Annotated in this window: 59 protein-coding genes, 1 other RNA gene and 1 pseudogene (1 of these 61 running past the window's edge); 23 read left to right on the forward strand and 38 right to left on the reverse strand. The window is 36.3% G+C overall.

Annotated features, from left to right (window positions below; all coding sequences use genetic code 11):
* Positions 1-511 precede the first annotated feature (511 nt).
* Complete coding sequence (locus tag ACQKOF_RS19195; RefSeq protein WP_427560444.1) at positions 512-937, forward strand: hypothetical protein; 426 nt, start codon at positions 512-514, stop codon at positions 935-937.
* Positions 938-982: 45 nt separating this feature from the next.
* On the opposite strand, the gene ACQKOF_RS19200 is transcribed toward ACQKOF_RS19195, so the two are convergent.
* Positions 983-2674 carry a hypothetical protein gene (locus ACQKOF_RS19200; RefSeq protein ID WP_427560447.1) on the reverse strand — a complete coding sequence of 564 codons (1692 nt, stop codon included), beginning with the start codon at positions 2672-2674 and terminating at the stop codon, positions 983-985.
* Between the two features lie 155 nt (positions 2675-2829).
* On the opposite strand from ACQKOF_RS19200, the gene ACQKOF_RS19205 reads away from it, so the two are divergent.
* From ACQKOF_RS19205 to ACQKOF_RS19215, 3 genes are all read left to right on the forward strand, one after another.
* The gene (locus tag ACQKOF_RS19205) at positions 2830-3489 is read left to right on the forward strand and encodes a lysoplasmalogenase (protein WP_427560450.1); all 660 of its coding nucleotides are present in this window, start codon (positions 2830-2832) and stop codon (positions 3487-3489) included.
* 30 nt (positions 3490-3519) lie between these two features.
* Positions 3520-4749: a peptidase T gene (gene pepT, locus ACQKOF_RS19210; RefSeq protein WP_427560453.1), complete on the forward strand. Its 1230-nt coding sequence runs from the start codon at positions 3520-3522 to the stop codon at positions 4747-4749.
* Between the two features lie 90 nt (positions 4750-4839).
* Positions 4840-5802: a DMT family transporter gene (locus tag ACQKOF_RS19215; RefSeq protein ID WP_427560455.1), complete on the forward strand. Its 963-nt coding sequence runs from the start codon at positions 4840-4842 to the stop codon at positions 5800-5802.
* A 70-nt stretch (positions 5803-5872) separates the two neighbouring features.
* Here ACQKOF_RS19215 and ACQKOF_RS19220 read toward each other — a convergent pair whose 3' ends face one another.
* The 3 genes from ACQKOF_RS19220 to ACQKOF_RS19230 form a co-directional block, all read right to left on the reverse strand.
* Positions 5873-6361 carry an N-acetyltransferase family protein gene (locus ACQKOF_RS19220; RefSeq protein WP_427560458.1) on the reverse strand — a complete coding sequence of 163 codons (489 nt, stop codon included), beginning with the start codon at positions 6359-6361 and terminating at the stop codon, positions 5873-5875.
* 271 nt (positions 6362-6632) lie between these two features.
* On the reverse strand, positions 6633-7919 hold the full coding sequence (locus ACQKOF_RS19225; protein ID WP_427560460.1) for a hypothetical protein: 1287 nt from the start codon (positions 7917-7919) through the stop codon (positions 6633-6635).
* 628 nt (positions 7920-8547) lie between these two features.
* Positions 8548-8976: a DUF4395 domain-containing protein gene (locus tag ACQKOF_RS19230; protein WP_427560591.1), complete on the reverse strand. Its 429-nt coding sequence runs from the start codon at positions 8974-8976 to the stop codon at positions 8548-8550.
* Between the two features lie 124 nt (positions 8977-9100).
* Here ACQKOF_RS19230 and ACQKOF_RS19235 point away from each other — a divergent pair, with 124 nt between their 5' ends.
* Positions 9101-9808 (forward strand): Fe-S oxidoreductase, encoded by a 708-nt coding sequence (locus ACQKOF_RS19235; RefSeq protein WP_427560463.1) that lies wholly within the window; start codon positions 9101-9103, stop codon positions 9806-9808.
* 65 nt (positions 9809-9873) lie between these two features.
* Here the strand turns inward: ACQKOF_RS19235 and ACQKOF_RS19240 are convergent, their stop codons facing one another.
* Both ACQKOF_RS19240 and ACQKOF_RS19245 read right to left on the reverse strand, forming a co-directional pair.
* A complete protein-coding gene (locus ACQKOF_RS19240) occupies positions 9874-10554 on the reverse strand; it encodes a GNAT family N-acetyltransferase (protein ID WP_427560465.1) in 681 nt (226 codons plus the stop codon).
* Positions 10555-10566: 12 nt separating this feature from the next.
* Positions 10567-11679, reverse strand: a complete 1113-nt coding sequence (locus ACQKOF_RS19245; protein WP_427560468.1) for a mandelate racemase/muconate lactonizing enzyme family protein — start codon at positions 11677-11679, stop codon at positions 10567-10569.
* A gap of 84 nt (positions 11680-11763) precedes the next feature.
* On the opposite strand from ACQKOF_RS19245, the gene ACQKOF_RS19250 reads away from it, so the two are divergent.
* Positions 11764-13005: a hypothetical protein gene (locus ACQKOF_RS19250; protein ID WP_427560471.1), complete on the forward strand. Its 1242-nt coding sequence runs from the start codon at positions 11764-11766 to the stop codon at positions 13003-13005.
* Between the two features lie 52 nt (positions 13006-13057).
* On the opposite strand, the gene nhaC is transcribed toward ACQKOF_RS19250, so the two are convergent.
* From nhaC to ACQKOF_RS19300, 10 genes and pseudogenes are all read right to left on the reverse strand, one after another.
* Positions 13058-14503, reverse strand: coding sequence for a Na+/H+ antiporter NhaC (gene nhaC, locus ACQKOF_RS19255; RefSeq protein ID WP_427560474.1), 1446 nt, complete (start codon positions 14501-14503; stop codon positions 13058-13060).
* A 276-nt stretch (positions 14504-14779) separates the two neighbouring features.
* Entirely contained in the window at positions 14780-15895 is a 1116-nt protein-coding gene (locus ACQKOF_RS19260) for an amidohydrolase (protein ID WP_427560476.1), read from the reverse strand.
* Positions 15896-16247: 352 nt separating this feature from the next.
* Positions 16248-16391, reverse strand: a complete 144-nt coding sequence (locus tag ACQKOF_RS19265; RefSeq protein WP_427560478.1) for a hypothetical protein — start codon at positions 16389-16391, stop codon at positions 16248-16250.
* A 326-nt stretch (positions 16392-16717) separates the two neighbouring features.
* Positions 16718-17257, reverse strand: coding sequence for an S-layer homology domain-containing protein (locus ACQKOF_RS19270; protein WP_427560594.1), 540 nt, complete (start codon positions 17255-17257; stop codon positions 16718-16720).
* Between the two features lie 6 nt (positions 17258-17263).
* Positions 17264-17434, reverse strand: a pseudogene (locus ACQKOF_RS19275) (InlB B-repeat-containing protein); the annotation flags it as partial.
* A 44-nt stretch (positions 17435-17478) separates the two neighbouring features.
* Positions 17479-19518: a TRAP transporter permease gene (locus ACQKOF_RS19280; protein WP_427560480.1), complete on the reverse strand. Its 2040-nt coding sequence runs from the start codon at positions 19516-19518 to the stop codon at positions 17479-17481.
* On the reverse strand, positions 19515-20030 hold the full coding sequence (locus ACQKOF_RS19285; RefSeq protein ID WP_427560481.1) for a DUF1850 domain-containing protein: 516 nt from the start codon (positions 20028-20030) through the stop codon (positions 19515-19517). Before ACQKOF_RS19285 ends, ACQKOF_RS19280 begins: the two co-directional genes overlap by 4 nt.
* A gap of 297 nt (positions 20031-20327) precedes the next feature.
* A complete protein-coding gene (locus tag ACQKOF_RS19290; protein WP_427560483.1) occupies positions 20328-21320 on the reverse strand; it encodes a TAXI family TRAP transporter solute-binding subunit in 993 nt (330 codons plus the stop codon).
* A 508-nt stretch (positions 21321-21828) separates the two neighbouring features.
* The gene (locus ACQKOF_RS19295) at positions 21829-22380 is read right to left on the reverse strand and encodes a superoxide dismutase family protein (RefSeq protein ID WP_427560486.1); all 552 of its coding nucleotides are present in this window, start codon (positions 22378-22380) and stop codon (positions 21829-21831) included.
* 184 nt (positions 22381-22564) lie between these two features.
* Positions 22565-23347 carry a 3D domain-containing protein gene (locus ACQKOF_RS19300; RefSeq protein WP_427560488.1) on the reverse strand — a complete coding sequence of 261 codons (783 nt, stop codon included), beginning with the start codon at positions 23345-23347 and terminating at the stop codon, positions 22565-22567.
* Between the two features lie 280 nt (positions 23348-23627).
* Here ACQKOF_RS19300 and ACQKOF_RS19305 point away from each other — a divergent pair, with 280 nt between their 5' ends.
* Both ACQKOF_RS19305 and ACQKOF_RS19310 read left to right on the forward strand, forming a co-directional pair.
* Positions 23628-23810, forward strand: coding sequence for a putative motility protein (locus ACQKOF_RS19305; RefSeq protein ID WP_427560491.1), 183 nt, complete (start codon positions 23628-23630; stop codon positions 23808-23810).
* A 338-nt stretch (positions 23811-24148) separates the two neighbouring features.
* A complete protein-coding gene (locus tag ACQKOF_RS19310; RefSeq protein WP_427560493.1) occupies positions 24149-25258 on the forward strand; it encodes a response regulator in 1110 nt (369 codons plus the stop codon).
* 729 nt (positions 25259-25987) lie between these two features.
* Here the strand turns inward: ACQKOF_RS19310 and ACQKOF_RS19315 are convergent.
* Entirely contained in the window at positions 25988-27010 is a 1023-nt protein-coding gene (locus ACQKOF_RS19315; protein ID WP_427560495.1) for a GGDEF domain-containing protein, read from the reverse strand.
* Between the two features lie 342 nt (positions 27011-27352).
* On the opposite strand from ACQKOF_RS19315, the gene ACQKOF_RS19320 reads away from it, so the two are divergent.
* The 5 genes from ACQKOF_RS19320 to ACQKOF_RS19340 all read left to right on the forward strand — a co-directional run bounded on the left by ACQKOF_RS19320 (position 27353) and on the right by ACQKOF_RS19340 (position 35210).
* Positions 27353-30382, forward strand: coding sequence for an ATP-binding protein (locus tag ACQKOF_RS19320; protein WP_427560498.1), 3030 nt, complete (start codon positions 27353-27355; stop codon positions 30380-30382).
* Positions 30383-30839: 457 nt separating this feature from the next.
* On the forward strand, positions 30840-31529 hold the full coding sequence (locus ACQKOF_RS19325; RefSeq protein ID WP_427560500.1) for a response regulator transcription factor: 690 nt from the start codon (positions 30840-30842) through the stop codon (positions 31527-31529).
* Positions 31526-32512 (forward strand): sensor histidine kinase, encoded by a 987-nt coding sequence (locus tag ACQKOF_RS19330; RefSeq protein WP_427560503.1) that lies wholly within the window; start codon positions 31526-31528, stop codon positions 32510-32512. The genes ACQKOF_RS19325 and ACQKOF_RS19330 overlap by 4 nt, the downstream gene beginning before the upstream one ends.
* Before the next feature lie 102 nt (positions 32513-32614).
* Positions 32615-33376, forward strand: a complete 762-nt coding sequence (locus ACQKOF_RS19335; RefSeq protein WP_427560506.1) for an ABC transporter ATP-binding protein — start codon at positions 32615-32617, stop codon at positions 33374-33376.
* On the forward strand, positions 33366-35210 hold the full coding sequence (locus tag ACQKOF_RS19340) for an FtsX-like permease family protein (protein ID WP_427560509.1): 1845 nt from the start codon (positions 33366-33368) through the stop codon (positions 35208-35210). Before ACQKOF_RS19335 ends, ACQKOF_RS19340 begins: the two co-directional genes overlap by 11 nt.
* Positions 35211-35591: 381 nt before the next feature.
* Here ACQKOF_RS19340 and ACQKOF_RS19345 read toward each other — a convergent pair whose 3' ends face one another.
* Complete coding sequence (locus ACQKOF_RS19345) at positions 35592-36032, reverse strand: DUF2269 family protein (protein WP_427560512.1); 441 nt, start codon at positions 36030-36032, stop codon at positions 35592-35594.
* A gap of 174 nt (positions 36033-36206) precedes the next feature.
* On the opposite strand from ACQKOF_RS19345, the gene ACQKOF_RS19350 reads away from it, so the two are divergent.
* Both ACQKOF_RS19350 and ACQKOF_RS19355 read left to right on the forward strand, forming a co-directional pair.
* The gene (locus ACQKOF_RS19350) at positions 36207-36845 is read left to right on the forward strand and encodes a YfbR-like 5'-deoxynucleotidase (RefSeq protein ID WP_370082871.1); all 639 of its coding nucleotides are present in this window, start codon (positions 36207-36209) and stop codon (positions 36843-36845) included.
* A gap of 102 nt (positions 36846-36947) precedes the next feature.
* Positions 36948-37460, forward strand: coding sequence for a zf-HC2 domain-containing protein (locus tag ACQKOF_RS19355; protein ID WP_370048454.1), 513 nt, complete (start codon positions 36948-36950; stop codon positions 37458-37460).
* A 52-nt stretch (positions 37461-37512) separates the two neighbouring features.
* Here ACQKOF_RS19355 and ACQKOF_RS19360 read toward each other — a convergent pair whose 3' ends face one another.
* From ACQKOF_RS19360 to ACQKOF_RS19370, 3 genes are all read right to left on the reverse strand, one after another.
* Complete coding sequence (locus ACQKOF_RS19360; protein ID WP_427560517.1) at positions 37513-38517, reverse strand: anti sigma factor C-terminal domain-containing protein; 1005 nt, start codon at positions 38515-38517, stop codon at positions 37513-37515.
* The gene (locus ACQKOF_RS19365) at positions 38510-39040 is read right to left on the reverse strand and encodes a sigma-70 family RNA polymerase sigma factor (protein WP_427560519.1); all 531 of its coding nucleotides are present in this window, start codon (positions 39038-39040) and stop codon (positions 38510-38512) included. The genes ACQKOF_RS19360 and ACQKOF_RS19365 overlap by 8 nt, the downstream gene beginning before the upstream one ends.
* 275 nt (positions 39041-39315) lie before the next feature.
* Entirely contained in the window at positions 39316-39654 is a 339-nt protein-coding gene (locus ACQKOF_RS19370) for a zinc ribbon domain-containing protein YjdM (RefSeq protein WP_427560520.1), read from the reverse strand.
* Between the two features lie 246 nt (positions 39655-39900).
* On the opposite strand from ACQKOF_RS19370, the gene ssrS reads away from it, so the two are divergent.
* Positions 39901-40093, forward strand: a non-coding RNA gene (gene ssrS / locus ACQKOF_RS19375) — 6S RNA.
* A gap of 139 nt (positions 40094-40232) precedes the next feature.
* Here the strand turns inward: ssrS and ACQKOF_RS19380 are convergent.
* Positions 40233-40373: a hypothetical protein gene (locus ACQKOF_RS19380; protein ID WP_427560522.1), complete on the reverse strand. Its 141-nt coding sequence runs from the start codon at positions 40371-40373 to the stop codon at positions 40233-40235.
* A 193-nt stretch (positions 40374-40566) separates the two neighbouring features.
* Here ACQKOF_RS19380 and ACQKOF_RS19385 point away from each other — a divergent pair, with 193 nt between their 5' ends.
* The gene (locus ACQKOF_RS19385; RefSeq protein WP_427560525.1) at positions 40567-41193 is read left to right on the forward strand and encodes a hypothetical protein; all 627 of its coding nucleotides are present in this window, start codon (positions 40567-40569) and stop codon (positions 41191-41193) included.
* Between the two features lie 70 nt (positions 41194-41263).
* Here the strand turns inward: ACQKOF_RS19385 and ACQKOF_RS19390 are convergent, their stop codons facing one another.
* Positions 41264-41716 (reverse strand): hypothetical protein, encoded by a 453-nt coding sequence (locus tag ACQKOF_RS19390; RefSeq protein WP_427560528.1) that lies wholly within the window; start codon positions 41714-41716, stop codon positions 41264-41266.
* Complete coding sequence (locus ACQKOF_RS19395; protein WP_427560530.1) at positions 41664-41936, reverse strand: helix-turn-helix domain-containing protein; 273 nt, start codon at positions 41934-41936, stop codon at positions 41664-41666. Before ACQKOF_RS19395 ends, ACQKOF_RS19390 begins: the two co-directional genes overlap by 53 nt.
* On the opposite strand from ACQKOF_RS19395, the gene ACQKOF_RS19400 reads away from it, so the two are divergent.
* Positions 41935-42063, forward strand: coding sequence for an SHOCT domain-containing protein (locus ACQKOF_RS19400; RefSeq protein WP_427560533.1), 129 nt, complete (start codon positions 41935-41937; stop codon positions 42061-42063). The genes ACQKOF_RS19395 and ACQKOF_RS19400 overlap by 2 nt on opposite strands.
* 159 nt (positions 42064-42222) lie before the next feature.
* Positions 42223-42474, forward strand: a complete 252-nt coding sequence (locus ACQKOF_RS19405) for a helix-turn-helix transcriptional regulator (RefSeq protein WP_427560535.1) — start codon at positions 42223-42225, stop codon at positions 42472-42474.
* Here ACQKOF_RS19405 and ACQKOF_RS19410 read toward each other — a convergent pair.
* Entirely contained in the window at positions 42445-42675 is a 231-nt protein-coding gene (locus ACQKOF_RS19410; RefSeq protein ID WP_427560538.1) for a hypothetical protein, read from the reverse strand. The genes ACQKOF_RS19405 and ACQKOF_RS19410 overlap by 30 nt on opposite strands.
* A 219-nt stretch (positions 42676-42894) precedes the next feature.
* Here ACQKOF_RS19410 and ACQKOF_RS19415 point away from each other — a divergent pair, with 219 nt between their 5' ends.
* Together ACQKOF_RS19415 and ACQKOF_RS19420 are read left to right on the forward strand one after the other, a co-directional pair.
* Positions 42895-43116, forward strand: a complete 222-nt coding sequence (locus ACQKOF_RS19415) for a TM2 domain-containing protein (RefSeq protein WP_370048462.1) — start codon at positions 42895-42897, stop codon at positions 43114-43116.
* Between the two features lie 553 nt (positions 43117-43669).
* Entirely contained in the window at positions 43670-43912 is a 243-nt protein-coding gene (locus tag ACQKOF_RS19420; RefSeq protein WP_427560597.1) for a DUF3923 family protein, read from the forward strand.
* A 135-nt stretch (positions 43913-44047) separates the two neighbouring features.
* Here ACQKOF_RS19420 and ACQKOF_RS19425 read toward each other — a convergent pair whose 3' ends face one another.
* Together ACQKOF_RS19425 and ACQKOF_RS19430 are read right to left on the reverse strand one after the other, a co-directional pair.
* Positions 44048-45226 (reverse strand): NupC/NupG family nucleoside CNT transporter, encoded by a 1179-nt coding sequence (locus ACQKOF_RS19425; RefSeq protein WP_427560541.1) that lies wholly within the window; start codon positions 45224-45226, stop codon positions 44048-44050.
* Positions 45227-45620: 394 nt separating this feature from the next.
* Complete coding sequence (locus ACQKOF_RS19430) at positions 45621-46202, reverse strand: hypothetical protein (RefSeq protein ID WP_427560543.1); 582 nt, start codon at positions 46200-46202, stop codon at positions 45621-45623.
* Between the two features lie 156 nt (positions 46203-46358).
* On the opposite strand from ACQKOF_RS19430, the gene ACQKOF_RS19435 reads away from it, so the two are divergent.
* Positions 46359-46814, forward strand: a complete 456-nt coding sequence (locus tag ACQKOF_RS19435) for a hypothetical protein (RefSeq protein ID WP_427560546.1) — start codon at positions 46359-46361, stop codon at positions 46812-46814.
* 25 nt (positions 46815-46839) lie between these two features.
* Here ACQKOF_RS19435 and ACQKOF_RS19440 read toward each other — a convergent pair whose 3' ends face one another.
* From ACQKOF_RS19440 to ACQKOF_RS19460, 5 genes are all read right to left on the reverse strand, one after another.
* Positions 46840-47193 carry a monothiol bacilliredoxin BrxC family protein gene (locus tag ACQKOF_RS19440; protein WP_427560549.1) on the reverse strand — a complete coding sequence of 118 codons (354 nt, stop codon included), beginning with the start codon at positions 47191-47193 and terminating at the stop codon, positions 46840-46842.
* A gap of 109 nt (positions 47194-47302) precedes the next feature.
* Positions 47303-47716 (reverse strand): VOC family protein, encoded by a 414-nt coding sequence (locus ACQKOF_RS19445; protein ID WP_427560551.1) that lies wholly within the window; start codon positions 47714-47716, stop codon positions 47303-47305.
* A 299-nt stretch (positions 47717-48015) separates the two neighbouring features.
* Positions 48016-48657, reverse strand: coding sequence for a 3-oxoacid CoA-transferase subunit B (locus tag ACQKOF_RS19450; protein ID WP_427560554.1), 642 nt, complete (start codon positions 48655-48657; stop codon positions 48016-48018).
* The gene (locus ACQKOF_RS19455) at positions 48657-49364 is read right to left on the reverse strand and encodes a CoA transferase subunit A (protein ID WP_427560556.1); all 708 of its coding nucleotides are present in this window, start codon (positions 49362-49364) and stop codon (positions 48657-48659) included. The genes ACQKOF_RS19450 and ACQKOF_RS19455 overlap by 1 nt, the downstream gene beginning before the upstream one ends.
* Positions 49365-49471: 107 nt before the next feature.
* Entirely contained in the window at positions 49472-50350 is an 879-nt protein-coding gene (locus ACQKOF_RS19460; protein ID WP_427560559.1) for a LysR family transcriptional regulator, read from the reverse strand.
* Positions 50351-50656: 306 nt separating this feature from the next.
* Between ACQKOF_RS19460 and ACQKOF_RS19465 the strand changes: the two genes are divergently transcribed.
* Positions 50657-51970: a short-chain fatty acid transporter gene (locus ACQKOF_RS19465; protein ID WP_427560561.1), complete on the forward strand. Its 1314-nt coding sequence runs from the start codon at positions 50657-50659 to the stop codon at positions 51968-51970.
* A gap of 294 nt (positions 51971-52264) precedes the next feature.
* Here the strand turns inward: ACQKOF_RS19465 and ACQKOF_RS19470 are convergent, their stop codons facing one another.
* From ACQKOF_RS19470 to ACQKOF_RS19495, 6 genes are all read right to left on the reverse strand, one after another.
* Complete coding sequence (locus ACQKOF_RS19470; protein WP_427560564.1) at positions 52265-53080, reverse strand: Gfo/Idh/MocA family protein; 816 nt, start codon at positions 53078-53080, stop codon at positions 52265-52267.
* Between the two features lie 26 nt (positions 53081-53106).
* Positions 53107-53286, reverse strand: a complete 180-nt coding sequence (locus tag ACQKOF_RS19475) for a hypothetical protein (RefSeq protein ID WP_427560567.1) — start codon at positions 53284-53286, stop codon at positions 53107-53109.
* 465 nt (positions 53287-53751) lie between these two features.
* Entirely contained in the window at positions 53752-54225 is a 474-nt protein-coding gene (gene tnpA, locus ACQKOF_RS19480) for an IS200/IS605 family transposase (RefSeq protein ID WP_427560569.1), read from the reverse strand.
* A 506-nt stretch (positions 54226-54731) separates the two neighbouring features.
* Positions 54732-55031 carry a SemiSWEET family sugar transporter gene (locus ACQKOF_RS19485; RefSeq protein WP_427560572.1) on the reverse strand — a complete coding sequence of 100 codons (300 nt, stop codon included), beginning with the start codon at positions 55029-55031 and terminating at the stop codon, positions 54732-54734.
* 44 nt (positions 55032-55075) lie between these two features.
* A complete protein-coding gene (locus ACQKOF_RS19490; protein WP_427560574.1) occupies positions 55076-57250 on the reverse strand; it encodes an extracellular solute-binding protein in 2175 nt (724 codons plus the stop codon).
* 58 nt (positions 57251-57308) lie between these two features.
* Positions 57309-57671 carry the end of an inositol monophosphatase family protein gene (locus ACQKOF_RS19495; RefSeq protein ID WP_427560577.1) on the reverse strand. The gene runs 417 nt beyond the window's last position, so 363 of the gene's 780 nt are visible here — the last part of the coding sequence; the start codon falls outside the window, past its right edge; the stop codon is at positions 57309-57311.

The raw sequence follows: 57671 nt of genomic DNA on the forward strand, positions 1-57671 counted from the left end.
CATCATGTTTGATGTCCAAAATTTTGTTTCGTTCACCAACTCAAGGTTAGCTACTAAAAACTTTATTGATTACGTTTTGCTTGTTCAGTTTTCAAGGTTCATGTCGCTACCGTTTTCTCAACAGCAACTTTTATATAATATCATGTCGTTCGCTAGGTGTCAACAACTAATTTTTATTTAATTTAATTGTTTTTCAGTAGCTGTCTTAACGACTTCTATAATATTACACTCTTAATTTAAAAAGGTCAACACTTTTTAAAATAAAAATTTATACTTTTTCAATTCATTGAAAAGCTTCCTATTTAATAATTGAGTTATCATTTTTATCAAACTTTGTTCAATAGGTGATTAAATGAGAAAATACATTGTTTTTTCACGTTTAGAAGTGAGAGACTTTTTTTGGTGGGAGAAGTTAAATCTAGGTGTAAATTAAACAAAAAGACTCTTTCCTTTTTAAACAATTCCATTAATACTAATAGATGACCACTATGTGGAAAGGAGTTATGTATAAATGTCCTATGTCAATAAAGATCTTGCTCGTACCTTAGAACAACAACATAAGCGAAGTGTAAGAGGTTTGTTTTTAAAAATTCAAGACTTAAATAATAATTGTACATTATTAAGAAAACGAATTGAACCACATATTGACTTAGCCGTTTATAAGAATGCTATTGATTATGTTAATCAATTCGTTTCGCACACTACCATCCTCAACTTAAAATTCATAACAAATACACAAAATTTAGAAGTCGCTGTCTTACATACACTTTTATTAGCGCATATAGTAGAAAATGAAGATTCTTATACTTTTGAATATGAACATAAATTACTCCAAGGGTACATTCATGAAATATTTGCGTTAAACGATCATGCCCAAGCACTTTATACGAATCACCAGGAAAAGATGCTTCATTATATGGAATCTCAGCCAACATAAAAAAGACGATCTTCGTAGCGCATTACTACTTGATCGTCTTTTAGATTAACTTTTTTCTTCTATTAACCCTTTAATAATCAGTGATCGAACTGGTAAGAACTGCTCTCCTGTATCACCATAAGTGAGAATGACATCATCACCTTCTTGTAAATAAATTGCAAGCGGTTCTGTTTCAGAGCTTACCAAATAGTTTTCCCCGTTATTTAGTAAAAATGATACAACTGTATATTCTCCAAGACGTTCTTTGTATACGCGAAGCACCTTTCCACTTACATTTTTCTCTTCTGCATGTGAGCTTCCTTCGACTGTAGTTCCACCGCGACTTAAGGCTGTTTTATATAATTTCAGTGCCTCTTTAGGAGTTGTCGCATAAACCGAAATTTCAGGGTTTGCCGCAGAAACGATGAAATAATTTTGTAAGAAACCATTTGAGTCAAGCACCGCTGTTAGCCAGCTAGCTTCACCGTAGAAGTTATACAACACCGGCATTTCTCCAGACCATTTTTTCTCTATAAATTTCTTCTCAATAATTTGCAAGTTACCTTGTGAATCCATATAAGAAGCGTCTAGATTTCCAGTATAATAGGTTGCTTGACCTGTACGGGCATTTGTTAAGGAATAGCCAAGCATTGAATCGACACCCTCTTTAGGACTTGTAAAGTCGGTGAAATAATACATATCGCCCTTCTCGTCAAAAATCGGGCTAACATTTGCCTCTGTTCCCTCATCTGAAGGAAGTTTTACATCTTTCTTCCCAAACTGACTGTTCCAAAATCCGTGTACATAATTACCGAAATAACTATTTTGTAAGCTTACTGTCTCTGGAGAAACCGCTCCATCAATAAACTCTGGGACATCTTCCAACTTAATAACTTCTGATTTTCCAGTCAGCGCATCTACAAGCACGATTCCTTTTACATCGAAGCCATTACGTGCTGAAATAAATTCACCATATGAACGGATGTAGTACGGTTTACCATCATCATCTATTTCAAGCTGTACGTCTCCACAAAAAACAAGGAATGGATGTTGTAAACGTATATGACGCTCTAAATTTGAATTTAAATAAGCAGAAGGAACATACTTCATTTCCTGCTTAACAAATTTAGGATTATCCGCCGAATCTGTTGCACTCATTATAAAGTAACCAGGAGTCGTCCCGCCGTTCATCCATTTAAAGAAACCTGAAAACTCTACTGGCGCTATATAAACATATTCACCCTTCACTTTTTGAATTTGTAAGCGCCCTAGCTCATAATAACTTGTATTCGGTACTTGTCCGAACGCTTTTTTCATCTTATTACGCGCAAATTTAGGAGGAACACTAGCTGGCGTTTGTGTTTCATCGAATGGTTTTATTTCAACCTCTTCCTTCATTTCAGCTGATTTGAATTTTTCGTTAGCATTCCATAAAGGAGCTGATAATACATACACTGCAACACCTAAACTAGCTAAAAATAAAACACCTTTTATTTTTCTTTCAATACCACTTGCAAGAAGTGCTCCACCTAATGTTAATAGAATAATAGCAGGCCAAAAAGCAAGCCAGTTTACATCCATTTTTGTCACATATACTGTTATACCAGTAGCTAAAAATCCTAGTACAAATACACCGATAAAGAAGTATCCAATTACCTTTTTAGATCCTCCATCTTCTCGTTTTTTCGTTATAATCGGTGTTAATAAAACACTCGCGATTAGTCCAATGACTGCCGAAGCTATTAATAGCTTAGTCATTTTGCTCACCCTCTCTAACCTTACTATCCACTTATTTACGGCTACATACTAAAAAAGTTTCATACATAAGATGAATGAGTACCCTCTTGTGCATTTCCTTCACAAAAGAAATAAAGGAAATTCTAACATAGATAAAGAATTTCAAAGAAAAGGAGATGAGAAATTTGTCTAAAAAAATTTTAATAGCATTTATTATTTTGTTTGGTCTATATTATATTTTTTTCCTGTCCCATATTCCAGAAAACTTGATACTTATCTTTAAAGTTATTCCAATGCTTCTGATCATTATTTTAGCCGCTACACCAAGAAATTTAGGTATTAAAAAGTATCAACTACTGATTGTCATCGGACTTGTGTTTTGTATGATCGGTGATTATACACTACAGTGGTTTCTAATTGGGCTAACAAGCTTCTTAATCGGTCATATTTTTTATATCCTCGCCTTTTTTTCTATTAATGAACGACAAGTACCGACTTGGGCGAAGATTGTCTTACTCGTTTACGGGGCAAGTATGGCTGTGTGGATTGCAGGTACCGTGTTTTCATCAGGAGAAGTCGTGCTTGGTATCGCGGTAATTGCCTATATTTCGGTCATATTAACGATGGGTTGGACTGCGATTCGAACAGGTTCTACATTTGCAACGATTGGAGCTCTGCTATTTATTTCATCAGATTCCTATTTATCTATTAACAAGTTTGTTATGCCCTTACCATTTTCTCATGAGGTTATTATGTTGACATATTACAGTGCCCAAATACTAATTGCATTAAGCATCCTTCAATATTCCGAAATCCGAAGTAAAGTGTTACAATAATTTAGACTTACACATTAGGAGGCCATACTTATGAAAGAACAAGTAATCGAGCGTTTAATTCGTTATGCAAAAATTGATACACAATCTGATTTCACAAGCGAAACAACTCCTTCAACACAAAAGCAATTTGACTTATTGCATATACTAAAAGATGAACTTGCAGCAATAGGCTTAACTGACATTACATTAGATGAAAATGGTTATTTATTTGCGACACTCGAAGCAAATACAGATAAAAAAGTACCTACTATTGGCTTTTTAGCACATGTGGACACAACAACAGACTTTACTGGCACAAACGTTAATCCACAGCGCATTGACAACTATGATGGAGGAATTATCCAGCTCAATGAAAATCTAACGATGTCGCCAACAGATTTTCCTGAGCTTAAAAATTATGTAGGTCAAACGTTAATTACAACGGATGGTACGACATTATTAGGCGCTGACGATAAAGCTGGTATCGCAGAAATTATGACGGCTATGGAATACCTAGTAAACACTCCTTCTATTAAACATGGTAAATTGCGTGTAGCGTTTACACCCGACGAAGAAATTGGCCGCGGTCCTCATAAATTCGATGTGGCTGCATTTGGAGCCGACTATGCTTATACGATGGATGGCGGACCACTTGGCGAGCTACAATACGAAAGTTTTAATGCAGCAGGTGTAAAGGTTGTGACAAAAGGTACGAGTGTACACCCTGGTTCTGCAAAAAATAAAATGGTCAATGCCATCACAATGGCGATCGCCTTCCAAAATGAAATGCCTACCAATGAAGTACCAGAAAAAACGGAAGGCTATGAGGGCTTTATTCACTTAATGGGCTTTAACGGCGCGATCGAGCATACTGAGCTTTCTTATATCGTCCGTGACCATGACCGTCAAAAATTCGAGGCGAAAAAGCAATTAATTCTTGATGCTGCGGCAAAAATTAAAGCCCAATATGGCGAGGATGCTTTAAGCATTACTATGGAAGATCAATACTATAATATGGGCGAAAAAATTGAGCCTGTTAAAGAAATCGTTGACATTGCACGCACAGCAATGGAAAAGTTAGATATTACTCCAATTACATTACCAATCCGTGGCGGTACTGATGGTTCTCAGCTTTCTTACATGGGCTTACCGACACCAAACATTTTTGCAGGTGGCGAAAATATGCACGGTAAATTCGAATATGTATCTGCAGAAACGATGGAGAAAGCTATACAAGTGATTATTGAGATTGTTGAGCTCTTTGAACAGCAAGGAAAATAGTTACGAAGAAGGGTTTGCCCCTTCTTCGTAACTTTTTCAAAAACAATGACTGAATTTTCAAATTACACGAAGGGTTTTGAGGTGATTTTAATGAAAGAAATTGCATTAGGTATTTTAGCCTCACTTTTTTTTGCTGTCACATTTATATTAAATCATGCAATGGAAATGCAAGGTGGTAGCTGGCTATGGAGTGCATCGCTGCGCTATTTCTTCATGCTACCGTTTTTACTTGCGATCGTCTTCTATCGAAAAGGCTTTTCCCAACTATCAGGTGAAATGAAAGCACAGCCTATCGCTTGGCTGCTTTGGAGCTTTATCGGATTCGTATTGTTCTATGGACCACTGACATTTGCAGCAGCATTCGGTCCAGGCTGGCTCGTTTCCGGAACATGGCAATTGACAATTGTCGCTGGCGTATTACTAGCCCCCCTATTTGTTTCAGTAGTAGCCGGGAAAACAGTACGTCAAAAAATACCGCTTATTTCATTACTTATTTCATGTGTCATTTTAGCCGGCATTTTACTTATTCAAATACCACAGGCACAATCTGTTCCACTTAAAAGTTTAATGCTTGGCATTTTACCTGTTGTCATCGCTGCATTTGCCTACCCTCTTGGTAACCGCAAAATGATGGTAATCTGTGGCGGACGCATCGATACATATCAACGAGTTCTTGGCATGACTATCGCCTCGATGCCCGCATGGATTATTCTAGCCATTTATGCATTGGCAACGGTCGGGCTCCCTTCAAGCAGCCAAGTGATGCAATCGTTGCTTGTAGGTATAAGCTCTGGCGTCATCGCCACAACTTTATTTTTCATTGCTACTGACCGTGTTCGTGATCATCAAGGCAAGCTTGCAGCAGTTGAAGCAACACAATCGACCGAAATACTCTTTGTCATTATTGGTGAAGTATTGTTGCTTGGCATCGCATTCCCAAATCCAATCGCTATCGCAGGTCTAGGTGTCATCATTGTTGGCATGCTGCTACATAGCTACTATACGATGGTACTAGGGAAAAAAAGTGCTGTTCATAGCAATCCTACGCAGTAATATTAAATACAAAAAAATGTACATTACTAAATTCACTTTTAGTAGTGTACATTTTTCATTCTAGAGAGCACTATAATTTGTAAATCATTGTTTTAGAAGTGCCTACTACTTCATAATCTCGAAAGCCAAGTTTGTTATAAATATTAATGGCCAAACTATTTTCAAGGTCTACACTAAGTGAAATGGTATTGTATCCTTCATCCTGCGCTTGCTGAATTATTTTACGCATCAGTAAAGTTCCCACCCCTCTTCCTCTTACGTCTTTTGAAACAGCAATTCCTATTTCGGGAGTATTGCAATCAATATAACCATAGCTTTTATTATTTTCATCAAACAATCTGTACCAGACTGCACCAACAGTTTGATTTTCTTCGTCAAAGGCAATCAAAACTTTATCTCCATTCCTCCCCCAACCTTCATGATATTTCCTTATGTGAGGGGAGTTTAGCAAAACCTCTTTCGATGGTTTATTGTCAGGAATAATTACAGATTCATATAACATTTCTTGAAAGAACTCAAACTCTTTTATATTACCTTCGAAATTTCTAATATAAAACATAAGATAATCACTCCTCCAATATTGTAGGTATATTATATATTAAATTGTAATTTTTGGTACGACGTAGAAAGCTACATTTTTTTTCAAACGCACGTTATGATGATGAATTTATTTTATAGGAATACTTTGCGGATTTATCGGAACATTATCACGTTTTATCGGAACAATTGCAGTTTCCATCAAAAATGACGACTCAGTCACAAGGAGTGAGTCGTCTATCATTGTAGGTATGCTATTGCACAGCTACGATGCAATGCTATATTTTCATAGATTATTCATAAGACGTTAATTTGTTGCCAAAATCATCACTAATGAAACCATAGCCCGGTGCATAAAATTCATTAAGGGACGTTTCCACAACATTGTTAAACGTGCCTGCTGGTGTTGTAATCGTGTAATGAATGGCACGAACAAACCCTTCATCATTCCATCCATGTCCTGTTCTAGTTACTTTTGAGCCCTCTGTAACTGGCTTTTCAAATATATATTTGAACCCATCCATGTTGTAAGTAAAGTTTTTTTCTGTTTCAGAGTAGTCAATGTACTTTAAGGCTGGCGCTACAAAGTGATTATTAGTCGTTTTCTTATAAACAATTGGAGTACCATAATTCTGATATACTAGCTGCTGAATCGTATCATTTGGCAAGAAAGACGTTGTTATAATCGGTGATTCGTTCGGTCTTATAGTAGCTAGAACTTTTTTCGGTACACTATATTCTTCCCCATCTACCTCAATCCAAGCTGCCGTATCATTATCTGTCAATAATATTACTTCATCAAAACGTTTTAGCTCTTTTGGATTTCCTTTAATAGCTGCAGCATTAACACCATATCGAATATAGCGTTTCCCTTGTTTTTTCACAGGTTGGATTAATGTTACAGGGATATAGCCTTCATTCGTCCAAAGGTAACCGTTTATTTCAAGTCCTAATGAATGAAGAGCAGTTCCTTTTGTCCGCCCTATCCCACCTGCTCCATTCATTGGACCGCCTGACACCTGTGCATCAGCTGTTAACATATAGAGCCCTTTATCTCTTTTCGTTGTTTCGAAAATGCGAATATCTGAGCCGTCAATATTGACCTCAATAGAACCACCATCCGCATCGTAATAAGAGTAGTATAGGTTTTCACCAATAGAAATCTTATTATAAAGGGCTGAATCAAGTCGGTAATGTTGTCCATAGCTATAGCCCTGACGATTGATGTTGATATAGGCTGGATTATCATAAAGAGAAGCGCGGATGTTCAGAGGTACTTTCTTAAAAACAACTAAATCCGTTGCTTGCACACGATAACCCGAGCTCATCCAATAAAACGTTTTATTGTCATACTTTTCAATATCATACACTCGGAAATAGTTGTTGCGCTTGACCGTCATCGAGCTATATGTACCGTTTGCATTTTTCTTATACACTTTTACATCTTTTGTAAAGGTCATTTTCCCCGTTTGCCCCGTCACAACTTGTGCCCCATCCCACCGTACTTCTGCCGCTTTAGATGATGATGGGTTTGTAAAAAAGGCTAAAACGATGAGCAAAGTGATAATATATTTCTTCATTCATTTCCCTCCTCTTATTTCTAAATCAATTATGCCTCGGCATAATTGCGTCCGGAATCGGCTTTGTGCTTGCACAAAGCACTCCTTTCCGATTTCCGTGACATCCGCCGGAGGCTTTGGGCCAACAGATGTTTTTTGCGCGAAAGCGTAGTGCTAACGTAGTGACAGCAGCATGATGTTGGTCACTCAGTCGTTGCCACAGGACGTGGCGTTCTTAGACTGAGTTCCTCTATTTCAGCGGATGTTTGGACACCCGCTGAAAAGTAACTTATACCTGCATTCATCTCACCAGCTATAGAGGTGGGAGACTTCTGCTGAAAGAAGTTAAATTCCCATTTTTATCATACCATACCCATATTGTTACTTATTAATCAATTTCCCTATCTAGAGACAATCAAAAAATGAGCGACTTATCCATATAGGTATAAGTCGCTCTGAGATTTTCACGTTCCCAAAAAATGAGGGGGGTTTTAGGAGCGTTATCATGAACTAGCAAACTTCTGGAGAAAAGTAGCTAAAGTTCATCCTCTCTACACTGTATTGTAGAAGAGGAATAATCTTTATACGATAATGATAATCATTATCAATTATAAAGTCAACATTAATCTAAAAATTTTTTAAAGTTTTTTTATGCCTTCTTCAACGAGCGACGGTATTGCCATTGCTTTAGCTGAAAATGTAGAAAACAGCCTGTACAAAATCCTGCAATTGCTAACGATGAAGCTACAGCAACCATTCCCGTAAAGACATAGCCAACCACCTGCCATTTAAGCAAGTAACCTAAAATTCCACCTGCTAAACAAAAGCTAGCAATTCTAGCATTAAATTTTTGCTGTTGTGCATCCTCTGGTATATATGTAGATGGTGCATTTTTTAGAAACAGCTTCCCTACTCGAATAATTGGATTAAAATTGCATACAACACCTAGTAAATTTGCTACTAAAGGAATTGCTAAAATCCAAAAGGCACCTGTTACCCACGTTAGCATGACACTTAAAAGAATCGTCCATTGATTGAGTCGTACGAGCGGCCTTGGAATTGCATGAGGCTGTGACATCACATCATAAAACCTACCTTTCAGATATGTTTAATGTATTTTACTATATTGCATTCCATTTGTGAAGCAAAAATGATTAATTTATAATTGAAGTAACAGAAGACTGAAAGAAAAGGTGATCACGATGCCAGCATTAACGATGGATCAAGTTCGACAATTGAATTCCTATAGCATTTATACGACAGAACCAAAGCGGACATTATTTACATTAGCGGATATACATAAGGACTTTTACCATCCTGACTTTTTAAACCTGATGATGGGAATTACAGACGCAGCTACGGAAGCAGCCGCTATTTCTCACTTTGCACGCCGCTACGGTATGTTTTTCGCTATGCAACTTTACATGCTTGCCGCCTATGACGAGGTGTGGGACGGTAAACCAATCGAGCTTCGCTTTGATGCAGCAAAAGAATTCGACAGTTTTACAGTCGCAATGTTTGTTAACCCAAACGATTGGCGTTATGTCGATGAGGATGAACGTCAAGCAGTTATTGAGAAGATCCTATACGATGGGCATGTTATCGTTCAACAGCTTCGCAAAGTAACATCTATTTCCCCTCTCACTATTTGGGAGAATTTCTTTGGATATCTACTTTGGCACTACCATATATTGCTTTCTAATCCCGGTCTAGCCGATCAGGCAATGGAGGATATTGAAGCTTTAGAGGATCCTAAAACATGGGCTCGTTTCTCCAACAAATCTTGGTGGGCACAATATACAGGAGGTCAAAGCCCTACTAATTTAGTGAACGTTCCTGTACGAAAATCATGTTGTTTTTCAAAAGACATACCTGGCTTAATGGCTTGTGGCTTTTGCCCAATGAAATAAAAATCTCCTTAACAAAAAAGCCTTACCTTTCACAATAAGTAAAAGGTAAGGCTCTTTACTATTATTTATTTTTCATAAACGACGAACCAATCATTTTGATCTTCATACATTGAAGTACCTATATACCCCTGTTTTAAAAGCTGTTGCTGACCAACTGTATCACCCATCGATATCGTCTGCTTTTCTGTAAAGATTGGTAGCTCTTGTCGCAAGTCTTTGTAGAAAATATATCGTAGCTTATCGACATACTTAATCTTTAATCCCTTTACGACTAATCCTTGAGAAAATTTATCTTTTAAGCTAGGGATATTATATGGCTTTACTGTTGAGCATACATAATCATATTTTTCTAAATCGATATGATCCATGACAACTCGGGCTAATGTTTTTTGTAAACCATAGCCATGATATGTTGGTGAAACATTCGATATTTCTTGATATAAAACTTTATGAAATTCATCTTCGGCAATCCCACAATCATAGCCAAGGTGCTCGTCATCAACAGGTGGGTTCAATAGTGCGCGAAAGGCAATTAACTCATCCTCTATGTAAGCACCTATCATCATGCCATTGCCTCTTAAAATATAGTCAAATTCCTCCGTGCTTAATGGCTGTAATATACTTTGGTCTGCTAATGATTCATAAACCTCAAGCTGTAATTTTTCAATTTCTTGCACATGCTGAAGATTTAATGTTGTAACAAAAAACGGCGTTTCCCCAAGCATACCTTCATAAATTTTTTCCATTTCGCCACCTCCTTAGGCTATTACAATTGTTGAGAACTTACATAATTCTTTAAGAATCTCTTCATCTACGTCTACACCTAATCCTGGCTTTTCGTTTAAACAAATAAATGGCACATCATAGTGTAAGTTTCCGACATCCTTAGAGAATTTTAATGGACCTGTTAATTCTACACTTGTCATTATTTTTTTAGAGAATGCTACATGGAAGCCAGCTGCTGAACCAACTGATGATTCTACCATTGAACCGATTTGACATTCAATACCTGCCATTTCAGCCATCACCGCTAGTTTCATAGCAGGATAAATTCCACCGCATTTCATTAATTTAATATTGACCTTATCTGCAGCACGCTTTGCAATAATTTCGCGCATTTCACGTACACCGCGAAGCCCTTCATCAATCATTAATGGGACATCTGTTTTTGACTTCACTTCTACCATGCCATCAATATCTTCACTGTCTACTGGCTGCTCTAACCAATCGATATTTAGATCCTTTAATGCACGTAAACCTTGTAATGTAGTTGACGCATTGCCCCATCCTTGGTTTACATCTACACGAATTGCGATGTCTTCACCTACACGTTCACGCACCGCTTTGATACGAGCAACATCACGAGCTACCTCTGTTCCTACCTTCATTTTAAATGATCGATAGCCCATCTCTACACGGTTAGCCGCCTCTTTTGCCATCGCCTCAGGTGTTCCAATGCTCAGCACATGCGTAATCGGGAATTTCTCATGATAGCGTCCACCTAGTAGTTGGTACACCGGAACTTGTAACGCTTTCCCTGCAATATCGAAACAAGCAATGTCAATCGCTGCTTTCGCTGCCGGCACATCCTTCACAACTTTGTTCAATTTATCGTGAAGTTTTTCAAAGGCCATTGGATTTTCTCCAATGATTGCAGGAGCAAGCTGATTCTTTAATACAGCATATGTGCTCTCCCACGTCTCCCCTGTTACGTGTTCATCTGGCACTGCTTCACCGTAGCCTACAATACCTGTGTCTGTCGTAACCTTCAAAATGATAGAAGGCATTGTATCATATGTAGCATAACTGATGATAAACGGATCAATAAGTGGTAAATGAATTGCAAAAATTTCTACTTGTTGGATTTTCATTTTTATCAGTCTCCTGTATAATATAATTGTCGCTAATACGTCGCTAATTGTTGAAAAAATATAGAATAGAAAAGGAAAATGCCTATGTCTACTAAAATAGCGGTTATTTGCTCTAAAGCATTTATGAAGCGTATAAATAGTATCGCACAAAACATAGAGAATATTCAAATAGATTTTTATCTTTACAATCAACCTACAGAAGCACCCGTTTTGTTAAAGGAAATGAAGCCATGTGATGCACTCTTATTCGGAGGAACGCTACCCTACTTACATGCCCAATCTGCACTGTCAGAACTGCCAATACCTTGGAATTATATAAAACAAGATGAGACGGCAATTTCCACAACTTTATTATCGCTTATAGCCAATCATGCAGTACCTTTAAATAGAATTTCCATTGATGTTATGAATCCGGCTATTGTAGAAAATGTTCTAACAGAAATAGAGTATTGTGGTCCAAAACCATATATTCAACCTATTTCTATCACTAAACCTACTCAATCTATATTGCAGCATCATATAGCTTTATGGGAAGCTAACAGCATTGACTTTGTCATAACAAGTATTCATAGTGTGTTTGATGAATTACAAGCTCTTCAAATACCTGCAATGCGTATGTTAGATGCAGCTAACTCCATTATTCAATGCTTAGAGGAAACGAGATCCCAATCACTTCTTACAAAATCCGAGTCTGTAAAAGCCGTTGTTGGACTATTAGAAGCTCCTGAATATAAATCTATAGACTATAACATGTTAACACAAATCTCAGCAGCTACACATTCAACTTATAAAGAAATTTCTCCGTACTCTTTTGAGCTCTATACGACAGCTGGGCATTTGCAAAAGGCACTCGAGAAAGAGAACTTACAGAACTTATTACAACAAATCGATCAGCCATTTAAGCTAGCATTCGGTTATGGTCATTCAATATTTGAGGCAAACCAAAATGCTAAGAATGCATTAACATTTGCTAAACCTTGTGAAATTTATATACTTGATGAACATAAAAACTTGCTAGGTCCATTTCCAAAATCGGAAGTAAGACTAGCTTTAAAAACAGATGATCCCTACGTTTTACAAATGGCAAAGCAAACAAGCTTAAGTCCATTAAATATTTCCAAGATCATTCATTTTAGCCGAGAGCGACAATCAGCACAATTTACATCCCATAATCTTGCAGAATACTTACAGGTTACACGCCGCACAACAGAGCGCATTATTAAAAAATTAGTGGATAACGGTTATGCTAAAGTAGTTGGTGAAGAAATGACTCACCAACAAGGCCGCCCACGTACAATATATGAATTGAACTTTGCCATTTACTAAATAAACTCTCGCGGATGCCTTTGCTTCCGCGAGACTTTATTTAACAAAAAATTTAGTCAGCCATGACCATATCAGCATCATTTATTTCTTGCTCTTTTTTACGCTTCTCAGCTTCTTCCATTTCTTCAGGTGTCAGCTTAACAATCGCAAAACCGATATATGCATAAAAAATTGAAATAATAGGTACCAGGAAGTTAATAATGGCATATGGCGCATATTCCATTGCACCTACACCTAATGTTGCTAAAATAAAGACTCCACAAGTATTCCATGGGAAGAATACAGAAGTTAGTGTTCCCCCATCTTCTAACGCGCGAGATAAGTTTTTCGAATGCAAGCCTCGCTCTTGATAAACATTCGCAAACATACGTGATGGAACAACGATTGAAATATACTGCTCAGAACATGTAGCATTTGTTGTAATACATGCAGCAATCGTTGAAGCAACTAAGCTTCCTGTTGATTTAGCAAATTTCACAATGACATTCATAAGTGCTTTTAACATGCCGGAATATTCTAACACCCCACCGAATGTCATAGCCACAATTGTCATTGAAACCGTATTCATCATCGAATCTAAGCCACCACGGTTAAATAGATTGTCCACCATGTCATTGCCAGTTGAAATCACAAATCCTTCCTGTAAAGCATGTACAGCCATTGTAGGTGTGCCGCCTTGTACGAAGATTTGTAGTAAGAATCCTGAGATTATTCCGACAACTAAAGCTGGAATTGCAGGTACTTTTTTCGCTACCAATACAATTACACCAACTGGTACAAGCAATAACCAAGGAGAAATAACGAAACTTTCCTCCATTACTTTTAATGTTGTTAAAATGCTTTCTGATTTCATTGAGATATCTGCAAAGCTTCTACCCATAATTCCAAATACAACAATTGCAATGACTAAAGCTGGAATTGTCGTATAAAGCATATGCTTAATATGATCAAATAAGTCTGTGCCTGTTAAACCTGCTGCAAGATTAGTAGTATCCGATAATGGTGACATCTTATCACCAAAGTATGAACCCGAAATAACTGCTCCAGCAATCATTGCTGCAGGGATTCCCATACTTAAACCAATACCCATACCAGCAACACCGATTGTTGCCATCGTCGACCATGAGCTACCAATTGCCAGTGAAACAATTGCACATAATAGCATTATTGTTACTAAAAACCAAGCTGGAGAAATTAATTTTAAACCAAAATAAATCATTGTTGCGACAACACCGCCGCCAATCCATGCGCCAATTGTCAAACCTACTAAAATAATAATAACAATTGCTGGTAAAGCTAGACGTATCCCCTTATACATCATTTCCTCAATTTCTATCCACTTATATCCATGCATTTTAGCAACAATGGCTGCTACAGTTGTTCCAATAATAAGAGGTACGTGAGGACTTTGCTCTAACACAACTACTGTAATTAGCATAGCTATAATCATTATTAAAAAAGTCAGAAGTGCCCAACCCGCATTAATATCCTTTTTCATATAATCCCATCCCCTTTTTTTGCACCAGTTGCCATTCTCGGTTGTCAAAGACGCAAATATTTTTTTACGTTTTTTAGCATAATATTCAAAAAATTAAAAGTCAACGCAAAAAATTTATGCTTCTCGAGCAATTTCGACTATTTAAGCGTATAAAAACGCTTTCAAATAGCTATTAGGGACAATGCAAAATATTCAAACATTTCGACAAAAAAGAAAAGAAAAAGGAACTATATCAAAAGAATTTTGTACTTTTGATATAGTTCCCTCTCGCTATCATTATTCGTATTCAGGTTTTTTTTCTAACACACAAGCAAGTACTTTTGCAGCATCCATTAAAGCACTTCGTTCAAAAGTCATTTTTGGATGATGTAATCCTGGTGTTAAGTTGGCTCCAATACCAATCATTGTTGCTTTTAATTCAGGTTTTTTAACTGTGTAAAAATGGAAATCATCACTTCCAGGTGTTGTAATTTCCCCACCTAGATGCGCTTCCCCAAGTGTTTCCATAATTGCATCTTTAGCCATACGTGCAGCAACTGAAGAAACCTCAGCGCCAGGTGTGAAATCTATCCATTTCCAATCCATATCAATCTCAAACTGCTGCTGGATTGATGTTAAGCCAAACTCAATACGACTACGAAGTAATTCTAGTTGGTCATTACGTTGCGCCCGAATATCCATTGAGAAGTTCGCAGTACCTGGAATAATATTCGTACTACCACCATCTGCAACAATCTTCGTTAACTTTGCAGAATGAGGTTCGAAAGGTGATAAATGTATGCTATGGAGCATTTGTTGTACGGCCATAATAACATCGATTGCATTTTGCCCTTGATGAGGTCTAGCACCATGGGCATCAGTGCCTCGTATTGTTCCTTCTAAAAAATAAGCCGCTCCGTGATGGATAGCTGGCGATACCTTGCCAAGTGGTAGCTCTTCAATTGGTCTTAAATGAACGCCAAATAAATGCGATACGCCATCAACAGCTCCACGCTCAAAGGCTGCACAAGCTCCATTCCCAAGTTCTTCAGCAGGCTGGAAAATAAAACGAACACGATGCTGCAATGGTCGATCTTTCAGCAGTAATAAAGCGCCAAGTACCATCGTAATATTTGCATCATGCCCACATGAGTGGTTTGCTTGCCATTGCCCATCCACTTCCTGCCATAAAGCATCTATATCTGCACGTACAGCAACAATTTCATCACCTGTACCAATTTCAGCAATTAACCCCGGAACATCCCCTAACAAACGATAGGATACATTTAACTCATCTAAAATGGACGCAATCTTTTTAGTAGTTTCGAATTCCTTCCAGCTTACCTCTGGGTATTTATGAAAATGTTCAAACCATTGATAAATTGCTTCTTCTACTGTTACTGCATTTGACATAACTACACCTCTATACGCATTTTTGTTTCTCATTATACATGAAACTATTTCTTAAAAGTACATATGGATTTAGACCTATATATATATGAAAAACAAGGATATTTTATTAATATGACTCCATACAGTCGAAGAAATCAATATCGAAAAAAATGAGGCTCATCACCAAAAGTTGTGGATGACGTTTATTAAAACGTATATCATTTCGTGACGCTGATCCCCAAGGAGTCGCCCAGTCGGAACGGAAATCAACCACACGCTATGGTGAGGATCCAAAAATGATTAATGTATGTAAAAAAACGAAGGACTGTGTTAAAAGTTATTGTTACCTTTAGCACAGTCCATCAAATATTTATTATAAACTTGTAAAAAAACCTTCTGGATATTCTTCATAATGCACCATCGTTAGTTGCTCCTCATTTTTTTCCTCTTCCATATTAAGTTCAATTTCCTGATCCATTAAATACGTTTCAAATTTTGAGTTAAAAAACTTTTTCATTTAGTCACCTCTCCTTTTTATTTAATCGAATTTTCTGATAAAAGAATTATACAATGATCTTTGTAAAAAAAGCAATAAACAATGCTCATTATGCATAAAAAGCATAAAAACAATCTACTTTTTAGATTAAAATTTGAGTTTATCAGAAAAAGAGGCTGGGACATAACTAAATGGCTCCTTCGAAAAGTCGAATAATTTCTAAATTAACAAAACACGATAAATAGAAAAACCGAACTATTCCGAAACACTTCATAAGCGTTTCATTGAATAGTTCGGTTTTTTTGTTGGCTGAAACACTTTTGTCCCAGCCTCCCTTATAGTAAGACTTATAACCTAAGTGCTCGGTACATAAACGCCGTAAATTGTGCGCGTGTTAAGTTTTCATTCGGTCTAAAATTACCGTTTTCATCGCCTAGTGCAATGTTATGGTCCGCTAGAGCGGCAATATATCCACTCGCCCAGTGTGATGGATCGACATCCTTGAACGTACTATTGCCTTCTGGCGTTAAGCCAAATGCAAGCACCATTATTTTCGCCATTTGGGCACGTGTTATATAAGCGTTTGGACGAAATGCCCCGTTTGAGCCATCCACGATACCCGCTCGTTGTAGTCGTGTGATTTGTTCAAAATATACATAGCTTTTAGATACATCCGAAAATGATACAGCCTCTCGAATTGGTGCCGGTTGTAACGCACGGTCAATCATAAGTACCACATGTTGACGTTGAATCATATCATTTGGTCGGAAAGTGCCATCTGAGTAGCCTTTAATAATGCATCGATTAGCAATTTCTTTAATTATATCTTTTGCCCAGTTATTATCAATTTCCTTAAAAGCAACGTCACAGCCTTTACTTTCCTTCATCCATCGAGCATATAATGTTAAGTCTTCCGTGACTACATCTTTCTTAAAATTCCATGCCTTTATGAATTCTTTATTTTTATACCAGCCGATAAATGTGTAGCCTTCCTTCTTTGGATTAGAAGGGGCTTTTACTAAAGCTTTATACGCCACTGTTTGTGACGGGATTTTACTGCCTCCGTTTGAATCAAAGTATGTCGGCCCTAAGCCCTTTTACCTCTTACTTAAGCTATAGCACTCGTTTTACTTTTTTGATCGTCATCACCGTTACCTTTATGCTGTGTTACATATTGAATAACAAACATTACAATAAAGATTGCTAAACCAGCCCAATCCGAGAATTTTTCTGGATAGATAAGTAGTAAACCAGCTGCAATAGCAATAATGCGTTCAATCCAAAGCAATTTGCGATACCAGTAACCTATTACTCCCGCGCCTATAGCTACCATTCCTGTAATGGCCGTGATTACTACCCATATAATTTCAGGTATAGTTGTATCAATCATTAGCAATGCCGGTGAAAATACAATCATGTACGGAATAATAAACGCTGCAATAGCAAGCTTCGCTGAGTTTACACCTGTTTTAATCGGATCTCCACCAGAGATTCCCGAAGCCGCAAAAGCAGCAAGTGCAACAGGTGGTGTTATATCAGCAATAATACCAAAGTAAAATACAAAGAAGTGTGCTGATAATAAAACGACTACCGGTACTAATTCCTGTGGTGTATTCGGTGATAATAATGCCACGATTGCCGGAGCAGCGATTGTTGATGTAATTACATAGTTCGCTGTTGTCGGAGCCCCCATCCCAAGAATTAGGGAAGCAATCATCACAAAAATTAGCGTTAAAATAATACTACCGCCTGCTAATTCTACTAAACTATTAGCTAAACTTAAGCCTAGACCAGTTTTTACAACTACACCTACGATAATACCCGCACAAGCTGTTGCCGCTACGACACCCAGTGCTGTACGAGCCCCTTCAACTAATGCATCAATAATATCTTTTGGTTTTAAACGTGTTTCCTTATTAAACATCGCAACACCAATAGAAATAATAATACCGTAAAGTGCTGCATGCATTACCGGTGTACCTGTTAACATCAAAACGATGATTGCAACTATCGGTAATAGAAGGTAGATTTTCTTAAATACCTCTCGACGATTTGGCATTTGATCGTCACGTAAGCCTTTTAAGCCTACACGTTTCGCTTCAAAGTGAGTCATAATCCAAATACCTGTAAAATAAAGTAATGCAGGTATCGCCGCCGCCTTTGCAATATCCCAATACGTAATTCCACGACCGATAAACTCAACCATTAAAAACGCTGCCGCACCCATAATCGGAGGCATTAACTGCCCACCTGTAGATGCCGCTGCCTCAACTGCACCCGCAAATTCTTTACGGTACCCTAGCTTTTTCATCATCGGAATCGTATATGATCCAGATGTTACAACATTCGCTACAGAGCTTCCTGAAATTGTACCTTGAAGGGCACTTGAAAATACCGCTACTTTTGCAGGACCACCAATTAATTTACCTGCAAGAGATACCGCTAAATCATTAAAGTATTGGCCAACACCTGTTTTGACAAGGAATGCTCCAAAAAGCAAAAACACAAATATAAATGTGGCAGAAACACTAATCGGTGTTCCAAAAATCCCATCTGTCGTAAAATACATGAGATTAACAATACTCTCAAAATCTTGCCCTCTATGCGCCATAAAATCCGGGAAATACGGTCCGAAATACGCATAAATTAAGAAACATATAGCAATGATGGTAATCGGTAAACCTACTGCACGGCGAGCTGCTTCAAGCACTAACACGACAGCTATGAGACCTACAATAAAATCTGTTTGCGTAATGGTACCATTGCTATTAACAAGCTCTGTATAATTCATTGTCCAATACGAACCTACTACAATGGATAATACTACTAAAATATAATCGAACCATGCTATCTTATTCTTTGCTGCTTTTTTTCGAGCAGGGAATAGTAAGAAAATTAGGGTCAAACCAAAACCTAAATGTATCGTACGCTGAATTTGCGCCGGGAATTGGCCGAAAATTGCTGTGTAAAGCTGAAACAATGAAAATGCAAGTAGTCCAAAGAAAATGACATGCTTCATAATGCCCGATATCGTTCGGACATTGGATTCAATATCATATTTCTCTAGTATTGCTTGTTGCTCTTCAGCTGATATTTGTTCGAATTCTTCTTTTTTTACTTCGTCGTTTGATTTATACTTAGTTGTCATTTCATCCTTACTCCTTTCCATTGTTCATAAAGCGATAAACGTTTTACCTCAAATAAATAGGAATTTCCCCTTTGTAAGTCTTTTTTTAAATCGTATTCATAATTCTCGTAATCTAATACAAGGTCTAAATCCAAATCACCTATATAGATCGTAAAATTTTCAATGACTTCATTGTCAAACTGCAAAAAGTATTTACCATCTCGTTCTGTTAATGTTTGATTCTTTTCTGCATAGCTCGGCATGCCGATTGCTAAACTTTCATACTCCATCCCTAACATTTGAATACTCGTTCCATCTACACATTTATAATGTTCCAGGACGTCCGTTTTATGGATGGAGTGGGTGTATCTAAATTCAAATGTATCCTCAGTTGTAAGTGGTATATAATGCACTACCGGATCATTTATACGTGTTTCCGTAAATGCGAATACCTTTTGAAGAGGAAGAAAAATGACTATACTAACGCAAATACATAAAAAAGCTAAAACAATTTTTAATGTTCTCTTTCGCACTACGTCTGTTCCCCCACATCATTTATGCCTCAGCATACTTACGTCCGGAATCGGTTTTGTGCAAGCACAAGAAACTTCTTTCCGAATCCGTGACGTCCGCCGGAGGCTTTAACCTCTTTCAGCGGGTGTCTAAACACCCGCTGAAAGAGGTTAAAAAGCTATTCGCTATTACTCACGATTTAGACTTAACGGAAGAAAAGAGACTCGAAGCTTTACGCAATCCGAGCCTCTTCGTATTTAAGAAAATAACTTTTCACTCGCCATAAGCTATACTGAATTTATTGTCCGAATGTTCCGTTATTTATATTCATCAAAGTATTTTTGAGCACCCGGGTGAACGTCAATACTGATACCCTGTAAGCCTGTCTTAGCTTTGATAAACGCCCCTTTAGCGTGGGAAATTTTACCCGCGTTATCATAAATAGCTTTTGTCATTGAGTAAACAACATCATCCGGAAGATCTTTTTTCACCGCTAACATTGCAAGTACCGAAACTGTTTCAGTATCTTTTGCAAGACCATACGTACCAGCTTTTACTGTATCTTTTGCATAGTAAGGATATTTAGCAATTAGCTCATCTGCTTTACCAGGATCTACACCGATAATATTTACCTTAGTTGTTGCATTTAATGCCTCTACAGCACCTGTTGGCGTACCCGCAGTAATAAACGCCGCATCGATTTGACCAGATTGAAGACCGTCAGTAGACTCACCAAAGTCAAGGTTTTGTGCTTTGATATCATCCATTGTTAGACCGTGAATTTCAAGTAATTGTTCAGCATTTGCGTAAGTTCCAGAACCTGGCGCACCTACAGAAACCTTTTTCCCTTTTAAATCAGCATATGATTTAATACCTGATGCTTCAGTCGTTACTAATTGTACTGTTTCTGGATAAAGTGCACCTAAAGCAGCGATTGAATCAATTTTTTTGCCATCAAACATTAATTTTCCTTCAGTAGCGTAATAAGCAATATCTGATTGTACAAACGCAATTTCACCTTTGCCATCTTGCAAAGCCGTCATGTTGGCAGCAGATGCTTGAGATACTTCAGCAGTTGTTTTAATGTCTGTTTCTTTAGTAATAAAATCAGCGAACGTTCCACCCAATGCATAGTAAGTACCTTGTGTTCCACCTGTTAATAAGTTCAAAAATTTAGGCTTTTCAGATGACGTCGATTCGCCCTTATTCGAGTCCTTTGAACCTGTTTCGCTATCAGACCCACATGCAGCTAAAATCAATAGCGCAAAGGCACTTAATAGCATTAATAGCCTGAATTGTTTTTTCTTCATAGTAACCTTCCCCCTTTGGTTAAAAATAAGAATCTATTTAAAATTACCAAATATAGTATAATAATGTCAACCTATTTATAGTAAATTCAGTCATTTATATTTATACCATTCCTCTTAAATACCAATTATTTCCGAATTCCATTAATAGCTTACTTACACTAGTTTTATCTATAACAAATCATCAAATTCTTTTTCTGAGAAAATAATTTTATTTTCCATATGTATAAAAATTGCATATTTATTATAAAAGCGACCTTTCACTTCTTCTTTTATTACTATAATGTAGGGTTGATTTCCGTTCCGGCTGGGCGCTTTCCTAGGGGCGTCCGATGAGCCTCAAGGAGTCGCCCAGCCTCCACTCCAATCAACTTATATACATAGCATTCTTTTTTTAAAAAATATCCTCCCAACTTTTAGTAATGAACCAAAATGATTGTCGATTTTTATCCCCAAAACAAAAAAACTGTATCTAAAGTGATTTACTTCAGATACAGTCGATCTATTTTCCTTATTGAATAATGCCACAAGCAATTCTAGCACCAGAATTACCGGAAGGATCTGTTTTATAATCATCCTCAGATTCATGAATGATTAATGTAGTGCCTCCATCACGTAACAATGAGTTGGCAGCATCTTTTTCTAATGTTAGCCCTTCCGCTAAGAAATTCAGATCCACTTTACCATCTTCTCCAACTTCTAAATTCGGAAGATCCCCTAAATGATATCCCTTAGGATTAAGCTTCCCATGCTCTTTATGCGTTGGATTAAAATGCGGACCTGCTGATTCAAACGTGGGTGGTTCACACTTCCCAACTGAATGAACATGAATGCCATGTGTTCCAGGTGGTAATCCTGTAAGTGCGAGTGTCACTTTAACCCCATTATCCTCTTCCTCAAAATATGCATTGCCATAGCTTTCATTATTTTTACCAATTACTTTCGCGGTTGCAGTTGGTCCTGAATTTGCGTTAACTGCCACTTTTTGCTCCTTCTTTTCAAAGAAACCACAACCACCGACAAATACTAATAAAGAAATAATTATTAAACTCATTTTTTTCATAAAAATACCTCCTCTATTTCAGATGGTTGCCAACAATCCTTCCACTTATGCAATTTCATTAGAATTTTGCAAATTATTGGTTAAGGAGTAAATTTTTCACACTTGGCTTTTAATGGCCTTTGACGCTTAAAAACAATGATGCAAAAAGGATATCTCTAACAAACGAGATATCCTTTCAATCACATTAATTTAAAATTTTTACAGTTACATGTTTGACGCCCCACTGACGAGCTTGTCCCTCAGTAGGAATAAATACATCAATTTTATTACCTTTTATCGCTCCGCCAGTATCTGCTGCGATTGCTTCACCATAACCTTCAACCCAAACCCTGCTACCAAGAGGAATTACACGTGGGTCTACAGCAATTACCTTTAAGTTTGGATTAGATCTTATATCTGTTCCATTCGCTGTAATCCCCGAACATCCTTCACAATACGCTGTATAGGCTGTTGCTCGCATTGTTAATGTTTTGCTCGTATTTGCTGGAGCACTCACAGAGTTTGTGCTTGATGTCGTTACTTTCTTTTTACTTGAGGTCGTTGCTACCTTGTTAGTTTTGCTTTCGGAAGTTTTAGGTTTTGCCGCTGATGCTTTGATAGCTAATGTTTCACCTACATAAATTAGATCAGATGTGAGGTTATTCCATTCCTTTAATTCTTCCACTGATACATCATTTACGCGTGCAATTGAAAATAATGTATCCCCGGCCTCAACAAAGTGTTGGTCTTTCATTGAATTATCATTTTTCGATTCGACTACATTTAAATCTTGCTCTGGATAAAACCATTTCGCGTCTGAATCGGCCATTGGCTCATAATCTCCTAAAGATAAATTGTAAATTTTCGAGATTCCCCACAATACGTCGTATGGCTTAAAAGTGAGTTTTTCCTTAGCAGATGATGGACTGGCAAATAAACTTAATCCCAAGGTCAATGTTACAGCTAAAGCTAAAGCTTGTTTTTTCATATTTTGTAACCTCCATATTTAATTATTTTGCAGTCTGCTGCTAGCACACTAGAGTTAGGCTCTTTTATGCAAGCAATGCTAGAGAATGCAATTAATAACTCAGGACAATGGACCTGATAGTACGAATTATTTCTATAAAAACGGAAAAATATACAATATCAATAATATTTTTGGTAAATTGAGCAATTTTGCAGAAAAAACATTGGGACTCTATTTGCAATTTTTATATGTTGGAAAATCAGTGTTTTTATACGATAATATGGTAAAGGAGGAATGTAGGATGGAAATTAATACAATAATGTCTTCTCAGATTATGGAGCTACAACAAACTGTCCAAATGAGTGTTATGCAAAATGCGCTTAATCTAAATACTGCAGCCGCTATCGAATTATTAAAAGATCTGCCACAGCAGCAAGAGGCTATACATCCGTATAAAGGGGCAGTCATTGATATTTCAATTTAACCTATTTCACTTTTTTTAACTTCTTTCAGCAAGTTAAAGCCTCCGGCAGATGTCACAGAATCGGAAAGGAGTTTATAAAGGATGTTAGCCTAAAATCATCGCATCCATGCGATAACGGCTAACTGACCTGCATCGGTGCCGCTGCCGCTACGTTAGCACTGCGCTTTCGCACAAAAAACATCTGTTGCTGCCGCTACGTTAGCACTGCGCTTTCGCACAAAAAACATCTGCAGGCCTAAGCACAAAGCCGATTCCGGACGCAACTTTGCCGAGGCATAATTGATATCAGGTTAATAAATATTCGAAAGTTGGTGCCCTTTTTGATTCGAGTGATAATAATGGATGATGAGCCATTAGCTCTTATAAACATGGAGAAAAAGTTAAAAGAATTTAATTCAATAGAGGTCATTAAATCTTTTACAACTGCAAAAGATTTGCTTGCAGAGGGGCCAAGCTTGGATTTTCAAGTAGCATTTTTAGATGTTGAAATGCCTGGCATGAACGGTTTAGAGATTGCACAGCTATTAAAAGAATGGAACAAAAACATTTTTATCGTATTTGTCACTGCGTATCGGGACTATGCTGTCCAAGCATTTGAAATTCACTCCATTGACTATTTATTAAAGCCTATTTCAAAAGCTCGTCTAGAGACAACTATTAATAGAATCCAAGAACTCCTTCACCTAGAAAATAAATCGACTCCTATACAAATACGAAATAAACCCGCGCTTACGATACAATGCTTTGGCGGATTTGTTGTTTTACACAATGACAAAGTAGTCCATTGGAGAACGCTTAAAACAAAGGAATTATTCGCCCTTCTTTTTTCCAATCTTAATAACCATGTACCTCGTGATACAATCATCGATGCTTTATGGGCAGATACAGAATTTAAAAAGGCAAGAGTTCAGTTACATACAACAGTTTCCTATTTACGCACTACGCTTTCGGCACTTGGCTATTCAGAAGTCATACAGTATGCAAATGGCTGCTATATTTTGCAACTAGAGGATTTTCAATGTGATGCCCATGACTTAGAGAATATTTTAAATGGTAAAACGGAGACTAGAAAGATTGATGTAGAGAAGGCTGAGGCATTACTACAAAACTACCAAGGTGAATTTATGGCCTCATTAGATTATCCCTGGATTACTAGTAAAGCAAATTTTATGAACAATAAATTTACCCTTTTACTTCATGATTTAGTAGCGCATTATACAGCAATACATGATGTAAAAAAACGAGAGGAAATATTACTTTTAACGATAGAGCATAATCCATATTCCGATAAAACCATCCGTCAGCTAATACAGCACTATATAGAAGTGGATAACCGAGCAAGTGCAGTAAAGGTTTACAATTCCTTTAAAAGTACCTTGTTAGCGGATCTCGGTATTTTACCCGAGCAAGAAACAACTGAGCTGTTTAATGCTATATCGGTTGAATAATTTTAATCTATAAAAGGCATCGAGAAGATAACTCTCGATGCCTTAGCTTGTCGACAAACAAATCAATATGAATAAAGTGTATCAATAAACAAAGGTTGATTTTCACTCCAAGTTGGCTCTTTCCGCGGGCTTGGCTTTAACTTCTTTCAGCTGGTGTCCAAGCACCTGCTGAAAGAAGTTAAAGCCTCCGGCGTTGTCACGGAATCGGAAAGGAGTTCTTTGCGCAAGCACAAAGCCGATTCCGGACGCAATTATGCCGAGGCATAATTGATTCTCCTCATCACTACATTCCTGCGGGGCTTTCAGCGCAAGCTCATCCCGCAGGAGTCGCTACTCTCCGCGAAAAATCAACAGTTCCTCATCATTTTAGTATGGGTAGACAAGCTTCCAAAGGAGTATAGTTATGATTTAACATACTAATAAGATTCAGCCTAATTTATAGTAGTTTAGTTAAAATACACGCCATTTATATAAGTCGATTGGAGTGAGGCTGGGCGGCTCCTTGGGGATCAGCTTCACAGATGAGACCCTGGAGCGAGTGAAGCGGCTCATCAGACGCCCCCAGGAAGCTTTGCTCTGTGCGAAAGCGAAGCGTCAGCAACAAATGTTTTATCTGTGCGAAAGCGAAGCGTCAGCAACAAAGCGCCCAGCCGCAACGGAAATCAACCACACGTTATGATGATAAGCCTATTAGAACAAAGAAATTTGTTTTTGGGTTTGGCTGATAATTTATTTGATTATTTTTTCAGATAGTTCTTCGACGACACAGATACAATTCCTTCCTGACTGCTTCGCCTTATATAATGCCTGATCTGCAATTGTAATGATCTGATTAGCAGTCTTAATATTTGCTGTAAATGCTGTAATACCGGCAGACATTGTCACTGGCCTTCCACATGCCGTATCTAACAAAGCCTGCTTAATGCGTACATTCTCCGCTAATTCTAAAGCTATATCTATTGTCGTGGATGGCAATATAACCATAAACTCTTCCCCACCATATCGAAAACACATTCCCTGTTCTTCAACGTTCTCCTGCATATGATTTGCGAAAGCTTTTAAAACTTTATCCCCTACAGTATGTCCATAGGTATCATTTATACTTTTAAAATCATCTAGATCTATTAACACTATTGTATGTGGGACTTTATTGATGATTAGCTCATTTAAAATTTGATCCATCCTTCTACGGTTAGGAATTCCCGTTAAGGAATCTAAATTCAGTTGATTCGTTAAATCAACTATTTTGCTTTCCGAACTTATGAACATGTTTTGTACTACTTTTTTTAACGAATGTGCTTCGTAATACCAGTCATCCATTTCTTCAAGCTTCTGTATTTCTTCTCTCTCCACGCTAGTAGAAAGCTTTTTTAAAGGTCGTGCAATTTTGAAAGCAAGCCATACAGCTAATACAAGTACTGCGACTAACCATAATAGTAAAGGAACGATTATACTTTTTATGAACGCGCTAAATGAAACAACTCCTTCATCAAGTAACTTGTTAACCACTTGCACCATATAAGGTTCAATCGACTTATCTTGATTTGGTTCCATCAGTTTTTCTTGTACGTAGCTCTCCGTGATTACCGAAACTTCCTTCACATAATTTTCCTGCATGGCAATCTTATTTTGCATAAGAATGTCGTTAAAATTTCGATAGCTACTCCAAATACTAAAACTAGATGTCGCAAGTACAACAATTACTGTCATACTAACAATAACAAACGATAACTTTAACTTAAATTTACCCACAATAGATCATTTCTCCCATTGAGATGATTTTTTGTTAAATTTTTATACGCTTTAACCCGCAAATTATTTATTCCTTCATCATACGTCACACCTCTTAAAAAAAACTTAAACACTAATGATTTTCCCTCAAAATATGTACTGGACTGCACAGTAAAAGGGGTCTCAAATCTCACGCTACGCCCGCAGGAAAGCAAGTAACCTCTAGCGGAAATCAGCTCCTCACCATTCTTTCTGATTAGTCTGAAAGTATTATTTTAAAAATTTCTTATTTCCATTTACTAAATTTCATGGCATGGTAAATATAGTCCTTTTAATACAAGAAGGAAATTTTTGGAGGTTCTTATGTCACTGTTAAAAAAAGCGACTATACGACATTCACTTTTCATTATTTTAATTTTCATAGTGCTTACTGCACTTCGTTTACTTTGGCTAGCCTACTTTCTCCCTTCAAGTGATCAACCGATTGCCCGGGAAGGTATATTTGATATACGGGATCAGCAGCTATCCGACGAAGAAGTTCTTAACTTAGATGGTGAATGGCTCTACTATCCCGGATCATTAATAGATCCCTTAAACATTAATACCCAATCATTCGAACAAACTACCCGAACGATTCCCATGCGAGATTCAAATGCAACGACACAACGATATGGCTCATACCGTTTAAAAATATTACTCAATCACAATGCTCCGAAAGATAATCGTTTCGCCGTTCGGATCCCCGCAGTGCCAACTGCTTCAGCATTATATATTAACGGGAAGTTGGTTGAACAATCCGGGAAAGTAGCTACTGATTCACATAGTCATAAAGGCCAAGCTGCTCCTTATACTCTTTACTTTACAAATGAGCAACCTGAAATTGACTTAATTTTACATGTATCTAATTTTGATACATCAATAAGCCCTACCATTGATAAAAGAATTTTATTTGGCTCTGCTTCAGCTATAGAACATCACCAAATGATTAACTATTTATCTCTTGCTACAATTTCAATAACACTCATATTGTTCACACTTTTTAGCACACTTGTGTTCTTGTTTATTAATCCAAAGCCAATTGTTTTACTGTTCACAGTAGGCTTTCTTTTGCCCTTAGCAGATGAATTAATTTCATATGATCAATCTATACTCACGTGGTTACATCTCGATTATGTATGGTCATTTAAGCTATCTACTATCATTTATCTCGGGTCTTCTTTTTTCTTTGTTCAATTTATGCGTGTTTTACTAGTCAAATATCATAATGCTAAATGCTTTCAGTGGCTCTGTGCTTTCTATTTCCTTTCGGCATTTTTCACTATCGTCTTACCGATTGATTGGTTATTCGCAATAAATCCTTTTTACTTTATACTTTATGTCGTTTCATTTTTATGTGTAGTAGTACTTTCTTTAAGAGAGTATCTTGAAAATCAAAAACAGAGCACTGCCTTTATTGCATTGACGGCCCTTGGTACAACGAATGGCATCATATGGGCGTATATCAAATCCATCTATGTTTTTGATATACCAATGTATCCATTCGATTATTTATTTGTCATGCTCGGTTTTTCGGGTTATTGGTTTAAACGCTTTTTTGAAAATCAAGCGCAAATTAATCAATTGATTGCTAAATTACAAAAGGACGTTGCGTTAAAGGATGAATTTTTATCCAGTAGCTCACAAAAGCTGTGGGATCCCATGAATAAAATGGTTACATTAGGACAGTCCATTTATGATAATCCAAACAATAAGCTTATGGCTGATGATAAACAAAACCTAAAGCATCTAATTGATATTGGGAGAAGCATGTCCTTTACATTAAATGACATACTAGATTTTACTCGTTTAAAGGAAGGTAATTTACATCTCCATAAAAAGAACGTTAGCATCCAAAGTATAGTTTATGGTGTTTTTGACATGTTACGCTTTATAACAAGTGGAAAACAGATCCAAATGAATTCAGCGATTCCTAGGGCATTTCCTAATGTAGTGGCCGATGAAAATCGATTGATTCAAATTCTTTTTAATCTCCTACACAATGCCATTAAATATACGAGTGCAGGATCTATAAAAATCAGTGCTCATATAGAAAATAATATGGCCGTTATCCATATTCGTGACACTGGGTTAGGCATGGATGATGCTATCCAAAGTCGTCTATTTTCCCCTTATGAACAAGGAAATGACAACAATGATGGAATCGGTCTCGGATTATTAATATCAAAGAAGCTCATCGAATTGCATGGTGGAACTTTGCAAATACATTCTATTCCTAACAAAGGATCGGATGTCTATTTCACAATACCGTTAGCAGAGGCAGACTTTAATGAGGAGCAATCCTATATAGAGGAAGAGGATATGCACCTCCCTCTTGAAGAACATAATTCATCAGCGACAGTGGAAAAGCAATTTAAAATTTTAATGGTCGATGATGATCCTGTAAACTTAACAATTATGCGTAGTTTATTTACAACTTCAGAATACGCTGTTACTACCGTTACTAGCAGTGAAAAAGTATTAGAAATGCTACAGCAAGACGATTGGGATTTAGTCATTATTGATGCGATGTTACCTTATATATCTGGCTATGCATTAATCGAAATTATTCGAGAACACTACTCATTGCTTGAATTACCTGTCTTAATACTAACAGCCCGTAATCATTCCGAGGATGTCTATGCTGGTTTCGCCCATGGTGCAAATGATTATGTTACGAAGCCTATTAATTCTGTAGAGCTAAAGGTCAGGAGTAGAGCCTTAATCGATTTAAAATATAGTATCAATCAACGACTACATTTGGAAACAGCTTGGCTTCAAGCCCAAATACAGCCGCATTTTTTATTTAATACTTTAAATACAATTGCATCACTTAGTACGATCGATACAGATCGAATGATTGACTTAATGCATCATTTCGGTGAATATCTACATGCAAGCTTTGATGTGAGGAATCTACAGAGAGTTGTGCCACTTCAGGATGAGTTAGAGCTAGTACGGTCATATCTCTATATTAATCAGCAGCGTTTTGGGGACTTACTAAACATCGAATGGGATGTTTATGACAATATAAATATTGAAATCCCCCCTATCTCCTTACAAACTTTAGTCGAAAATGCCATTCGTCACGGTGTATTGAAACAAGAAGAAGGCGGTACAGTTTGTATCCGTATAAAAGATTTTTCTGATCATGTGGCAGTAAGTGTTATCGATGATGGCGTTGGGATTGACCCAAGTATATTAGATGAACTACAATCCGGCAGCAATTCGCCAAACGCTGGCGTAGGCCTACGTAATACAGATTTACGTCTTAAAAGGATTTACGGACAGAGATTACAAATTAAAAGCACATTAAATGAAGGCACAGCTGTCACCTTCCATATTCCAAAAAAATAAATAAAGTGGCCATCACCTTCTCGATTGAGTTTGTGGTGGCTCTTTTTTATAATTTCAAGTTACAATTACTATATTAATGTAAATATTTTTAGCTCTTCGCCAAAAGCTAGGAATGATATTTATTAAAACATATGCTATGTAGATAGTTGATTGGAGTGGAGACTGGGCGACTCCTTGGGGATCAGCGTCACAGATGAGACCCTGGAGCGAGCAGATAGGGGAACGAAGGCTAAAACCATCACGTCCTGTGATAACGCCTTCGTGACCAACATCGTGTTGGCCCAAGCGGCTCATCGGACGCCCCCAGGAAGCTTTGCTCTGTGCGAAAGCGAAGCGTCAGCAACAAAGCGCCCAGTCGGAACGGAAATCAACCCCACGTTTTGGTTATGAGCCATATTTATGGATTTTTAAAAATCAGGGTACATTAATAGTATGTTAATAAAGAAAGGTCGATACTATGTACAAAATATACATAATAGAGGATGATCCCAATATTTCAAAGATTATTGTGGAGCATTTATCAAAATATCAATTTGAATGCTATACCGTTCAACAATTTAATCATATAGTGGAAGAATTTCAAGCTATTCAACCTCATCTAGTGGTTATGGACATTAACCTGCCAACATATGATGGGTACTTTTGGTCGCGCAAAATCCGTCAGCTATCCAAATGCCCGATTATCATTGTATCTGCGCGTGTGAATGATATCGATCAAGTGCATGGAATTGAAAATGGTGCGGATGATTTTATCACTAAGCCCTTCTCGCTAGATGTGCTTATGGCAAAAGTGAATGGTCTTATTCGTCGTACATACGGAGAATATGCTTCCTCCGAATCTAATTCGATATCAATCGCTAATACAACATTAAACTCTAATACAGTTCGTCTCTACACCGAAAAACACGAGAGCCTGTTAACGTTAAAAGAGATGCAGCTTAGCAAATTACTATTTGAAGCTTATCCTAATGTTGTTCCCCGTCAGAAATTGTTAAGTGCCATTTGGGATGATGAATCCTTCGTTGAAGAAAACACTTTATCTGTTAATATTGGCCGATTACGCAAAAAATTCGAGGCTATCCAATCTAGATTAGCAATTAAAACAATTCGTGGACTTGGTTATCAATTAGTGGAGGCAGAAGAATGAAGCTGTTCTTTCGAGATCATGTAAGTGTCATCATTCTTTATTGTGTAAGCTTTCTATTATTACCTTGGATCATTCATTCATTGGATGATTTATCTTCACACTATCTTTATTTTATCTTTCTCGTTAGCTTCCTATTTATCATTTGGCTGATCGGTCGTTATTATCGCAGAAAAAAACTCTATACTCATTTACAGAACAACACATTAACAAGCGATGACCTCCATCTGTATGAACCACATGCTATGATTGAGCAAGCCTACAGCCAAAAACTACGACAAATGCAATATCTATACTTAACACAGCAGCAACATTTAGAGGAGCAAGAAAACGAAAAGCAGCTTGTACTTTCACATTTTGCCCATCAAATGAAAACGCCATTGTCGGTTATTCAACTGCTTATCCAATCGAATGCAAATAGCCAATCCGAGCATTTGCAAACAATTAATCAAGAATGCGATAAGCTGACGTTTACCCTCAATCAGCTACTAACTTATGAACGCACGTCCAATCTCGTGGCTGATTTAAAAATAGAAGCACTCTCATTAAAGGAACTTATGAAGGATGTTGTTAACGATTTAAAGGATTATTTCATTGCTAAAGAAGTTTTTCCAAAAGTGACGCTTGTTGAAAATACTATTATTTATTCAGATCGAAAATGGTTAAAAATTGTGCTTTATCAAATCATCAATAACGCCATTAAATACGGTGAGTCTGAAAATTCTATTCAAATTATTTATGACGAAGCTACTTTACAAATTAAAAACTATGGAGATACGATTCCCGAGAGTGAAATTCCACGTGTCTTTGATTTATTTTATACAGGTATGAAAGGAAGAACGAACGGTGAGGCAACTGGTATAGGCTTGTATTTAGTGAAAAAGATTTTAACTGAATTAGAGCACCCTTTTACTTTACAGTCCCATGAGTGTGTCACTACCTTTTCCATAGATTTTTCAAATAGCGTGAAAAAATCATGCTCGTAATATGACAACTTTGTCATATTGACGTCATTTAACCAAATAGGTAAAATGCTGCTCCTTCTTTATACTTAAGCTATTCAATCGAAGTAAGGGAGTTGTTCAAAGATGGAAAACTCAATCCTACAAGTGACCAATCTGCAAAAAGAATATATCGGAGAAATAACATATAAGGCATTGAATGGCATAGATTTTCAACTTGATGAGAACGAATTCGTAGCCGTCATGGGACCTTCAGGAAGTGGAAAAACTACATTTTTAAATAGCGTGTCAACAATTGATCGCCCTACTATTGGCGAAATTCTTATAAATGGTAGAAATCCATATTCATTAGATGATGAAGAGCTTGCAAAGTTCCGGCGTTCAGAATTAGGCTTTGTCTTTCAAGATTTTAATCTTGTGCATACATTAACGGTGAAAGAAAATATTTTATTACCGTTAACTTTAGATAGTTTACCTGCCGATAAAATGCAGCAACGACTTCAACATGTATCTCAATTTCTTGGAATTGAAGAGCTCCTTTCAAAACGAATTTATGAAATTTCTGGTGGGCAAAAACAACGTGTAGCTATTGCTCGTGCGGTTATTCACGAACCGAGTTTATTGTTGGCAGATGAACCAACAGGAAATCTGGATTCAAAAGCAGTAAATGATGTTATGAATTTATTTAGTTCTATTCATACAGAACTGAAAACTTCCATTTTAATGGTGACACATGATCCTTATGTAGCAAGCTTCGCAAATCGTATTATATTCATTAAGGATGGTAAATTATATAACGAAATTCATCGCGGTCATAATCGTAAACAATTTTACCAGGAAATCATGGACACACTTGCTTTTTTAGGTGGTGGACAGCATGAGCTTTAATCATATCGTTGTTCAAAATATTTTACGTGATAAATGGACCTATGTTTCGTATTTCCTTAGCAGTATGTTCTCTATCATTATTTTCTTTCTATTTACAGTCATTGTATTTCATCCAAGTCTTGCAGGTTTAGATCCAGACTCAACACTTGGCCTTGCATTAATGTTAGCAAGTTTGCTCGTCTATTTGTTTTCATTTATTTATATCGCCTATTCCATCATGGCCTTTTTAAAGAAGAAAACAAAAACACTAGGTATTTTTATGATTACTGGTGCATCCATGAAACAAATTCGTAAGCTCGTTTTTCGAGAGAATATTCTTATAGGTGTATTGGCGATTATTACAGCAATCATTCTTGGGCTTGTCATTGCGCCTCTCTTCTTAATGGGTGCCAAGGTTGTTTTAAAGGCAGAAGCTTTCGGTATGTATTTCCCTATTAAAGCAATCATGCTAACTATTAGCCTATTCCTTATATTATTCGTTGTTATTTCAAAAGTAATGACAAGATTTATTAATAAAGAAGCTTCCATTCAACTATTAAAAAGTGATGTTGTCATTGAAAAGTCGATAAAGTCACATTATCTTTTATTATTCATTAGCCTAATGATCTCTATTGGTTTAAGTTATTTTTTAAAAATAGATCATGACATTGTAGGTAGTCTCGGTGTTCTTTTCTATGTAGCGTTTTTCGTGAGTGTTCTTTGTACAATTTATTTAATCATCTCACAAGGAATGCGCTTCCTGCTAAAGGCTTTTGAGAGATCGTCAGCCTACATGAAACAAACGAATATGCTACTGGCTTCCAATCTCAATGCAAAAATGAAATCACACGCAAATATGCTATTTTTAATCACTATTTTATTAAGCGGTGTATTTTTATGTACAAGCATTTTATTTAGTTCTTACTATAATGTTGAAAAAGATAGTGAGGCGAATTATCCATACAGTTTTCAGTATATTGCCCCTCCTAAGGCTGATCCAAGTAAGGTAGAAGCTGATATTGAAAGTATTGGAAAAGAATTATCCACAGTGGATTCACAAAATTATTTTATTGAATTTAAATCGAATGAAGATCAACGACTCGGTTATATGTCCGTTTCCGATTATAACTTGTTACACAATGAAAAGATTAGCTTAGGTGTAAATGAATTTATAGCAGTTGCTGGTAATCGTAAAACATTTCCAATTACTAATGTAAGTGATGACAAATATCTAAAGCAATTTAAGCTTGTATCTGTAAATGAAAAAAATCTATTAACAACCGGTTTCCAACAAACGTATTTTATTGTGCCTGATGAAGTTTATAACAGTATCAAATATCCTGTCTACAAAACCTATTTATTTGAGCTAGACAATTGGACGGCACATACAGAGTTGGCGAAAAAAATTATTGAGGATTTCCCACATATATATGAGGAACGTTATGTAACTTCAAAAATCGAATTGTATGACGCAGAGATGTTTACAAAAAGTGTTATGTTCTTTATCGGCTCTATGTTGAGCTTGATTTTCTTAAGTGCAGCTATGAGTATACTCTACTTCTATTTACAAACGACACTTCTTCAAGAAAAAGAAAAGTATGTAGGCATACGAAAACTTGGACTATCTAAAAAAGAGTTATTCACTGTTGTTTCTAAAGAGCTGGCAATCCTTATATTTGTACCATTCGCAATAGCCACTACAATGTTATTTGCTACATTATTTGCTATGCGAAAAATGGTTTCAACATCATTTTTGCAAGTATCAATGATGAGCTCTTTATGCTTCTTTGCCCTGTTCTTCGTTAGTTTTATATTTATTCGCAAAAGCTATTTCAAACGCTTGCTTAGCAATTGATGAAAAACTATTGTGTCAATGAAATAAAGTATGGCTCTTCGGCAAAACGAGTGATTGATTTCCGTTCCGACTGGGCGCTTTCCTGGGGGCGTCCGATGAGCCGCTTGGGCCAACACGATGTTGGTCACGAAGGCGTTATCACAGGACGTGATGGTTTTAGCCTTCGTTCCCCTATCTGCTCGCTCCAGGGTCTCATCTGTGACGCTGATCCCCAAGGAGTCGCCCAGTCTCCACTCCAATCAACCACTTCACATAGCATGTATCTTCTGGCATGTCACTCTAATTTATAGTGATAAAACGAAACTTCAGCAACAGATATTTTTTGTGCGAAAGCGGAGCGGAAGTAACATTCACAAAACTTAGGGTACGATTTTTTATCCTTTACCAAAGTACAGGCTTTGCTACCATTAGCCATAACATGATTAGCAATAACAAAATGTACATCCATGCTTTACGATGTAGCAATGAAGCAAATTTTTGCTGGTCATAAGCAGGTGTATTAAATGTCTGTAAAGTCGGTTTGAACGCTCTTGCTAAAAAAACAATGGAGGCCAACATCACGAGAAAAGTAAGAACAATCCACGAGGTACTCCATTGATAGCCTGCATGCCACATTAATAAAATACCGGATGCAACAAGAATATGCCCCGAATGCTTGACGATCGTAATGGCTCCTTTAAAAGCCTCAATATATGGTGACATTTCAACATGAGATGCTGTACGCATTTTCTTAACAATTGTTAAAACAACGAACAAAGGCCCAATCGAAAGGATAGCACTTAAAATATGTATGTAAAGAAGAAGTGTATAAATTGAAATCATGGTGCATACTCCCCTTTTAATCAGATCCCCCTCATTATAGCACTCAACATCAGCGTGCTTTATCGTCAATTGTGAATCATTTGTAAACGCAAATTGAATCATTGTAAAATATGTTTGAAATTTGCACAAAGAGGGTATGGATTATAGTAACATGCACATATAGACCAAAAAGGAGTGATTTTTATAGGAATTCATCAATTTTTTACAAGTCTTAATGATCTAGAGCGTATTATTCGTTGCCCTGGACGCTTCAAATTTGAGGAGCACAATGTGGCTGCTCACTCTTGGAAGGTATCACAATATGCGATGTTCTTTGCCACACTTGAAGAAATGAATGGAGCTACGGTCAATTGGAAATCATTATATGAAAAAACCATCAACCACGACTTTGCTGAAGTATTTATCGGTGATATTAAAACTCCAGTAAAGCATGCGAGCCCAGAGCTTAAGCAAATGCTTGCACATGTGGAAGAAAAAATGATGGAGAAATTTATTATTGATGAGATCCCACAAGAGTTTCAGGCTGTCTTCTTTGAGCGCATGAAAGAAGGTAAGGATAAAACTATAGAAGGTCTCCTACTTGAGTTTGCTGATAAGCTTGACCAATTCTACGAAGCCTTTGCTGAATTAAAACGTGGAAACACAGATAAAGAATTTGTGCATATGTATCAATCAGCCCTTTCCAAGATTTTAACTATTCCTCTTGAAGCGTCGGTTCACTATTTCCGTACTGAGATTCTGAAGGATGCTGTGAAGGAAAAAACACATATTGATATTCAAGCTTTGACCAATGAAGTATTAACATCAAATTAATAGGGTGCATGTAAGTTTTCCGAACAAATTAACTCACGGAAGGCTTTTTTTATTTCCCTAAAAAAGTCGTATAATGGAAGGAGATCGATCGGAGGGAAGCTTTTGTCACAGGAATGTTCAATTGTAGAGGATTTATTACCTTTGTATAAAAAACAAGCGCTCCAAGCAACTACTGTAGAATTTATCGAACAACATTTAGCTACTTGTGAGCATTGTCGGCAGCTCGCTACTTCAAAGCAATCACTAGGCTATCATTTATTAATGAAAAGAACGATAACGTTTTTCCATCTTGTTTTTATCGTACTATCCTTTATGTTTGCCATTAACTCTTCCTTACTGGGCAATCAAACAAGCTTTGCTATATGTTACGCGATTTTTGGCTGCCTTACTTATTTCTTTTATAAAAATATTTGGATTGTTTTTGCCATCAGCTCTGTACCTGTTTTCGTATGGGCCATTATTAACAATATTAATAATTCACTCTATGTCACCCACTACTCCTTAACGGAAATTGGGGCACTGTTGATTGGAGCTAGCTACATAGCCCTTTTACATACTATTTTTGCACTAATTGGTGCTGGTTTTGCTATTCTATTTCGTAGGTTTACAAAATAATGTTACACCAGCAGAAAGAAGTTGTCTCAAGTATCTGAGACAACTTCCTTCATCACCAATTATACCCATTCATAAGTTCAACATCCCCTAGCATTTCATTAGAAATACCTTCTAAATCTTGAAGCATCCATAGTTTCTTTGCCGGTCCTGTTACAACAGCGCCATAAGCTTGAAATCCATTCTTTTTAATATAATCATAGCGTTCTTGCAAATGATGTAAACCTAAAAATCCCTCGTAATAGCTTTCCTTTTCATTTTTCAATAGTTTTTCCATATTTCTTACCATCCAACGCTGGCTATCTTTCAAATTACTTGTTAAGTCCTGTGCTTCAGATATATGTGAATAATCATCACTAACTGTTAAGCCTCCTGATAGCCCGATTCTATCATAAATTGTAATTGTACCACTGGAGCGGCCAGAAGCAGTTGGTTCAAAGGATTTAAACTCACCTGTATATAATGGCATCCAAACAATTCGGACTTCGTACGGAGCAAGCATTTTTTCCAATTCTATAGGCTCTTTAAATGTTGAAATCGAAAATGCCATTTCCGCTACAGCTCCATCAGGTAATTTCTCTAATATATCCCATATATTATTATTAAGTTGAGATGAGGTTGCTTTTCCCGTTACCGGATCTTCGGGTAAATTAAAATTAAATTGTTGTGATGTATTTGTCGACGGTAAGTCCATACTCAGAGATGCATTAGAATTCAATATAGATTTTTCAACATGCATTTCGCCGACTACTACCTTTTCCTTTCCTACCTGCTTCTCAAGAGGATAGCTAAATTTTTGCGTCAGAAATGGTGTTATTTCTGCAGGCGAACCCATATAATATTGACCTTTCATATTTGGATGTTGCCATTCAAGTACTATTAAAGAGTTATAAGCATGTTTAAGATCAGGACGCGTTTTATCAAAAACGATGGACACCCCTGCTATATAGAGCGCATAAATAACGAAGCATATTAGCAATATACGCAGTACTCGAAATGTTAATGTAAAACGGTATTTTCGTAAAATCTTTTTTTCATTCTCCTGCGACCACTCAGTCATGTTGAAAACCTCCATTCTTTTTCACTATTTCTTCCAATCTTTTGCGGGCACGATGCAAAAGTATTTTCACCTGCCCCTCAGAAAGCTCTAGTGCCTCCTGCAATTCTAAGTAGGTGAATTGTTCATATTCACGTAAATATAAAATCGTTCGGTAATTTTCAGGCAAAAATTTCAGCAACGCCTGTACATCTTCTGTCACTTCCTGCATTAGAAAATCCTCTTCTGGCAGCCCATATGGACTTAGCATTTCATCTTTCCAAAATAAGTGTGCGAACGGAATAGTCCTTCGCCTTTTCTGCTTACGCCATTCATCTAAATACGTATTCCGTGCTACTTTGAATAACCATGCTCTCACATCCTCCTCTTTATAAAACGACAGCGATATCGTAGCTCGTACAAATGTTTCTTGCACTAAATCCTCCGCTATATGCACTGACCCAGACATCTTCAGCAGAAAATAATATAACGATTTCGCGTATTTTTCATAAAATTGCTCAAGCTCGTTTTTCCGCTGTCTGTCCATGCCATCCCCTCGCTTTGCAATTTCACAAGTAAAACGTATATCTTTTCTAAATGTTACAGTAATTACTAAAAATTTTTATTGAAATCAATTTCGCCTTGGCGTAATTGTTGCTGTCGCTTCGCTTTCGCACAGATAAACAATGCGTCCGGAGGCTTTATTTTTATTCAGTAGGTGTTTAGACACCTACTGAATAAAAATAAAAAAGAGTCGTTTTTTGAATAGCTTCCCAACATCATTTCCTAGTTGGGTGCTTCATTTTCACGACTCTTTTTTACTTATGCTTTTTTTACGAACTCAGACTTTAATTTCATTGCACCAAAGCCATCGATTTTACAATCAATATTGTGATCGCCTTCAACGAGACGAATACTTTTCACCTTTGTCCCAATTTTTAATGTTGAAGAACTACCCTTAACCTTCAAATCCTTAATAATTGTAACGGAATCACCGTCCGCAAGTAGATTGCCATTAGCATCCTTTACGATTAACGTATCTGTCTCCTGCTCTGTGACATCAGAGCTCCACTCATGCGCACATTCTGGACATACAAAGTTCGTTCCATCCTCATATGTGTATTCAGAATTACATTTCGGACAATTTGGATAAGCTGCCATTTCCGCTTCCTCCCTATACTGTTTTGCTAGGTAAACCCTATATATTCTCCTATCTTTACATACTTCGCCCTATTAAGTAAAGGATGTTCGTATTTTTCGTTCGTATTTGTGAAAAATGTTTGAATCTGTTTTATGTTTTTGGAGATATTTCATTCTGGATAAGTATGATTTGGGACACTCGCCCATTGACTTTTTTGTACAAACCATCTTACTTGCAAGTTTGTTTAACATGCCTTATTATATCCTTAAAGGCTGCATTGTTCGTATAATATTAAGTTTTAACCTTTAAGCTGTAAAAGGGAGTTTTATTATTGGAGTTGGAATGACGGGCCTCACACCAAGGTGCATGAGGATAAGCAGGAAAGCTTCTGCGAACACCCACTTTGAGGAGTGGTGGTTTAAAACTTTCTATAATAACTACGGCATACGCGGCTTTTACTCTAAATACTGTTATATCAATGTTTATTCAGCATCTTAGCCAAATTGGTTAAGATGCTTTTTTCATCCCTAAAAAGCCGATGGGGTTAAATTGGGGTTAAACTTCTTTATAATTACAAATAAATAAAATCAAACTTCTCTTATCTACGTACAATACACACTCTTATACGAGACTCTATTACGGGGTTCTTCTTATCAACAGCCTTATTAACATCTGTGGAAGATTTTTTAATTGGTTGTTCTATAAAATCATACATAGTAATTTGTTTTTGATCTTTCATATCTTATATTCCCCTCTCTACCATTCCAGCCAATTATCTAACGATGGTTCACTATGCACTATTGATTGTAGAAAGCTATCATGTTCTTTTAACCAGTTATAGAACTCCACCAAATAAATAACAATCCATTGAGTTAATAGCCCTCCCCCACTTACTTTCTTCCACATAGCATAAGATGAAAGGAGGGAAAATTGTGTGCATAAATAATGGAAGTTGTAATTGTTTATCACCACAAATAGAATGTGAAAATTTTGGACCCTTTGTGGCAAAAAATATAAACTGTATAAACTTTGAAATTGAAAGTGGCGAAGAAAACGACAGCGGTTCAATAATCCCTTTTTCCTCGGGAATTTCAACATCTGTAGTTACTATAGGGCCTGCCTTTGGATTAACGGCTAGTCTTATAGGATTCGGTACTGCTATTAATGGTGTGCCTATTTTAGACAATACAATAGACTTAACTGGACTTTTAAGCGAAGCTTTCTCAGTTCCACGCAATGGTAATATTACTGCTATTTCCGCAGCATATAATTACTTTTTAAATTTTAACCGAGGAGGGCTTACTACTATAACAGCTCAAATCTATCGTGCTCCTGTAGGAAGTAACATCTTCACTGCTACAAATGCACGTGTTGATTTAGCTCCACCTGTCGCTGGAGTTCTAGCAGGAATAACTTTTGGTTCAACAGAAATCGAGCCAGTACCTGTCTCCACGGGCGATCTTTTATTAATGGTATTTTATATTTCATCAGTAATAAATCCTCCTGCACTAAATTTCGCAATTGAAGGTACTGCAAGTGCAGGTATTAATATTGTATAAAAGAAAGAATTTCCTTTACTTTTTAAGATACCAATAAATAAGTGCATGATTTAAAGAGAGATTGATTAAATCACGCACTATTTATTTGTGGACGACTATGACGTTCATTAAGCCAGTTATAAAACGGTACTGGTCGTTCTCTATTCGCTGTTTCTTCTATATATGATGATTCATTTGATTTATTACTTAAACGCTCTATAGCCTTACTATATGCACCCACGAATACGGCTCTTAATGTACTTGTAACTGTTAATGTACCGTTTGCAATATCATGTAAAATGTTAGCTAAAATGTCTTTAGCGTTCACAAAATCGCGTATATCGTTCATTTTTGTAGCCAATACACATTTATGTAATTCATTTTCTAAATCACATAAATTATTATTTGCTTGTTTAGAACTTAAAAGATTAAAAGAGTTTAAAGATAGGTTTTCAGATTGTTGCGCTTCACCCTTACTCTCACAAGGCTTTTCAGCATTTCCACGCTGGGACATTGTAAGGCAAAATGATATAAATGCTTGCACCTTGTCCACCTTTGCTTTTTACAGTCGTTTCTTTCTTAACGATTCCTAGCGATTCTAATTTTGAAATAGCACGATAAACCGTCTTTGTGCTGATCTCCAATGCTGCAGCAATAGTAGCAGCTTTCAAATGACAAGCCCCTGGATGTTCCAAAGCATGACTAGCAAGCTTGAAAACGATGGCACGTTCTGATTCAGTCAAATTGTAGTAGTGTGCTGCCATGTGGTTCTCAACAGCTGCCATGTACGATGTTGCCGATGAAATCCGTGAATTGAAGGAACTATTAGAGGATGAATTAATCACTCAGGAAGAATTTGACGCGAAGAAAAAGCAATTATTAGGTATCTAGGTCACTCAAAATGAGTGGCTTTTTTTGTGGAAGTTTTTAGCATAACAGGAAAATAAATTCACTATATCTGTTGACGATAGTAAATAGATATAGTATAAGTCGATGATATTCTTTTCATAAAGTAATGGGGGATGATATAAATAAGGTGAAACTTTTTAGATGGAATACAAGGTAGCAAATAAAGAAGAATTTATTAAACTGGTTCAATCTGAAATATTAACAACGTCAGAGGTTATAGAGGAATTACAAATATCTCGGCAAGCACTAAATTCGCTCGTAAAGCGCGGTAAGTTAGTTCCGGTAAAAGAATTAAGTCGAGATAAATTATATTTAAGGGAAGATATAGAAAGTCGAAAAGAAGCTGCTAAGGAGCTGCAAACGTTATTTTCCTCTTTTGCCTCTCAATTCTAACATTTCTTTTCTAAATGCAGCTTCTTCTTCAGGAGAAATTTTACTAGTTAACTCTTCCATATACTTAATTGCTGCTTTAGCTAACGCTTCTCCCGATAACACTTCACCGATTGGTTCACGAGTAGCAAAATATTGGTCAGTATCGACTTGTTTTTCTTCTTGATTCATAGTCCCCATTCCATCATCCTTTTTCTCTTTCATTTGATTCTTCCCCCCTTTATCGTACTCTTTTTTCCAATAACAGGAATATTCCTCGTGGTAAAAAAGGTATAAAATCTACCTAATAAACAGCAATGAATAACACGCTGGTTTACTATGGTTGGCACTTATTTCAAGTAGAGAAAAACGTAAAAGAATGATAGACTTTTGAATGGAAATGTAGTTAATTATTACTACATAAAAGAAAGGTGATTAATAAAAATGCAACAACAAACTTCAGAAAAAAACTATATAGTAATGATTTTACTATGTTTCTTTTTAGGTAGTCTAGGAATACATCGCTTCTACGCAGGTAAAATAGGTACTGGTATTTTAATGATTATAACTTTGGGTGGACTAGGTATCTGGACATTGATCGATTTTATTATGATTATTATCGGCAAATTCAAAGATAAAGAAGGAATGGAAATAAAACCTTCTTAACAATAACGGAAAGGCGTTGGTTAACTACGGTTAGCTGGCGCTTTTTTGAATGGAGAAATGTTGTTTAATAAATCTTAGATGTCAGGGAGGTTTGATATACTCCCTATATGTCTCCTATGGCCGCTTTTAACTCTTTCCCGATAAATGCTATTCCTTGCCTTTTAATACGGGGAATATACACATTTAAATCAATTTCTTTTCACTCATCTGACATTTTAATCATACAGCCACAAGGCTTTTGAACGAATCACTCTCCATTATTGGAGGGTGATTTTTTTTAATCAAAATGAGCTAATATTTGTTGTCTGTTTTTTTGTTCATATTTAATTCGTCATTTATTTTTGTAAATTATAAGGAAATCAGTCTTAAGGCTGAGAGGTAGCACCACCTAAAGTTTGTTTCCAGTAAAAAGGAAAAGTGTTACAATTAAAAAACATTTATCGGAGCATTAAGATTCATCGCCAAAAGTAGGGATGACGTTTATTAAGGAGCGTAAAGTTATGGTAGTAAACCAAATACAATTATGAATAGAAAGGAGATATTTATTTTGAGTATGAAAATATGGTGGGCTATAAATATTGTATGGCTATTCATTTTTGCTGCTGGGGCCATATTTATTGGAGTAAGAGAAGTTGATTATGCAGGGGTAGTTCAAACTCCTGAAGTTAGAATGGTTTCATTCATTGTTTTGGGTATTGTATTTTTGATTGTTGCACTATTTCAACTAATACTACTCATTTTTATTCATTTTGTTAAAAATGGGACAACCAATACTTCAACAAAAAGACTATCTTAACAATGGTGGTCTTTGTAGTTTTCTAAGTCACATAAATGAAGTGCAAAAAACCACACACTTTAGCCATACAAAAACTGCACCCCAATTGATGTGTCTATCAATTGAAGTGCAGTCAACTACTTCTTTTTTTATAAATTAAATAACAATACCAACAATTGTAGCCGTTAAGATACTAACGAGCGTAGCCCCATACAACAACTTTAAGCCAAAACGAGCAACTACATTCCCTTGTCTTTCATTCAAACCTTTTACCGCTCCAGCAATAATACCGATAGATGAAAAGTTTGCAAAAGATACAAGAAAGACTGAAATAATAGCCAGTGTATGCGCACTCATAGACTTAGCTACTTCTCCAAGGCTTATCATTGCAACAAATTCATTCGTTACTAATTTTGTTGCCATAATTCCTCCAGCAGTAATAGCATCTGCCCAAGGTATACCCATTAGGAAAGCAATTGGTGCAAAGATATAACCTAAAATGTCTTGGAAGGATATACCGAAAATCATATCGAATAGTGAATTGATTAAATCCATTAATGCTACGAAACCGATCAGCATAGCGCCAACAATGATGGCCACTTTAAATCCATCCATGATGTATTCTCCAAGCATTTGGAAGAACGATTGCTTTTGTTCATCTATCTTTAAAATATCTTCACTTGCTTCTACTGTATACGGATTGATGATCGAAACAATAATAAAACCGCCAAACAAGTTCAAGACAATCGCTGTTACAACATATTTTGGTTCAATCATCGTCATATATGCTCCAACAACTGACATCGAAACGGTCGACATTGCTGATGCGCATAATGTATACATTCGCTGTGGGCTAATCTTATCTAATTGTTTTTTAACAGTAATGAATACTTCAGATTGACCAACCATTGCAGAAGCAACAGCATTATAGGATTCCAATTTCCCCATACCACTTACTTTACTTAAAAGTAAACCTATCCCTTTCATGATGAGAGGAAGAATTTTGAAATGCTGTAAGATCCCTATCAATACAGATATAAAAACAATAGGTAATAACACATTTAGGAAGAAGGAATACTCCCCTTCATTCGCTAAACCACCAAAAACAAAAGTTATACCTGTACTTGCGTAAGCCAACAAATGATCAAATACTTTTGTAAAACCTTTAATTAGAACATAACCAAACTTAGTATTTAGCAGTAATGCTGCAAGTATAAATTGGATGATTAACATCATAATTATGTTTTTATATTTTATTTCTTTTTTGTTTTTACTCATTAACAGAGCTAAACCAAATACAAGTAGCAATCCACAAATGGATATTAAGTATCTCATGAGTTCCTCCATAAATAATATTGAATTTTTACGCGTTCGATATCCGAAACTACAAATCCTTCTGTCACTCATTATGTTCCATTATTGAAACATGGATAACAGCTTTAGATCTTTAACTGAAAATATGTAGACAGTCAGACGTCAGACAAATCACTTCACTATACATTGTTTTTACTAGCAATTCAATAGTTAAAAGAAAAAAACTCTGTGAAAAGTGTATACGCTTACAAAATTATCGTATAAAAAAGACCATCATAAATGATGGTCTCCGTTTACCACAAGTTCTAAATAGAGTTCTCCTATTTTAATTAACCTATACTGCATTTTTTCTTGTTTTCCTTGTACCAGTCATCTGCGATTCAATTTACTTTCTCGTTATAATTAATTTTAGTCATCAGGTGTTTGAACGCCTGATGAAAGAAGTTAAATTCAATGCTTGTCGGGTAGATTCAATAAGTGATTCATCACCTTTAAGTTCTCTTAACTTTAATGTTTCTTTAAAGCATTTTTCTGCCTCTGCAATTTCCCCTATTTCTAACAAACACTTTCCTCTATGTTGCATGGCAAAGTCCACATATAACAAATTATTGTTTACCTTACATTTATCTAAAACATCGTTGAAGATTTCCATTGCTTCCATTGGATTACCGTTATATTTAATTGCCTCTCCTAGGCGTATTAATGACACGATTTCTCGATTGCTATCGTTCTGATCGCAGGCAATTTTAATGCATTCCGATAAAATATTTATGGCTTTTTGTGGTTCTCCATAAATTCTATATAAGTTCCCCAGCGTTCCCATTAGAAAGTATTTCTCATCTTCACTCGTTATATTTGCAAGTAAATTTTCAGCAATGTTTATCATTTCTTTTAATCTAAAAGGATTAGACGTTTTTTCACGAAGGTACTCATTGTTATCAAAATAAATTATTTCGCTTATTGTCAAAAGACAGTTTTTAAACTCTGAAAAGTTCATTTTTGAATACCTCCAATTGTTTTTTCTGATCTTTATCTAGAACCGCACTTAAAACGAGGATGTAATTCCATGTTCATCTTGAAAAAAGCTATCTTCTTTTTGTATAATTCCCTTCCATTTTGCGCATATATGGTAGTAACAAGGGAGGTTATTACATTGAAGAAGTTATTTTATTTACTTTTACTAGCCACACTACTATTATCAGCTTGCGGGAAAAATACTGCGCCAAAGGAAGTTGCCGTCGATAAAAATACTTCCGTTGAAGATATAGTAGGAGCTATCGTTAAAAATAAATTTACCGTTGAAGAAAAGAACGGTATCGTCTCAATCTCTATACAGGATACAGATGTGAAAAAAGGTATGAAAAATCAAATGCTGAAGGATTCCACTAAAATATTTGCAGAGCTGTCTAAGCTACCTAGTGTTAAAACTCCAGCTATTAGTTGGTATGCTCCGTTAACAGAACCAAATGGGAACAAATCTATGAATGAACTATTAAATATTTACTTTAGTGAGGAAGATTTTAGAAAGGCTAATTGGGCAAATTATACCCAGCTAGATATTGAATCTATTGCTACTCATTATCATCAAGAGGCTTCTTTAGGGCATTAGAAAGCTTCAATAGTAAGATACCCCTTCACGTATTATGGATGGGTATCTTTTTTTCCTGTTCACTAAACATACATACTAATTGCTTCAGACAAAGCGCTTTTTTTATTTTGTAATGCGTTGCTTGCCAAATGCCTTTTCCGTCCTTCAAAATTAAAAGCTGTGGTGATTCCTTTAGCTCCTTCTCAATGATATTTGAAATATCCCTATCCTTCTGCACAATAACTAAATACTTAGGTAAATTAGTTTCCAGTGCTTTAAATTCCTTTAATGCAGAAATGCTACTAATACATGTCATACTGAATTTTAACATTAGACAAGGATTGTGCTTAGATTGCTGTAAAACTTCTCTCCATTGTTCATTGGTTTTGATTCGTTGCATACTATAAACCTCCAACTTATTATTCTTCCATTCATTATATACCACACAGGGTATTAAAATAAAAATACGAGCCTACAATAATGTAAGCTCGTACCTTTAATCATAATATTTAAATTCCCTCTGTGTTCATCAATACAAGACGCCAGCCATCGGGATCTTCAATTGTGACCCCTTTTTCAGCCCAATATGTATTTTCTGGCTCCACCTCAGGATAGCCCATTTGCAATAAGCGTTCGGCAATACGCTGTATGGTTGAACGCTTTGGAATATATAGTACAAGCAAATTATCCTTTGTTGGCGCTGGGCAAGGACTTCCTTCAATATGCTCTATAAATTCTAAATGATAGCTAGCATTCGGTAGACCAATCATGATACCTGTGTAGCCTCGATGTCCTGAAAAAGAGCCGATTTTTTCTAACCCTACGCCTTCACAATAAAATTTTTCAATTTCCTTTATTTTATCAGTCGGTCGTGCAACGCGTACCTGTGCTACCTGTATTTCATCTGACCATTGTTGTCTCATTGTTATATTTCTCCTTTTCAACCATTGTACAATTGCAAAATAGAGCTAGAGAACAGCCAATAGTCTGAAAAATCACAATCAACCTTCATGCTCTTCAAAAATACCTGCGAAGTTGATTGAAATACCCGCGAAGCAACAATACCACTTCAAAAAATCACATATTTATCCATCTATTACCACTCCGAATGAAAAAAAACCAGCCCTATCAAAGAACTGGTTATGCATTAACTGCCCGTAAACGCATGATTAGTGAAGACTATTATTAGTGCGGCTGACGAAAACCCACTTATTAAGTAACCTTATACTGTTAAAGCGACACTAAAAGAAGCAGCAGTCTTCTCTTTTACTTCCTCTAACGTGACACCCTCTGCTAATTCTATAAGCTGCATCCCTTCATCCGTAAAATCAAAAACTGCCAAATCTGTAATTAACCTATGCACAACGCCCTTACCTGTTAACGGAAGCTCACATTGTTTTTTTATTTTCGACTCACCGTTTTTATTAACATGCTCCATCACGACGACTACTCTTTTCGCCCCGACTACAAGGTCCATGGCGCCTCCCATACCTTTCACCATTTTCCCTGGAATCATCCAGTTCGCAAGGTCACCCGTTTCAGATACTTCCATGCCACCTAAAATAGCAAGATCGATATGCCCCCCACGAATCATGGCAAATGATTCGGCACTGTCAAAGAAAGAGGCACCCGGAACTGCAGTGACCGTTTCTTTACCCGCATTAATTAAATCAGGATCGACCACTTCCTCTGCTGGGTATGGACCAATGCCAAGAAGTCCGTTTTCTGACTGTAAAAGGACATTATAATCAGTTGGAATTGCATTGGCCACTAGCGTTGGGATACCAATTCCTAAATTGACGTTCATGCCGTTTTGTATTTCTTTTACCGCTCTATTTACTATTCTTTGTCTTGTATCAGCCATCACGCATCCCCCCTCTTCACCGTCAAACGCTCGATACGCTTCTCATAATGTTCACCTAGTAAAATGCGTTGCACGAACACCCCTGGCGTGTGAATATGATCTGGATCTAACTCTCCTACTTCAACAATTTCCTCTACTTCTACAATCGTAATTTTCCCTGCCATTGCGGCTAAAGGATTAAAATTACGTGATGTTTTTCTGAAAACTAAATTTCCTAGCTTGTCTGCCTTCCATGCTTTGACAAGGGCAAAATCTGCGACAATACCTTTTTCTAAAATATATTCCTTGCCATCAAAAACCTTTACTTCTTTTCCTTCAGCAATAGGTGTTCCAACTCCTGTAGCAGTGTAAAAACCTGGAATTCCAGCACCGCCAGCTCGCATACGCTCCGCCAACGTACCTTGTGGTGTCAATTCTACTTCTAGCTCCCCACTTAAAAATTGCTGCTCGAAAATTTTATTTTCACCTACATAGGACGCAATCATTTTTTTGATTTGTTTATTTACTAATAAAAGCCCTAAACCCCAATCATCCACACCGCAGTTATTGCTTACAACTGTTAAGCCCTTTGTTCCCATTTGTACTAGCGCCGCAATTGATTTTTCAGGGATACCACATAGCCCGAAGCCCCCTACCGCTAACGTATCCCCATCTTTAATATCTACAACGGCTTCCTCAAACGAATTCCACACTTTCCCGTTCCTCATATCGAGACCCCCTAAAATAGCTCGTTTATTAAGAAAAATTCTACCTTAATACCATTTTATAAGTAAAGGAATTAATTAGAATATTATTTATTCTAAAAGTGCATAAATCATTTTTCAAAACGTATTGTATTGAGTAACTGCTTTAATGCAAAAGATTGATATGTATTTTTCTTCGTAATAACACCTAAACGCCATGGCATGTCAAAATTAAGTAACGGAATAATTTTCACATTTTTATTTGTCTGCTTTGCGGCAATGGAATATGGTAAAAGTGTTACCCCTAAATTCGAGGATACTAGCTCCACTATTAAATCCCATTGTGAGCTTTTATAGCCGATTATTGGTGTAAATCCTACACTTTTACATGATTTAATAACATAATCATGCAATGTGAATTCCTCTGTAAAGATTATGAATGTTTCATTTTTCAAATCTTGTAATAGAATATGTTCTTGCTGCGCCAATGGATGGGACTCATTGATAAAGACAAAAAATTGGTCTTCCACAAATGATTGGACGGAAAATTTTCTTTCGTCTGTAGGTATTACTACAATCCCCATATCAACATCGCCATTTTCTACTAATGTTCCGATCATCTTAGCTCCACGTTCCACAAGCTCTAAATGTACCTTTGGATACTGCTTATGAAACTTTCGAGCGATTTCAGGGAAAAATAGTGTGCCAATTAACGGCGGTATCCCTAATTTAATCGTACCTGTTTCGATGTTCGATAAATCATCCAATAATATATGTAAATCATGTACAGAACGTATTATTTTTTGTCCTTGTTTATAGACGATACTACCAGCGTCTGTTAATTCTATATTGCGTGTAGAGCGGTTTAATAACTCTACATGAAGAGCATTCTCCAACTTTTTAATGCTTTTGCTTAATGAAGGCTGTGATACAAAGGATTCATTAGCTGCCTTTGTAAAGCTCCCATGTTCAACAACAGTCATAAATGCTTTTAAATCTCGCAATTCCATATAGATACCCCCTATTTATTCTAATTTGTTATAAAAATTATTCCCCAAACCCCTATTTAGTAATAAATTCTCCTAATTTTCTACTAATCCTTCTTCTTAAAAACATGTAGACAAATACAATAGCGATAAGACTTTGTTATGATTTCGATAATATTTAATTACGCAATCTCCGAGATAACATCCATCAATTTATTTCTACATTACGTTCTATTTATTGTACTTAATACTTATTTTATCTTTATTTATTCATTTTTCTATGTACAATTAGCGATAAGGGATGGCAGAAAAGGAAGGGGGATTTCCAACATGAAAACGTTAACAAGAATTTCAAATACTATCATGGAAAAATATTTACCTGATCCATACATTTTTGTCACTCTACTCACAGTATTGACGTTATTATTAGGAGTTGCATTAACAGATTCTTCTCCGCTTGATATGGTGATCTATTGGGGAGATGGTTTTTGGGAACTATTAGCATTTACAATGCAAATGGTGATTGTCTTAGCTGCTGGTCACATTTTAGCGAATAGCCCTGTCTTTAAAAAAGGATTATCAGCCATTGCAAGTAAAATTAAAACACCAAGCATGGCAATTATCATTGTTACATTCGTATCACTAATAGCCTGCTGGATTAACTGGGGATTTGGACTTGTAATTGGTGCCCTCTTTGCAAAAGAAATTGCTCGTCATGTTAAAAAGGTAGACTATCGTTTATTAATTGCTAGTGCCTACTCAGGCTTCGTTATTTGGCATGGTGGATTAGCTGGCTCAATTCCGTTATCCATTGCGACTGAAGGTCATAAGTTTGCTGACATTATGGGTATCATCCCAACAAATGTTACACTCTTTTCAACATATAACTTATTTATAGTCATTGTTATAGTCTTCACTTTACCGTTGTTTAATCGTTGGATGATGCCAAAGGAAGAGGATACGGTTGAGGTTAATCCTTCTTTATTGGTGGAAGAAAAAACAGAGTTGCCTAAGCCCGAAAACAACTTTGCCAGCCGCTCTGAGCGTAGTTATATTTTAACGATTTTAATTGCTATTATCGGACTTGTATATTTAGTACATCATTTTAATACGAAAGGCTTTGTTCTTGATTTAAATGTGATTAATACGATTTTTATTGTGCTAGGCATCATTTTCCACGGGACACCACAGCGTTTCCTTGTTGCTGCACAAAATGCTATTAAAACAACAACAGGCATAGTTTTTCAATTTCCGTTTTATGCAGGTATTATGGGCATGATGACCGCTTCTGGGTTAGCTGCTGTATTCTCAGAATGGTTCGTTAATATTTCCAATGAACATACCTTCTATTTGTTTACATTTTTCTCAGCGGGACTTGTTAACTTCTTTATACCGTCAGGCGGTGGACAATGGGCGGTACAAGCTCCTATTATGCTAGATGCTGCAACCACTTTAGGTGCCGACTATGCAAAAACCGCTATGGCTATCGCGTGGGGTGACGCTTGGACGAATATGATTCAACCATTCTGGGCACTACCAGCCCTTGCAATCGCTGGCTTAAAGGCTAGGGATATAATGGGCTTCTGTCTATTTATTTTAATATTCACAGGCGTTATTATAAGCATTGGCTTCCTTTTCTTCTAACTAACTATGGAATGTTTAAACTTCACGGAATGTATATCCGTGAAGTTTTTATTTCCCCTTTGAAAAGTTAAAAAATTTAGCCGTAAAAAAAGCCCTTCGTCTTTTATCAAGACCTAAATTGAAAAAAATATTAATAAGTCAAAGGACATAACATATTTTATATGCACTAATATGTTATGTCCTTTTTATTCCACTAACGCCCCCGTTAGCCATCCATGAAGCGCAAAAATAAGCACTTCACCACAGAAAATGAAAGATGATTAAGTTCTTTCATGGGAGTTGAAGAAGATTTTTTTACACATCAAATATTTTATCAATTACTACTTGGTTTTCGTGACCATCGAATATAGTCGGTAAATCCTCATCAATTCGGTTGTAAACAATATAATCATAGACTCTTTCTAAAAATGGGTAAAATGCTGGATAATAAGCATTTGCCTCGTCTATTAGATGGACAGGACCTATTCTTTGTTCAACATTTATTACTTCTAGTTGTTCATTTGCTTTTCCAAACAACAAAGTTTTATCATTACTTAAGCTTATTGTACCTTTACTCCCAAATATCTTTAAGTTAGAGCCAAATCCGTGATTAATCCCTGATAAGAGTTGAAGAGAAAAAGTAGTATTATATTTCATCTTTCCGCGAATAAAAAACGCATCATCTGCATCTCTATATTCTCCTGCTCCCATTGGAACGTGAGTATATACTAAGCCGTTTACATTTTCTATTTCATCCGCTGTTAGCCATCTCAAACAATCTATCATATGTGCACCTAATGCACCTAGCATTCCTCCAAATTTTCGCTTTTCCCCCATCCAACCTCTTTTATTTGAAATAAGATGTTGGTATTGCGGGCTTGAAATATGGTATTCGAGATGAATTAGCTTCCCAATAGAATTGTTAACGATTAATTCTTTGATTTTTTGACGCATCGGAAAATACCGCCATTCAAAATCAATAATAACCTTTGAATTATTCTGTTTTGAAAGCTGCAATAACTCTTTAGATTCTTTACTATCCCTTGTAAAAGGTTTTTCACATACAACATTTATTCCTCTTTGTAATGCGTATTTCACCATTTCAAAGTGATAAATTGGTATTGAACTCACAAATAATAACTCAAGCTCCTCCTTCTCTAACATATCCATCCAATTTTAAAATAATGAGTAGGAGGATTTTCACCACTTAATAATTCTTCAGGTAATTGATGACGCTTCATAGTGCTAACAGCAGTAATTTTCATCATAGGATGTATTTTAATGATAGGGGCTTGAACTTTTAAACCAAAACCGCCTCCGATTATTCCAACTCTCATATATAAACCTCCTTTATACTACTGCTGAATTCACTTCTCTTTTTCACTATAAAAATCCTCTAAGATTTTAAGAAGTTTATTGTAACCTACAATTCCTTGTTAAATGTAGCTTTGTAATAAAGTTTGATCAAAAATATCTCACAAACCAGCATTTTTCTATAAATAAAAAGACTCCATTTAAAAAAAAGATTGATCGAAATGAAGTCTTATATTATAATACTAAAATTGATTTTATAAAAAAGATTGATTATTTTCTTCCTATGTTGTTCAACAATCGCGCCCGAATGTGGAAGATCACTTAGCTTCCATTAGCTAGTTTAGTTCAATTACTTCAATCAGAACCACCAGTATAACTGGTGGTTTGCTCTGCGCGTGAAACGCTGGGGGACTGGCCCATGTCTAAAGACATTCTGAAAGGTCTGCCAACCGCACTCCGTTTCCACACAAACCGCTAAAGCGGCTTACTTATTTTTTCTTTCTCTTAATTTCCTCTCCTGTGAACGGGTCTATGAATTCTTTCATTGTCATTTGATCTTGCAAGATATCTTCCTGTAATTGATTTTTTATATACTCCTGTATCTTTTTCTTATTCCGACCGACTGTATCCACATAGTATCCTCGACACCAGAATTGACGGTTACCATATTTATACTTTAAATTCGCATGTCGATCGAAAATCATTAAACTGCTCTTCCCTTTTAAATAGCTCATGAACGCAGATACACTTAATTTTGGTGGAATGCTTACCAACATATGAATATGATCTGGACATGCTGTTTCCTCTATGATTTCTACACCTTTTCTTTCACATAATTGGCGTAATATTCTTCCTACATCGACTTTAATTTGACCATAAATAATTTGTCTTCTATACTTTGGCGCAAACACGATGTGATACTTACAATTCCATGTTGTATGCGCTAAACTTTTATTATCCATTTTTGGAGGCTCCTTTCGTACGAAGTCGGTTGACCAGACCTGACTTGATTGTACGATTGGAGCTTTTTTGTTGTCCATAGCTAAAAGCTTTCCGGAACCCCCTGCACAGCAGGGGGTTTTCAAAGCATACAACAAAAGGGCATTAATCCCTTGTTGGATCAACGCCCAGTAGTTTAACAAATGGCAGTTACATAATTTGAGTATCCACTCTTCGTGATTAACAATAAAATTTTTTATAGAAAGGATTGCAAAATAAGAATAGACCTCTGCATTGGCTAATAGACATTCATCATAAATCAAGCTAATATTCAGTTGCTTCTTAGGTTCTATTTCATTCTCCTTTAATGAATTAATTTCCATAGTCAACAATAAAATAAGCCATTTTCTACTAACTTGACCCGATAGTTTAAGTGCAATTCTTCATAATAACTTATAAAGTTTAACTTAATCCGTTGTGATTTAGCTAAAAGTAATTCCAAAATAAAAAAGATCCGTACTCATTCCTCTCAAGAGGAATGAGTATAGATCTTTTTAATATATATTTTTTTGTTTTGTATATGGTTTTTAAGGGTTAGGATAAGAATGATTATTGTTGGTACAAAAGTAATGATATTTGTTAATAGAATGGCCAAATCATTAATCATCAGTCCATAGATGATCCAGATAAACACTCCAATTGTACATAAGCTATACATCGGTAGAGAGATATCTTGCGTTCTATTTGTTTTAATGACTTTGTATGCTTGCGGAATAAACGAACAGCTAGTTAATAGCCCAGCAAATACTCCTAATAATGTAATTGACATAAATCCCCTCCAAAATATTTGATCATGCAAATCGAAAACTCACCCTAAACCTGATTGGTCAACATTTCCTTCTTTTCCTTCAATTCCATATTTATGTTTTCTACATATTTTTTAAACTGAGGTTGATCTTCTGTTAATAGTTTTAGTATATGTTTTCCAATGATTTCTTCCGTATGTTTTAAATCGATTCTCTGACCATTTTCAAAAACAGTCTCTCGCTTTCCATTTATGATTGTTTTTTTCGCTTTAGCAAGCCATGGATACATCGTTCTGACAACAGAGTTATTCGAGAGAAAATAACTTGCCGTATTGCCACCTAGTAAATTGATTTGTTCCGAAATTTCTGGACTGTTGAGCCAAGTAAGAAATTCAATGGATGCTTCCACATTTTTAGTTGATTTCGTTAGCCCTAAAATCCCTCCACCAAGCAAAGGTGTGTTCCCTGGAACATCGGCAATTCCAATTGAACCCTTAATATTACTTTGAGAGACAACAGACAAATGGTTCATAAATCCAATCACCATTGCCGATTTCCCTTTATTAAAAGCCTGTACTTCCTCTCCCCACCAATTCGAGTCAATGACCAGAGAATTCCTGTAATAATCATAAAGTAACTTCATAGCATTGATCGCTATTTCTGGGTCTAAATGAATATCTGTGCCAGTGAGAAGATCACCTTTTAAGGAATAATACCTGAGCAAATATTCAGCTGCAATGGTCTCAAAGTTTCCTGAAATCATGGACGCACCAGTTAATTCTTTTACTTGGTCAAAGTCGCTCTCATTGAAAAATGTGATTATTTCGTTATATTTTTCAAATGTCGTTGGAATTTTAAGTTCTGATTTGGTTTTTTCAAAGTATTTTCGCTTTACGATGTCATTTTCAAAAATATCTTTCCTATAAAATAACATCTGAATACTGATGTCAAACGGAACAGCATATGCAGTATCATTGATATTGACATAAGCATCTTTGATAAAGTATGGCAATGCTTCAATAAATGCATCTATTTCTACTTCCAATCCTCGCAGTGGGCGGTAAATTTTCTGCCCGTACCAAGAATAACCAGCAATATCCAATCTTATAATATCAAAGTCTTTCCACTTTTCGTCGTCCTCAATGATTTGAAAAACCTCATTATAGGATTTTATATCAAGATGTACGATGCAGTTTGTATTCTTTTCAAAATGCGTAATGACTTTTTTTAGCGCATGCGTTGCTGGTGAATCAATGGTAAGAATCTTAATCTCTGATTGAAAGTTTTTATATCGATCTGGCTTCATTAGAAATCCATAATTGGGATAAACGTTGGAATGACTTTTATCTTTTAAATTTATCGTTTGAATGATATTTTTCACGACTCGTTCACCTAAATATCCAAAATCCTGAAAATAGTACATCATTTCATTACTATGCATGTTTTTTAATGGTCCGAGCGCAATAATTTTTGGTAATTTTTTATTTGAAGCATAATGAAATGCTTTAATCAATAATTGTGCTTTAGAGACATTTGTTACAATGATACAGTCAAAGGACGATTCTAAGACTATTTTAAACGCATTTTCATATTCATGGGATAAAGTAGACTGATATACAGTAATATCTCGATTATCTAAATTCTCCAACAATGCATTTGTAAACTCATGCTCATTCGTAAAATTGTCTTTTCCAGTAAACAAGGCAATTTTTCCGGTAATATGTTGATCAATAAGCGTTGCAATATCAATCCCAGCCTGATTAAAATCAAAAGTTATAAATTCCTGTACATTGGCTAAATTCCTATTAATAAAAATGATGTCACTTTTACTAATTGGAATATTCTCATAATACTCATTAGCATCATGTAATGCAGAGACCGTAATAATGCTAGCTGGACGCTCTTTAATAATTTCTTTAATAATTTGCTTTTCCTTTATTGGATTGTCATAAGTACAGTACAGCCTTATCTGATAATCTATGGAACTTGCTTCTTTTAAAGCATACTCGTAAAAAATAGAGTATTCCTCTAATGCGAGGCTAGGTAATATCATAATAATAGTTTGGCTTTTTCCGGAACGAAGCAGCTTTGCATTATTATTTAGATTGTATCCTAATTTTTCAGCCGCATTTAAAACAAGTTCCATTTTTTTTGAACTGACATTTCCTTTGCCGTTTAAAACATTGGATACTGTACCATGTGATACGCCTGCTTCTTTTGCTATATCCAATATGGTCACCATCAATTCCACCACCTTTAAATTCTAACAATCATTTTTATCTATCTTACGTTTTCAAGTGTTAAAATTCTTTAACAATTGTTAAAAGGTCCTCGTATGCAGCCTTATTGGAAATTACCCAATTTCCTCCTTTCAAATAATTGACATCACTTCCATCAAATTTGGATACACATAGCCCTAATTCTTTTGCGAAAATTCGCTGAGCCGCTATATCCCAAGGGCCCGCTATCGATGCTGCAAATGCAGCAAACTTACCCGTTATCACATGAATGCTGTCAATACCGCCACAGCCAAAATATCGGATATCGAAGGCGTCAGTAGCCAACCTTTCCAAACTTGCTTTTCCATACCAGTTCCGTACATCAATAGAGACAAGTCCCTCCTGTAAAGAAATAGCTGGTGGAGCAGGTAATTTACTATTGTT

The sequence above is a fragment of the Lysinibacillus sp. NPDC093190 genome, from assembly GCF_050280425.1.
Classification (GTDB): domain Bacteria; phylum Bacillota; class Bacilli; order Bacillales_A; family Planococcaceae; genus Lysinibacillus.

Coding starts and splice junctions, on each gene's coding strand:
- ACQKOF_RS19195 (WP_427560444.1), top strand. CDS start 512: ATGTCCTATGTCAATAAAGATCTTGCTCGTACCTTAGAACAACAACAT.
- ACQKOF_RS19200 (WP_427560447.1), bottom strand. CDS start 2,674: ATGACTAAGCTATTAATAGCTTCGGCAGTCATTGGACTAATCGCGAGT.
- ACQKOF_RS19205 (WP_427560450.1), top strand. CDS start 2,830: ATGAGAAATTTGTCTAAAAAAATTTTAATAGCATTTATTATTTTGTTT.
- pepT (WP_427560453.1), top strand. CDS start 3,520: ATGAAAGAACAAGTAATCGAGCGTTTAATTCGTTATGCAAAAATTGAT.
- ACQKOF_RS19215 (WP_427560455.1), top strand. CDS start 4,840: ATGAAAGAAATTGCATTAGGTATTTTAGCCTCACTTTTTTTTGCTGTC.
- ACQKOF_RS19220 (WP_427560458.1), bottom strand. CDS start 6,361: ATGTTTTATATTAGAAATTTCGAAGGTAATATAAAAGAGTTTGAGTTC.
- ACQKOF_RS19225 (WP_427560460.1), bottom strand. CDS start 7,919: ATGAAGAAATATATTATCACTTTGCTCATCGTTTTAGCCTTTTTTACA.
- ACQKOF_RS19230 (WP_427560591.1), bottom strand. CDS start 8,976: ATGTCACAGCCTCATGCAATTCCAAGGCCGCTCGTACGACTCAATCAA.
- ACQKOF_RS19235 (WP_427560463.1), top strand. CDS start 9,101: ATGCCAGCATTAACGATGGATCAAGTTCGACAATTGAATTCCTATAGC.
- ACQKOF_RS19240 (WP_427560465.1), bottom strand. CDS start 10,554: ATGGAAAAAATTTATGAAGGTATGCTTGGGGAAACGCCGTTTTTTGTT.
- ACQKOF_RS19245 (WP_427560468.1), bottom strand. CDS start 11,679: ATGAAAATCCAACAAGTAGAAATTTTTGCAATTCATTTACCACTTATT.
- ACQKOF_RS19250 (WP_427560471.1), top strand. CDS start 11,764: ATGTCTACTAAAATAGCGGTTATTTGCTCTAAAGCATTTATGAAGCGT.
- nhaC (WP_427560474.1), bottom strand. CDS start 14,503: ATGAAAAAGGATATTAATGCGGGTTGGGCACTTCTGACTTTTTTAATA.
- ACQKOF_RS19260 (WP_427560476.1), bottom strand. CDS start 15,895: ATGTCAAATGCAGTAACAGTAGAAGAAGCAATTTATCAATGGTTTGAA.
- ACQKOF_RS19265 (WP_427560478.1), bottom strand. CDS start 16,391: ATGAAAAAGTTTTTTAACTCAAAATTTGAAACGTATTTAATGGATCAG.
- ACQKOF_RS19270 (WP_427560594.1), bottom strand. CDS start 17,257: ATGAAGGAAAGTAAAGGCTGTGACGTTGCTTTTAAGGAAATTGATAAT.
- ACQKOF_RS19280 (WP_427560480.1), bottom strand. CDS start 19,518: ATGACAACTAAGTATAAATCAAACGACGAAGTAAAAAAAGAAGAATTC.
- ACQKOF_RS19290 (WP_427560483.1), bottom strand. CDS start 21,320: ATGAAGAAAAAACAATTCAGGCTATTAATGCTATTAAGTGCCTTTGCG.
- ACQKOF_RS19295 (WP_427560486.1), bottom strand. CDS start 22,380: ATGAAAAAAATGAGTTTAATAATTATTTCTTTATTAGTATTTGTCGGT.
- ACQKOF_RS19300 (WP_427560488.1), bottom strand. CDS start 23,347: ATGAAAAAACAAGCTTTAGCTTTAGCTGTAACATTGACCTTGGGATTA.
- ACQKOF_RS19305 (WP_427560491.1), top strand. CDS start 23,628: ATGGAAATTAATACAATAATGTCTTCTCAGATTATGGAGCTACAACAA.
- ACQKOF_RS19310 (WP_427560493.1), top strand. CDS start 24,149: ATGGATGATGAGCCATTAGCTCTTATAAACATGGAGAAAAAGTTAAAA.
- ACQKOF_RS19320 (WP_427560498.1), top strand. CDS start 27,353: ATGTCACTGTTAAAAAAAGCGACTATACGACATTCACTTTTCATTATT.
- ACQKOF_RS19325 (WP_427560500.1), top strand. CDS start 30,840: ATGTACAAAATATACATAATAGAGGATGATCCCAATATTTCAAAGATT.
- ACQKOF_RS19330 (WP_427560503.1), top strand. CDS start 31,526: ATGAAGCTGTTCTTTCGAGATCATGTAAGTGTCATCATTCTTTATTGT.
- ACQKOF_RS19335 (WP_427560506.1), top strand. CDS start 32,615: ATGGAAAACTCAATCCTACAAGTGACCAATCTGCAAAAAGAATATATC.
- ACQKOF_RS19340 (WP_427560509.1), top strand. CDS start 33,366: ATGAGCTTTAATCATATCGTTGTTCAAAATATTTTACGTGATAAATGG.
- ACQKOF_RS19345 (WP_427560512.1), bottom strand. CDS start 36,032: ATGATTTCAATTTATACACTTCTTCTTTACATACATATTTTAAGTGCT.
- ACQKOF_RS19360 (WP_427560517.1), bottom strand. CDS start 38,517: ATGACTGAGTGGTCGCAGGAGAATGAAAAAAAGATTTTACGAAAATAC.
- ACQKOF_RS19365 (WP_427560519.1), bottom strand. CDS start 39,040: ATGGACAGACAGCGGAAAAACGAGCTTGAGCAATTTTATGAAAAATAC.
- ACQKOF_RS19370 (WP_427560520.1), bottom strand. CDS start 39,654: ATGGCAGCTTATCCAAATTGTCCGAAATGTAATTCTGAATACACATAT.
- ACQKOF_RS19380 (WP_427560522.1), bottom strand. CDS start 40,373: ATGAAAGATCAAAAACAAATTACTATGTATGATTTTATAGAACAACCA.
- ACQKOF_RS19400 (WP_427560533.1), top strand. CDS start 41,935: ATGTGGTTCTCAACAGCTGCCATGTACGATGTTGCCGATGAAATCCGT.
- ACQKOF_RS19395 (WP_427560530.1), bottom strand. CDS start 41,936: ATGGCAGCACACTACTACAATTTGACTGAATCAGAACGTGCCATCGTT.
- ACQKOF_RS19405 (WP_427560535.1), top strand. CDS start 42,223: ATGGAATACAAGGTAGCAAATAAAGAAGAATTTATTAAACTGGTTCAA.
- ACQKOF_RS19410 (WP_427560538.1), bottom strand. CDS start 42,675: ATGAAAGAGAAAAAGGATGATGGAATGGGGACTATGAATCAAGAAGAA.
- ACQKOF_RS19415 (WP_370048462.1), top strand. CDS start 42,895: ATGCAACAACAAACTTCAGAAAAAAACTATATAGTAATGATTTTACTA.
- ACQKOF_RS19420 (WP_427560597.1), top strand. CDS start 43,670: ATGAAAATATGGTGGGCTATAAATATTGTATGGCTATTCATTTTTGCT.
- ACQKOF_RS19425 (WP_427560541.1), bottom strand. CDS start 45,226: ATGAGATACTTAATATCCATTTGTGGATTGCTACTTGTATTTGGTTTA.
- ACQKOF_RS19430 (WP_427560543.1), bottom strand. CDS start 46,202: ATGAACTTTTCAGAGTTTAAAAACTGTCTTTTGACAATAAGCGAAATA.
- ACQKOF_RS19440 (WP_427560549.1), bottom strand. CDS start 47,193: ATGCAACGAATCAAAACCAATGAACAATGGAGAGAAGTTTTACAGCAA.
- ACQKOF_RS19445 (WP_427560551.1), bottom strand. CDS start 47,716: ATGAGACAACAATGGTCAGATGAAATACAGGTAGCACAGGTACGCGTT.
- ACQKOF_RS19450 (WP_427560554.1), bottom strand. CDS start 48,657: ATGGCTGATACAAGACAAAGAATAGTAAATAGAGCGGTAAAAGAAATA.
- ACQKOF_RS19455 (WP_427560556.1), bottom strand. CDS start 49,364: ATGAGGAACGGGAAAGTGTGGAATTCGTTTGAGGAAGCCGTTGTAGAT.
- ACQKOF_RS19460 (WP_427560559.1), bottom strand. CDS start 50,350: ATGGAATTGCGAGATTTAAAAGCATTTATGACTGTTGTTGAACATGGG.
- ACQKOF_RS19465 (WP_427560561.1), top strand. CDS start 50,657: ATGAAAACGTTAACAAGAATTTCAAATACTATCATGGAAAAATATTTA.
- ACQKOF_RS19475 (WP_427560567.1), bottom strand. CDS start 53,286: ATGAGAGTTGGAATAATCGGAGGCGGTTTTGGTTTAAAAGTTCAAGCC.
- tnpA (WP_427560569.1), bottom strand. CDS start 54,225: ATGGATAATAAAAGTTTAGCGCATACAACATGGAATTGTAAGTATCAC.
- ACQKOF_RS19485 (WP_427560572.1), bottom strand. CDS start 55,031: ATGTCAATTACATTATTAGGAGTATTTGCTGGGCTATTAACTAGCTGT.
- ACQKOF_RS19490 (WP_427560574.1), bottom strand. CDS start 57,250: ATGGTGACCATATTGGATATAGCAAAAGAAGCAGGCGTATCACATGGT.